The sequence below is a fragment of the Vibrio sp. 397 genome (assembly GCF_033339395.1).
Lineage (GTDB): Bacteria > Pseudomonadota > Gammaproteobacteria > Enterobacterales > Vibrionaceae > Vibrio > Vibrio alginolyticus.
The window spans coordinates 173,014-230,684 of record NZ_JAWOUN010000006.1; the positions used below are offsets into that span (position 1 = coordinate 173,014).

Annotated in this window: 35 protein-coding genes and 1 pseudogene (1 of these 36 running past the window's edge); 19 read left to right on the plus strand and 17 right to left on the minus strand. The window is 45.8% G+C overall.

The genetic code is table 11. The annotated features are described in order from the left end of the window. The first annotated feature begins 160 nt into the window (after positions 1-160). Complete coding sequence (gene trpB / locus R7P36_RS12080; protein WP_213899601.1) at positions 161-1,384, plus strand: tryptophan synthase subunit beta; 1,224 nt, start codon at positions 161-163, stop codon at positions 1,382-1,384. A gap of 131 nt (positions 1,385-1,515) precedes the next feature. On the opposite strand, the gene R7P36_RS12085 is transcribed toward trpB, so the two are convergent. Beyond that, positions 1,516-2,973 carry a DUF3360 domain-containing protein gene (locus R7P36_RS12085; protein WP_149191573.1) on the minus strand — a complete coding sequence of 486 codons (1,458 nt, stop codon included), beginning with the start codon at positions 2,971-2,973 and terminating at the stop codon, positions 1,516-1,518. A gap of 418 nt (positions 2,974-3,391) precedes the next feature. Between R7P36_RS12085 and R7P36_RS12090 the strand changes: the two genes are divergently transcribed. Next, the gene (locus tag R7P36_RS12090) at positions 3,392-3,808 is read left to right on the plus strand and encodes a VF530 family DNA-binding protein (protein ID WP_005375544.1); all 417 of its coding nucleotides are present in this window, start codon (positions 3,392-3,394) and stop codon (positions 3,806-3,808) included. A 151-nt stretch (positions 3,809-3,959) separates the two neighbouring features. Here R7P36_RS12090 and R7P36_RS12095 read toward each other — a convergent pair whose 3' ends face one another. The 5 genes and pseudogenes from R7P36_RS12095 to R7P36_RS12115 form a co-directional block, all read right to left on the minus strand. Then, on the minus strand, positions 3,960-5,210 hold the full coding sequence (locus R7P36_RS12095; protein WP_318099155.1) for a DEAD/DEAH box helicase: 1,251 nt from the start codon (positions 5,208-5,210) through the stop codon (positions 3,960-3,962). A gap of 545 nt (positions 5,211-5,755) precedes the next feature. Next, positions 5,756-6,400 carry a lysophospholipid acyltransferase family protein gene (locus R7P36_RS12100; protein WP_318122166.1) on the minus strand — a complete coding sequence of 215 codons (645 nt, stop codon included), beginning with the start codon at positions 6,398-6,400 and terminating at the stop codon, positions 5,756-5,758. A 9-nt stretch (positions 6,401-6,409) separates the two neighbouring features. Next, positions 6,410-7,342 (minus strand): phosphatidate cytidylyltransferase, encoded by a 933-nt coding sequence (locus R7P36_RS12105; RefSeq protein ID WP_017635765.1) that lies wholly within the window; start codon positions 7,340-7,342, stop codon positions 6,410-6,412. Further along, positions 7,335-8,093: a CDP-alcohol phosphatidyltransferase family protein gene (locus tag R7P36_RS12110; RefSeq protein WP_395234542.1), complete on the minus strand. Its 759-nt coding sequence runs from the start codon at positions 8,091-8,093 to the stop codon at positions 7,335-7,337. Before R7P36_RS12110 ends, R7P36_RS12105 begins: the two co-directional genes overlap by 8 nt. Before the next feature lie 13 nt (positions 8,094-8,106). Beyond that, a pseudogene (locus R7P36_RS12115) lies at positions 8,107-8,957 on the minus strand (hypothetical protein). A 991-nt stretch (positions 8,958-9,948) separates the two neighbouring features. Here R7P36_RS12115 and R7P36_RS12120 point away from each other — a divergent pair. Beyond that, on the plus strand, positions 9,949-11,343 hold the full coding sequence (locus tag R7P36_RS12120; protein ID WP_213899605.1) for a BspA family leucine-rich repeat surface protein: 1,395 nt from the start codon (positions 9,949-9,951) through the stop codon (positions 11,341-11,343). Positions 11,344-11,583: 240 nt separating this feature from the next. On the opposite strand, the gene R7P36_RS12125 is transcribed toward R7P36_RS12120, so the two are convergent. Beyond that, a complete protein-coding gene (locus R7P36_RS12125; protein ID WP_005375556.1) occupies positions 11,584-11,829 on the minus strand; it encodes a hypothetical protein in 246 nt (81 codons plus the stop codon). Between the two features lie 40 nt (positions 11,830-11,869). Next, positions 11,870-12,085: a DUF3820 family protein gene (locus tag R7P36_RS12130; RefSeq protein ID WP_005375557.1), complete on the minus strand. Its 216-nt coding sequence runs from the start codon at positions 12,083-12,085 to the stop codon at positions 11,870-11,872. A 144-nt stretch (positions 12,086-12,229) separates the two neighbouring features. On the opposite strand from R7P36_RS12130, the gene R7P36_RS12135 reads away from it, so the two are divergent. Continuing rightward, positions 12,230-12,568, plus strand: a complete 339-nt coding sequence (locus R7P36_RS12135) for a cysteine-rich CWC family protein (RefSeq protein WP_213899606.1) — start codon at positions 12,230-12,232, stop codon at positions 12,566-12,568. 7 nt (positions 12,569-12,575) lie between these two features. Here R7P36_RS12135 and R7P36_RS12140 read toward each other — a convergent pair whose 3' ends face one another. Next, positions 12,576-12,920, minus strand: a complete 345-nt coding sequence (locus R7P36_RS12140; protein ID WP_213899607.1) for a HopJ type III effector protein — start codon at positions 12,918-12,920, stop codon at positions 12,576-12,578. A 199-nt stretch (positions 12,921-13,119) separates the two neighbouring features. Between R7P36_RS12140 and R7P36_RS12145 the strand changes: the two genes are divergently transcribed. Further along, positions 13,120-14,889, plus strand: coding sequence for a choice-of-anchor I family protein (locus tag R7P36_RS12145; protein ID WP_213899608.1), 1,770 nt, complete (start codon positions 13,120-13,122; stop codon positions 14,887-14,889). 71 nt (positions 14,890-14,960) lie between these two features. On the opposite strand, the gene R7P36_RS12150 is transcribed toward R7P36_RS12145, so the two are convergent. Both R7P36_RS12150 and phhA read right to left on the minus strand, forming a co-directional pair. Continuing rightward, positions 14,961-15,299, minus strand: a complete 339-nt coding sequence (locus R7P36_RS12150) for a 4a-hydroxytetrahydrobiopterin dehydratase (RefSeq protein WP_005375563.1) — start codon at positions 15,297-15,299, stop codon at positions 14,961-14,963. Beyond that, positions 15,289-16,083 (minus strand): phenylalanine 4-monooxygenase, encoded by a 795-nt coding sequence (phhA, locus tag R7P36_RS12155; protein ID WP_005375564.1) that lies wholly within the window; start codon positions 16,081-16,083, stop codon positions 15,289-15,291. Before phhA ends, R7P36_RS12150 begins: the two co-directional genes overlap by 11 nt. A gap of 222 nt (positions 16,084-16,305) precedes the next feature. Between phhA and R7P36_RS12160 the strand changes: the two genes are divergently transcribed. After that, entirely contained in the window at positions 16,306-18,279 is a 1,974-nt protein-coding gene (locus R7P36_RS12160; protein ID WP_213899609.1) for an acetoacetate--CoA ligase, read from the plus strand. A gap of 148 nt (positions 18,280-18,427) precedes the next feature. On the opposite strand, the gene R7P36_RS12165 is transcribed toward R7P36_RS12160, so the two are convergent. After that, positions 18,428-19,003, minus strand: a complete 576-nt coding sequence (locus tag R7P36_RS12165; protein WP_017821100.1) for a class I SAM-dependent DNA methyltransferase — start codon at positions 19,001-19,003, stop codon at positions 18,428-18,430. A gap of 171 nt (positions 19,004-19,174) precedes the next feature. Between R7P36_RS12165 and R7P36_RS12170 the strand changes: the two genes are divergently transcribed. After that, a complete protein-coding gene (locus R7P36_RS12170; protein ID WP_005375568.1) occupies positions 19,175-20,053 on the plus strand; it encodes a LysR family transcriptional regulator in 879 nt (292 codons plus the stop codon). Positions 20,054-20,229: 176 nt separating this feature from the next. Beyond that, on the plus strand, positions 20,230-21,123 hold the full coding sequence (locus tag R7P36_RS12175) for a cation diffusion facilitator family transporter (RefSeq protein WP_005389400.1): 894 nt from the start codon (positions 20,230-20,232) through the stop codon (positions 21,121-21,123). Positions 21,124-21,274: 151 nt separating this feature from the next. Here R7P36_RS12175 and yddG read toward each other — a convergent pair whose 3' ends face one another. Continuing rightward, the gene (gene yddG / locus R7P36_RS12180; RefSeq protein ID WP_203345657.1) at positions 21,275-22,177 is read right to left on the minus strand and encodes an aromatic amino acid DMT transporter YddG; all 903 of its coding nucleotides are present in this window, start codon (positions 22,175-22,177) and stop codon (positions 21,275-21,277) included. A gap of 120 nt (positions 22,178-22,297) precedes the next feature. On the opposite strand from yddG, the gene R7P36_RS12185 reads away from it, so the two are divergent. The 5 genes from R7P36_RS12185 (at position 22,298) to R7P36_RS12205 (ending at position 26,575) form a co-directional block, all read left to right on the plus strand. After that, entirely contained in the window at positions 22,298-22,447 is a 150-nt protein-coding gene (locus R7P36_RS12185; RefSeq protein ID WP_017634379.1) for a hypothetical protein, read from the plus strand. Positions 22,448-22,459: 12 nt separating this feature from the next. Next, positions 22,460-23,110, plus strand: coding sequence for an isoprenoid biosynthesis glyoxalase ElbB (gene elbB / locus R7P36_RS12190; protein ID WP_154203939.1), 651 nt, complete (start codon positions 22,460-22,462; stop codon positions 23,108-23,110). 333 nt (positions 23,111-23,443) lie between these two features. Next, on the plus strand, positions 23,444-24,592 hold the full coding sequence (gene yiaY, locus R7P36_RS12195) for an L-threonine dehydrogenase (protein ID WP_042521463.1): 1,149 nt from the start codon (positions 23,444-23,446) through the stop codon (positions 24,590-24,592). A gap of 149 nt (positions 24,593-24,741) precedes the next feature. Continuing rightward, positions 24,742-25,818: a PQQ-dependent sugar dehydrogenase gene (locus R7P36_RS12200; protein WP_213899610.1), complete on the plus strand. Its 1,077-nt coding sequence runs from the start codon at positions 24,742-24,744 to the stop codon at positions 25,816-25,818. Positions 25,819-25,960: 142 nt separating this feature from the next. Next, a complete protein-coding gene (locus R7P36_RS12205) occupies positions 25,961-26,575 on the plus strand; it encodes an HAD family hydrolase (protein WP_005388252.1) in 615 nt (204 codons plus the stop codon). A 108-nt stretch (positions 26,576-26,683) separates the two neighbouring features. Here R7P36_RS12205 and R7P36_RS12210 read toward each other — a convergent pair whose 3' ends face one another. The 4 genes from R7P36_RS12210 to R7P36_RS12225 form a co-directional block, all read right to left on the minus strand. Next, positions 26,684-27,163, minus strand: a complete 480-nt coding sequence (locus R7P36_RS12210; RefSeq protein WP_005388254.1) for a Dps family protein — start codon at positions 27,161-27,163, stop codon at positions 26,684-26,686. A gap of 299 nt (positions 27,164-27,462) precedes the next feature. Further along, the gene (locus R7P36_RS12215) at positions 27,463-29,463 is read right to left on the minus strand and encodes a methyl-accepting chemotaxis protein (RefSeq protein WP_213899611.1); all 2,001 of its coding nucleotides are present in this window, start codon (positions 29,461-29,463) and stop codon (positions 27,463-27,465) included. Positions 29,464-29,584: 121 nt separating this feature from the next. Then, a complete protein-coding gene (locus R7P36_RS12220; protein WP_213899612.1) occupies positions 29,585-29,938 on the minus strand; it encodes a hypothetical protein in 354 nt (117 codons plus the stop codon). Between the two features lie 432 nt (positions 29,939-30,370). Next, complete coding sequence (locus tag R7P36_RS12225) at positions 30,371-49,621, minus strand: tandem-95 repeat protein (RefSeq protein ID WP_318122167.1); 19,251 nt, start codon at positions 49,619-49,621, stop codon at positions 30,371-30,373. Positions 49,622-49,803: 182 nt separating this feature from the next. On the opposite strand from R7P36_RS12225, the gene R7P36_RS12230 reads away from it, so the two are divergent. The 6 genes in view from R7P36_RS12230 to R7P36_RS12255 are tightly spaced (at most 9 nt apart) and all read left to right on the plus strand, a layout consistent with a single transcriptional unit that may run on beyond the window. Continuing rightward, entirely contained in the window at positions 49,804-50,172 is a 369-nt protein-coding gene (locus R7P36_RS12230; protein ID WP_031777210.1) for a hypothetical protein, read from the plus strand. Between the two features lie 9 nt (positions 50,173-50,181). Next, complete coding sequence (locus R7P36_RS12235; protein WP_033906830.1) at positions 50,182-51,531, plus strand: HlyD family type I secretion periplasmic adaptor subunit; 1,350 nt, start codon at positions 50,182-50,184, stop codon at positions 51,529-51,531. 3 nt (positions 51,532-51,534) lie between these two features. Further along, positions 51,535-53,766, plus strand: coding sequence for a response regulator (locus R7P36_RS12240; RefSeq protein WP_213900047.1), 2,232 nt, complete (start codon positions 51,535-51,537; stop codon positions 53,764-53,766). After that, positions 53,741-55,165, plus strand: a complete 1,425-nt coding sequence (locus R7P36_RS12245; protein WP_213900046.1) for a TolC family protein — start codon at positions 53,741-53,743, stop codon at positions 55,163-55,165. The genes R7P36_RS12240 and R7P36_RS12245 overlap by 26 nt, the downstream gene beginning before the upstream one ends. After that, the gene (locus R7P36_RS12250; RefSeq protein WP_041053448.1) at positions 55,155-56,741 is read left to right on the plus strand and encodes an ATP-binding cassette domain-containing protein; all 1,587 of its coding nucleotides are present in this window, start codon (positions 55,155-55,157) and stop codon (positions 56,739-56,741) included. Before R7P36_RS12245 ends, R7P36_RS12250 begins: the two co-directional genes overlap by 11 nt. Next, on the plus strand, positions 56,738-57,671 hold the start of the coding sequence (locus R7P36_RS12255) for an ATP-binding cassette domain-containing protein (protein WP_053303764.1). 1,205 nt of this gene lie beyond the right edge of the window; the window shows 934 of its 2,139 coding nt (coding positions 1-934); its start codon is at positions 56,738-56,740; its stop codon lies beyond the right edge, outside the window. Before R7P36_RS12250 ends, R7P36_RS12255 begins: the two co-directional genes overlap by 4 nt.

A 57,671-nucleotide genomic window follows, 5' to 3' on the forward strand; every position in this document is an offset into this window, starting at 1 on the left:
AACCACCTGATTCTACATCCCAACTATTATCCCCTACCCAAGCTGTACTTTTTAACTAGTTCACTAGATCGACAATTGTTATTTAAGCAACTGATCACACAACCTCTTCCAAATTTTGGGTATAAAAGTAGCAATACTTTCGTTAACTAGGATGTAAATAATGAAAAACTCGTTTGATCTCACTATGCCCAACGAAGAAGGATACTTTGGTGAATACGGTGGTAGCTTTGTTCCACCTGAGCTTGAACAAATCATGCATGACATCAACGCAGCTTATGAGGAATGCAGCAAAGATCCTGAATTTAAAGCGGAACTCGCTCGCCTGTATAAGCACTTTGTTGGACGACCTAGCCCAATCTTCCATGCGGAAAACTTGTCTAAAAAATACAGAGCAGACATCTACCTAAAGCGCGAAGACTTAAACCATACAGGCGCACATAAAATTAACCACTGCTTAGGGGAAGCCATTCTCGCTAAAAAGATGGGTAAGAAGAAACTGATTGCTGAAACTGGCGCAGGGCAACACGGTGTTGCGCTTGCTACAGCCGCGGCATTGGTTGGCTTGAAATGCGATATTTACATGGGTGAAGTTGATATCGCCAAAGAACATCCGAATGTCGTCCGCATGAGAATCCTTGGTGCTAATGTCATTCCTGCCACTCATGGGCGCAAAACCCTCAAAGAAGCGGTAGATTCTGCATTCGAAGCTTATCTGAAAGATCCTGATACACAACTTTATGCGATAGGCTCTGTCGTTGGCCCTCACCCATTCCCTAAAATGGTGAGAGATTTCCAATCAATTATCGGTAACGAAGCACGAGTTCAATTCAAAGAAATGACCGGCAAGTTACCCAATAATCTCGTCGCATGCGTTGGAGGTGGTTCTAACGCGATGGGGCTATTTACTGCTTTCTTAGAGGATGAACAAGTCGCCATTCACGGCGTTGAACCTGCGGGCCGCTCTTTGCAAAAGGTTGGCGAGCATGCTGCAACACTCACACTCGGTGAGCCAGGTATCATGCACGGATTTAAGTCTTACATGCTTAAAGATGCGCAAGGCGAACCTCAGGAAGTGTACTCTGTAGCAAGTGGCTTGGATTACCCATCGGTTGGACCTCAGCATAGTTACTTAAAAGACATTGGCCGTGTCAATTACGGCTCAATCAGTGATGACGAAGCGATTGATGCCTTCTTTGAGCTGTCTCGTGAAGAGGGAATAATCCCTGCTATTGAATCCTCACACGCTGTCGCTTACGCGATTAAACTCGCGAAGCAAGGAGAAACCGGCTCGATTTTGATCAACCTATCAGGCCGTGGTGACAAAGACATTGATTTTGTCGTTGAACACTACGGCGCAAAATACGGCATTGAATCACTCATATAGCCTAACTCCGTAACCTAACCCTATATACAAAAAGCTACCTGGAACTAGGTAGCTTTTTGTTTGTGTCTTGTATTTTAAGAAGCAAGTCCTTTTATTCACCAATCCCACTATGCCTTTAAAGCATAATTCGATTAACCGATAAGAGCTGGAATGCCTGGAAGCTGACCAACAACAGCAAGGGAGCCTGCACAAACGATAAACGCAGTGCCAGGAATCAGATATTTATCTTTGCGCGATAGTTCGTTAGCACGCTCATGGTCGCCGATAAGCCCGAGGTTATCCAACAGCATCGTGATTGCCCAACCGAAGACTGGATTAACGAATGCACAGGCAAAAATACAGATACCTGCACTGAGTGAATCTTTATGCTTATGGATCATCTGCATACCCGCTTCAAGAAGTGGTAAGAATACACCCACAATCAAAGCAACGCGCAGAACAGGTTCCCACATTGCTAGATCCATTGGGTAGCCAATTACCGCCGCCGCAATACACATGAAACCCGTTAACAGTGCGCCACCTGGAATAGGACGTTTGGCAATTGCGGCTGGAATCATGTACGTACCCCAAGAAGAAGCTAAATTACCGCCACCTAATAGTGAACCAACCCCCTGACGAACAGACGCTCCGACCATCGTGTCGTCGACATCCATGAGTACGCCTTTCGCTTCTTTTGGGTAGTTAAGTTCTTGAAACACACGATGGCCGAGATAATCAGGGGACCACATAGCGACTGCCAATAGAGCAAATGGAGTCACGGCAATAAAGTGCTCTAGAGTTGGCCAGCCTAGTTGCCAACCAGTATTTTCACCCCACCAGTAAAATGGACTGAAATTAGGCAGGCCCGGCTCTGTGGTAAAAGCAAACTCAGCGCCCATCAAATAAGCAACAATACCCGCGAGTGCAGAGCACAATGGGATAGCGAGCCAACGTTTATTGATCTTGGCTAAGTAAGCGTAAACCATAACGGTTAGGCCTATGACCACAAACGAAATGTAACCTTGGTCCGTACTTGCAGCCCACGCTTCCGTCTTATTAATTTGCCCGAGCAACCCAACAGCACCAAGGTAGATCAACAACCCTCCTCGAACCCCGATACCAGTCAGAGTCATGAGTTTAGAGCCACCTTTGGTTAAGGCGAGAATTAACCCAAAAACACATACCATCAAACCTAGCGCGAGAGGGTGCCCTCCTGCAGCTGCAATCATAGGAATCAGCGGTATCATTGGGCCATGGGTTCCCGCTAAGTTTGCATTCGGGTTTAGTATGGCAGAAAACAGGATGACGAACAGGGCTCCAGCGATAAGTAATTCGTAACGCACGTTTTCTGCAATGAATTCCGGAGATAAACCAAACTGAGCAGCAAAAGCGGAAACCATGGCAGTGACCATAACCACTTTACCAATGGTTGCTGCTAATGCCGGTACCCAGTCTTCGATTTCAATACTGTAATCACGTGAGGGCAAATGAATTCCCCAGCGACGGAAACTCATGACGGTTAAATCATGATTTAGAAAGTCTTCTCGGTTTTCAAATTCATGCGGTTTTTTGCGCACATCCCTGTAAAAAGTCTTACTTTTGTCAGACATTGAGTCATCCTTTTATGTTTCAACGTTGAACTACGTCAACTAGAGTTTCGCTTGGTAGACAGACCTTCGACCAATACGAGACAACACCCACATCAAACTTCTAGGCCATACTAAGAAAGCGGCATGAACCAATTTTGATTTTGAGCTTATTAAGCATGTGTTGCTATGGGTAGGAATATTAGACATTAGTAAAAGAACAACAAAAATCTCACTTATTACACAATAATTTAACATCGAACTAGGACGCTTGAACTTTTATGAGTCATTTTTGAGCAGAGAGCCAAGTAGAACGGCCAATTCCGATTTATACTTTCAAGGTAGAGATCACTGTGCTCGCATCCATCGCAAAGTAACTATAGATATCTCTGCATTGTATACTTTGTTAAACTCCGCCCTTTAATGAGTAAGGCCCTTAAAAATGATGACTGACGAAGAGAGAATCGAGCTGCAACAGAACAATCCACTGCACGGATTAAAGCTAGAGACTATGTTGCAAGAGTTAGTGGATTTTTACGGCTGGGACATTCTAGATACAGCAATGCGTTTTAATTGCTTTAACACTAAGCCTTCGATTGCAAGTAGCGTGAAGTATTTAAAGAAAACCGAATGGGCGAGAGAAAAATTAGAAAACTTTTACCTTTATCGCTTTAAGCGCATGCCACGCGCGAGCGAAGAAGAATACAACTTACCACCAAGAGCTCGTACCTTCCCTCATGGCCTTGAACCTAAAGAGCCAATGCCGCTAACCGTTGACTCTATTCTTAAGTCACAAGCCAAAGCAGCGTCTGCATTTAAAAAGCGTTCACCTCGCGGACGCCCTGCTCGTCGCCAATAACACTATCTTGAAAAGCAATAGAGCCCTACTGGTAGCTCCAGCAGGGCTCAATTGTTCTTTAAAGGAATGGCTAGAAGCGAAGACTCAAGCTAGTGAGCATTCCCTTTCTCTAACAACTCCCGTAAGTAAACTCACATGTAGTTTACGTTTTCTATTGATTACGCTTTTTCTTCTTTTTACCCGTACCTGCCGGCTTCGCTCGCGGCTTCATTGGTAAAAAGTAGGCTTCACTCTGATCGTCTTCCACTTCAAAACCGACTACCTGCTCGCGTTCAAGTTGGAACTTATTTTTCTTTTCTATTACTTTGAAATGGTGGTAGTCGTCGTAATCGATAAGAGATAATCCTAAACCTACTTCACCAGCACGACCACTACGACCGATTCGATGCATATAATCAGAAGGGCTACGCGGAAGATCGAAGTTAATCACCACTGGAAGTTTTTCAATATCAAGGCCGCGTGCTGCGATATCGGTGGCAATAAGAACTTGAATCTCGCCAGACTTAAAACCGTCAAGGACACGAGTACGAGCGCCCTGCCCTTTATCACCATGGAAAACTTCAGCGGTAATACCGCGTTTTGACAACTTTTGAGCTAAATGATTACAGGCATTCTTAGCATTCACAAAAATCAGAGTCTGTCGCCACTGATGCTGTTTGATTAAGTGCGCGAGTACCGCCGTCTTCTCACCTTTATTTACACTAAACACGCGCTGCACCAAAGTGCTGGCTTCTGCGCTCTGCAACTGAACTTCAACAGGGTCACGGAGCAACTGCTGAGCCAGCGCCGTGACTTTATCAGGGAAAGTTGCAGAAAATAACAGCGTCTGTTTCTTCTCTGGCAGTAACGCAAGAATCTTATTGAGTTCTTCGGTAAATCCGAGGCTCAACATTCGGTCGGCTTCGTCAAGGACGAGCGTTTCTACTTGGTTCAACTTAATCGCGTTACTGGATACCAGATCAAGTAATCGACCCGGCGTAGCTACGATAATGTCACAGCCACCGCGAAGCGCTAGCATTTGTGGGTTCACCGATACACCACCAAATACGGCAACCGTTTTGATCTTATCTCTAAGATGGTATGAGTAAGATTTGACGTTGTATGCCACCTGTGATGCCAACTCACGAGTTGGAACTAAAATCAGGTGAGAAACGAAGTTACCACGGCGATTGTTTGATCCGTCTTGCTGAACAATTTTTTGCAGGATTGGCAGCGAAAAAGCAGCGGTTTTACCAGAACCCGTATTGGCACCACCAATAATATCTTTCCCTTCAAGGATATCAGGAATAGCACGGGATTGAATGGGCGTCGGTTGGCTGTATTCTAACGCTTCTAGTCGCTCGACTAAGGTTGGAATCAGGCCAAGATCGGCAAATGTCACTTGCTGTGTTTTATCTGTCATTACGATGAGTGGCTCAGTGCTAGTAAAGACCGTGTATCTTATGCTATTTCGCGTCTGGATGTTAGAGATAATGGCCCAAACAGAAGATTGGTGAAAGAAGCACTATAGGGTTCAGGAATTTCCTTTCACTAACATGAGTTAATGGTTTCGGTAACCAATACTCTCCGAACAAGATGGTAGAGCTCACGACAAGCAAAGGGAAAAGGAGTCAGGCATTCTGACTCCTGTAAAACAGAACACATTGTATTTTGGGGAAAGAGATTACAAAGGCAGGCCACATCCGAATCAAAGGCTTAACCACACTATTTAAGCTCTGCGGTTTTGAGAACTTAATATAGCTTGAGAAAATACTATAGCTTGCAGATGGGCAAAGTTACTTAGAACTTCTACTTAAATTAGTAATGTACGAGTAACTTCAAGTATAGAAAATTACTTAATTCAGTGTCCAAAATTGCTGGTTCGGATCTAGTAAGACAAACGGATTCCCTAAGTTTTTGGGGCTCTTGCTTTAAACGATAATGGAGTACTGTCGAGCTAGAACGTATCTACTCTTCGTGGTTAGTCACAATACATGCTTGTGCAAGCTGTTGATATTCAACTTGCATGGTTATTAGAAAGTCATCTGCATTTTCAAACCTCGCGATTGGCACTCCCAATACAACATCACAGTTAAAAGGAACAAGCATCGCTGTTCCTTTAGGGAGCGCTCGACCTAATCCGCGCATCACCACCGGAATGACAGGACAAGTTTTATGTACATTAACTAAGTGATAAATCCCTTTCTTTAACCCGCTCATAGTTTCAGGTTCACCGCGACTACCTTCAGGAAAGATAATCAAGATATCTCCTTGATTAAGTGCCTTATGGCACTCATCAAATACAGTATGCCGCTCGCTTTTACTCGGTGAACGATGGATGGGAATAATGCCCAAAATATTGAGTGATAACCATGCTGATACTTTGTTTTTGAGAAAGTAATCGGCTGCTGCCACAGGACGCACCTTATGTACCATACTGATAGGAAAGAGTGCCAGTAATACCAAAGTATCGAGATGACTATTGTGGTTAGCCGCGACCACCATAGGACCATTGCTTGGCAGATTTTGCCGATTAATGATGTTGAGCCCCAAACCAACAAACACCAGTGGTTTCACAAACAGCAAGACGAACAAAACTTTTAAAATTTTCATATCGTCTTCTTAGTAGTAGAGGTAATAAATATAGTGGAAGAATAAGGGGGCGGTGAACATCAGGCTATCAATACGATCTAAAATGCCGCCATGGCCGGGGATAAACTGGCTGGTATCCTTAATTTGTAAGTCACGTTTAACCGATGAAATTACCAAATCGCCAATAAAGCCACTCAAGGCGATAATCATCCCTGCAACTAAACCTTGAACTGAAGTTAATGGTGTCAGGTAAGGTGCCACAAAATAGCTAGTGATGATGATGGTTGCCGCACCACCAATAAAGCCTTCCCATGTTTTGTTTGGACTGACTTTCGGTACGATTTTGTGTTTACCGAAGCTCTTACCCCATACGTATTGACAAACATCACTAAACTGAGTGAATACCAATAAGAACAGTAGCATTCCCATTGAACCGGTCTCTGGATTCTTGCTGGGCAATACCAATAAATATGCCATATGACTAACACAAAATACCGTCAGCATTAGCGCCCAGTGAATGATACCTGCTGAGCGAATGAAACCTTTGGTATCACCAATCAGCACCGCGACCATTGGAAGATAGAGGAAGGTGAAGACAGGAATAAAGATGATATACATGCCATACCAACCGATTGATAACCAGTAGTATTGAAACGGGATCGAAAGGTAAGCCCAGAAGATCACACGTCGATCTGTCATGCGCGTTGGTACTACAGAGAGAAACTCTTTCAGCGCCATAAAACTCAAAAAGGCGACAGAAATCAGCGTGTATTGAGTGGGCAGATAGAGCACAACAAAGACGATTCCGATCATCCACCACCAAGAACGAATGCGAAGTTTAAGCTCGTGGTAATCCTTATTAAGATTATGGCGTGACAAATACAGGTAAACCAAAGTGCCAATCACTAGTACGAGTGTGATGGCGGCCATCATGTATAACGAATGCGTAGGGATATTAATCATGGTTAGTTTCACCTACCGCCTTATCGATTGTCTCGTTGGCTGTTAGAGACTTAGAATGCTTGGCCTGATGATCTTTTTCATGGTTCAATAATAAGTTAGCGAGTTCTTTTTTAGCATTAAAAATACATACCAAACGACGCCAACAAGTTACAGCACAGCCAATTACCATGATTGCAAGCGATATGTCCATCAAATAAATGCCAAGTGATAACGTAAACCAATGGTTAATCGCCATTACTAAAAGAGTTACTGTGAGTAGGGCCATTCGATGCTGCTTAGCCATTGGTCCTCGAAAGTCGGCCGAGCAGTCCATGCTAACACCCAAAACGCGAATGTAAGCTGAGAGTACCGCTAATAGTGCCGCAATCCAAGCTAGAGGCATAGAAAATGCTGAATGAGCAACGAAACCAGCAGCGATAATCAACAGCGGATCGGCAATACGGTCTGGAACATCGTTAAACAACTCACCAGCAGGGGTTTTCTTCCCACCTTCTACAGCGACCATTCCGTCAAATAGATTGCACAATAACCGCATTTGAACCATCAGAGCGAACAGCACTAACCAAATTGGCGTAGGCCAGAAGCGATAACTAGCTGCAAAAGCAAGGCCAATAGCGGCAAAGAGGATGCTCATCAGTGAGATTTGGTTAGGGGTAATGTTTTTTTGGCTCAGCCAAATAGCAATTCGTTTGATAACTGAGATTTTACGCACTGCAAGAGGGCGTCGATTAGACTCGTTTTTGGATTCCATGCACTCCATGTCCTTAAATAAGTTTTGTCGCTGTTACAGCAATTGCACATATAATTATCGGTTGACCTAAGAAAGCAGCAGCAAACAACGCGGCCTCACCATGTGCGCTCTGGAGTATAAATTTGAACATGTCAGAGCGAACATTCCCAAACCAATACACTAGGTGGTAATCATCTTTAAACACTAGGTCACTGGCAGCAATACTCTCCGATACAACAAACGTTAAAGCTCCTGCACCTTTAAAGTTTGCAACCCTAGATTTCGGGCTAAAACCCGGTTGCATTGCTTTAAATGAGTTAAGCGAGTATTTTTTCCGTTCATGTTGATACGAGCGCCATTCACAAACGCATGTTTGAGTGCTTTCCCGTTCTGATCTGTCCCATTGAATGCGACAATGATTTTTCCTCTGCTCTCAACAAGATCCGCCTTAATGTTCATATCCCCGAATTGCTTAGCAATAGACGCGGCGTCAAACATCGGCTCTGTGTGGTTGAACCATGATTTTGCTGCATTAATACTCGCAACCAGAATCGAGCCAAACGTTATGCAATATCTTGTGCGCATCTTCTAAATCAGTAATAAGTATATGTTGATGATTTTTAGCCATTTCATCTTCAAGTGAACACTGTTGCCCGGTAGAATCGCTCAGAATTTGAGGCGTTTTTAAACCTTGAGAGATTTGACCTAATCCAGCCTCTTGTCTATCTCTAAGAACCCTCTCTCTAATTTCTGTCCTTCGCTTTTCATCGCTCGCGGTATACCTCAACTCTTCCCTCTTCCTGCGCTCTCGACGTTGGCGAGCTACTCGTTCTCTAGTTGTTTCTTGTCTTTCTTTTTGGGCTACGGAGCGGATTCATATCTCATGGGAGTCGGTTTTACTGATAAATAAAAAGGATAATAACAATATTTTCAGTTATTTATCATCCTCAAAAAGATTACCTGATGATTTAACCAGTTAAATAGACAATTTGACAGACCAAACAGGTACAATGAAGGCTCAATAGTGTTGGGTTACATTCTATCGGATAACTTTTCGTAGGGTAAAATGAACGACACAGATCTTCTAGAGTGTTTGGTCTAGCGAGTTTTGGGGCACTTCTGCGTTAGAAGTTGCCCACGGTAAAATTTCTGGACAAAAGCGTTTTAGTTCACATGCTCCGCCTGACGTTACTTAATTTTGGCCTATAAAAAATTTTTATTCATTGCAAATGAATGAGCAATGACAATCATTCAGTTTTCCCTTAAAGCCAATCACACCAATATCTAGATCACTGATTTCTTAGCTTGCCACTGCTAGCGTGTGTGTTTCTTGATGTAAAACAGGAAATAACACACATGGCACTACCCACGCTCACCGAGGATAAAGGCAAAGCTTGACTCTTCAAGGTCATTACCTAAATACCAGAGCTAAATGCTTGTCTAATGAGGTTATTCTTGGATAGTGGAATGACAACACTAGAGATATACCGCATCCAAGTTCGTGATATTGTGAAGAAGAATGGACAGTTAACAAAATTCTTTGCGGTTAAAAGATGGTGAGCATCTTAGCATACTAATCGGTAGAAGCACTTTTGCAGTATGACTGGAACATAATGACGTGAACGTACCAATCATTCATTTGATGATTGGGGATAAGTCATTAGAAACAACATTGAGGCTAATATAAACAGATACTGTAAGTATGTTAGCCATTGCTGATATGGAGTTTAAAAATAAAACATATGCTGAACAGTTGTGTTGTAGTGGTCAACTAAAATTTAGAGGGGCACCTTGTATATGGAAAGCTTCGTCTGTTTTTTATAGTAGAATAGACATAATATACAACAGGTTAAGTTTTATTGAATAAGGGAAGATAATGCAGAAGTTACAGCCAATTCTTTTGATAGGATTATTTTTACTGGCAGGCTGCGAAAAAGAAGCTACCCCAACACATCCGCTTATGCGGCAAGAATTGGTTGAAATGATCAAAGCAGGTAGAGATGTAACTCAGGTAGATGTTTCTAAAATTAAAGATATGAGTAGACTTTTTGCTCATAGGCATACATTTAACCAAGATATCTCTAGATGGGATGTTAGTAACGTTACTAACATGTCCTATATGTTTCATGATGCTAAAGCGTTTAATCAGGATATCTCTGGATGGGATGTTAGTAACGTTACCAATATGACCAATATGTTTAGCCATACTCATTCTTTCAACCAGAACATATCGGGGTGGAATGTTAGTAATGTGACGGATATGACAGCCATGTTCTTTGCGGCTAGGAGCTTTAATCAGGACTTGAGTGCTTGGAATGTCTTGAATGTGGTCAACTATATGACTTTCAATTACGATGATGATGAAATGACTTCAGCGCTGACGGATGAGCATAGACCCAAATTTCTTCCAATGAAGGTTACTGTCGATGATATTAAGGCGATGCTCTACTTCAAGGAGGATATATCAAACGTTGATACTTCTGAAATAACAGATATGAGTAAGCTTTTTTATGAAATGCATTCCTTTAACCAGGATATTTCTAATTGGGATGTTAGTAATGTAACCAACATGGCGGGAATGTTTTGGAAAGCAGACTCTTTTAATCAAGACCTATCAAAATGGAATGTCTCCAATGTGACCAATATGAGAACTATGTTCGGTGGTGCTAGCTCTTTTAACCAAGATATTTCAAACTGGAACGTTGGCAAGGTTGAGGATATGAATGGAATGTTTGCTAAGGCAAAGTCTTTCGATCAGGATATCTCAAGCTGGAATGTAAGCAAAGTCAAGACTATGGAAGGTATGTTTGCTAATGCTGTATCATTCGATCATAGCATAAATCTCTGGGATGTAAGTAATGTTGAAAATATGTCCTACATGTTTTATCTGGCGAGAAAATTCAACCAAGACTTATCAGAATGGGATACAACTAGTGTACGATATATGTCGTATATGTTTCATGGAGCGAGTAAATTTAATGGAGATATCTCATCTTGGAACACGGGTTCTGTGCACTACATGAAAGGTATGTTTTATCAAGCAGAGAATTTTAATCAAGACATCTCCAACTGGGATGTTACTGGAGTGAATAGTACTTATATTATGTTCTACGGAGCCAAATCTTTTAATCAGGACATAAGCAATTGGGATATAAGAAATATTAACTCAATGTGGGGAATGCTTCATGGTACAGAGTCCTTCTCTTATGATTTATCCGATTGGGCTCTTGATTCTATTTTATACGCAGATCCTGAAGAATCTACTCTTTAATCCTTTCTCTAGATTTCCTATAGTTAAATCACTGATAAAGCATGTACATTTGCGTGGATACTTATTTCTCTAAATAAGCGTTCTCAATTGTAAACGGTATAATCTAATTGGTACACACACCAAAAGGATACAGTGCTAGGACTGAATGGCCCAAAAAGAGTCAGCCTAACGGTCTGGCTCTTTTGAATGAAAAAATAGTCTGGTGGGAGAACTTGTAAGGCTGTGGCAGGTTACACTCACTTACTCCTTAGGCAGGTGACCAGTTTCCTTCGCTAGCTTTTGCATCGCCTCGGCAAACGTTGTTGTCCCGCCTTTAGCTTTAACCTGTATTACCTTATATCCCAACTTTTCCAACGCTTGGCGCTCTGCCAAAACAGCTTTGTCATTGTGTTGGCTACCTTGAGCTGGCTGATGAATGTAACATCCCTCTAGTTTACCATCTTCGACCAATTGGTGATGTTTCAGTGCATCGATATCAAAATTCATAATAAGTCTTTTCATTAAGAGTGGGAGTTTCTGTGGCTAGTTACATACGCTTCAAAGGCTTCACGACACTATCTAAGCCTTCAATTTTGAGCGCTAAACATAGCTTGAGCAAATCCCCTAGCTCGCCGCTTGGCCAGCCCTTTTTATCAAACCACAGTAAGTATTCTTCAGGCAGGTCGATTAACACTCGCCCTGCATATTTCCCAAATGGCATTTGCATTCTAGCGAGTTTAATGAGGTTTTCTTTTTCTAACATAAGTGACAGAGAGTTAAGGTAACTCGCCCAAGGGTAACACTGGTTCTCCCTCCTCACCAGCAAATCGCAGTCACGTTTATTTTTGGCGGCCTTGACTCGCTTTATGCTAGAGTACGCGGCATAAAAAATGAGAACGAGAAAGCAATGAAGTCACCTTGTCGAGCAGCATGTAAAAATAACGCCGGAATATGCTCTGGTTGTCACCGAACGATGGATGAAATCATCCAATGGAAAGACAAAACCGATCTCCAACGAGATGCGATTATCGAACAAATCGCAGGAGAAGATTCAACGCACAGTTGTCCTGAATGCGGGACTCAAGCCCATTGTGATATCGCCGCAGGCAAAGAGACATGCTGGTGCTTTACTATTGAAACCCGTGATTTACCCAAGCCAAGCGCCAACCAGCTGTGTTTGTGCCGAAAATGTCTAGAAAAAAGCCAGTCGCGTAATACGACTGGCTTACTGATCATCGTTTTCTGACTGGTGTTTATTTAGCGGTTAAAGCGGACGCTTCAAACTTAATGCCTTCCCACCCTGTCACCATAAAATTACGAATATTCTGGTGATCGCTGTTCTCTGGATGCCGCAATACATCTTCACGATAAAAACGGCCAAAGCAGGCAAGCGTCGCTTCTTTGTCTAGGTTGTTTAGCAAACCGAAAGCGAAGGTCTTACACGAACCGTTGTTCTCGCCTGCATTGTTTTGTGTCTCACCATTTACAAAAGCGGTTGGCTCAAACGTATAGTTATCTTCGATCACCGCCATCGTTGCTTCAAATTCGACCTGCTCTGGTGACGCTGCCAATAAATCTAAAAACGATTTTAATTCCATTATTCCTCTATCCCTACTTCATCATATTGATGACACATTAGTTTCATAAAAAGCCAATATAAGAGTCATCAATCATACATATATTCAGAGCCTTACCAAATCAAACGTCATTCAGCGCTCTATCATTCCAGTTGCGGAAATGGACAGCAGCATAAAACCCATGCTGATTGACAACCTATCGGATTGATAAGGAGATATCATGATCACCCCTTTAAAGGCAATCGGTGCACTCGCATTGTCATCACTTGCCATCGCGTGTTCATCACAACCCGAAGATACCGTGGCTTCATTCGCTACACAATGCAAACCTACCACTGCACCCGTTACTGGGGAAACGTCAATTCAAGGTTTAACTTTTATCGGAACATCCGTTGCTGATGCACCATTCGACACATCGGCAGCTGAAATCGTGAGTTATGACGCCTGTACAGATAAGCTCTATGTGGTTAATGCTCAAGCAAAACGTGTCGATGTAATGTCTATGGATGACAACGGCGTACCAACGCAAAGCGCATTCATCGATCTCAACAGCGCTGGCGAAGCAGCAGGCATTGAAATTGGCGCAGCAAACAGTGTCGCTGTATTCAATGGTTTGGTAGCAGTTGCGATTGAAAACAGTAATAAACAAGCGAATGGTATTGTTGGCTTGTACCGCTCCGACGATTTGTCATTAGTCACGACTTTCCCAACAGGCGCATTGCCAGACATGGTTGGCTTCTCAAAAGATGGCCGATACATCGCAACCGCTAATGAAGGAGAACCAAACAGCGATTACAGCATTGACCCTGAAGGTAGTATCACTTTGATCGATCTGAGCCTTGGTGTTACTCAAGCAGAAGTGACACAAATTGGCTTTAACGAATTTGATGGTTCACGAAAAGCAGAGCTCCCAATGAATGTGCGTATTTCGGGGCCAAACGCCACCGTCGCACAAGATCTAGAGCCTGAATACCTCACTTTTGCAGATAACGGTAAAATCTATGTCGCGCTACAAGAAAATAACGCCATGGCAATCGTCAATCCAGAGAGCAAATCGGTAGAAAAAATTGTTGGCTTAGGTGAGAAGTCTTGGTCGGGCGCTAAACTCGATGCATCCAACAAAGACAAAATCATTGGGAACTTGAAAAGCTACCCACAACTGGTTGGCTTATTTATGCCTGACACTATCGACAGCTACTCAGTGAATGGGAGTACTTACATCGTATCTGCAAATGAAGGCGACGGGCGTGAGTACGGATTCAAAACCACTCAAGAACTGTGCGACAAAGCTGGCTTTATGTGGGATGAAGACGATTACCTCAGTACAGATGAATATACATCTGAGCAAGGAACCTGTTTAAGCCATATTGATGAAGTGCGCGGTAAGAAGCTGAAAGTAGCAGCAGAACACCCATTGGCAGAGGCACTAAAAGACAACAAACAACTCGCGCGTTTAAAAGTGATTAAGCCGGAACAAACGCTTTCTGCACAAGAGAATGTTCAATCATTTGGCGCGCGTTCATTCTCGATTTGGGATGAAAACGGCAAGTTGGTCTTCGATAGTGGTGACGATTTCGCGACTATCGCGCTGCTGAATGAAGGCAAGAACTTCAACAGCACCAACGATAACAATAATAGTGGCAATGACCGAAGTGATGATAAAGGTATTGAGCCAGAGGCGATTGAAGTAGCACAAATTAACGGTCGTCATTACGCGTTTATCGGCTTGGAGCGTCAAGGCGGTATCATGATTTATGACATCACAGACCCGAAACAAGCGCAGTTTATGCATTACGTAAACCGCCGTGATTACAATCAGCCAGTATGTACAGAAGTCGAAGATGGCGAATGCATGAACGACACATACAATCCAAAAGCAGGCGATTTAGGTCCAGAGTCCATTAATTACTTTACCCGTAACGGTGGTCATTTTATCGTCGTTGGCAATGAGGTATCGGGCACGACATCCGTCTTCCGAATCAATCTATAAAGTAATGTAAAAGTCATTTAGAACCAAAACGCCCGACGTAAGCCGGGCGTTTTTTTGTATGAGGTAATGTCCTACTCTGCCGATGCTAGCGCGTCACACTTTGATGCGCAGATAAAATCGTTTTTATGCAGACCTTTGATAGAGTGACTCCACCACGTTACGGTAACCTTACCCCATTCCAACAAAATAGAAGGATGGTGGAACTCATCTTCTGCCAGTTCCGCGATTTTGTTACTGAAAGCCCATGCTTGTTTGAAGTTCTTAAATTTATACACCTTTTCTAGTTGAGGTATGTCTTCTCTTTCAATGATCTGCCAATCAGACAATTGCAGCAGCAGAGATTGTTGTTCTTCTTTGCTTAGTGCAATGGCATCGATACTACAAGCTTCGCATTTTTGTTCATTCAACATGAGCAGGTTCCTTTGGTTCAAAAAGTGGAGGAAGCAGTCCAGCTTCAATCGCTAGATCGGCTTGTTTCAATAAATTCAACTGACTGATTTTAAAAAGCTGAGAAAAGTCATCAATCACGTAGTACTTCGGTTGCATGATGTCGATACGATAAGGCGTTCTCAGCACAGTTTGTAATTCAAATGGGTCGCGAATTGCTGCATCACTCTCTAATGCGTAGAGGGTTTCGCCAGGAGATGAAAGAATACCACCACCGTAAATTTTGGTTTTGTCCCCTTCTTTCACCAAACCAAACTCTACGGTAAACCAGTAGAGACGAGCGAGATAGGCTCTTTGTTTTGGGGTAGCGGCTTGCCCTAGTTGACCATAATGCTCGGTAAATGCAGCAAAGTCTGGGTTGGTTAACATCGCGCAATGACCAAATATTTCGTGGAAGAAATCTGGCTCCTGTAAGTAATCGAACTCATCTCTTGTACGCAAGAATGTGGCGACTGGAAAGCGCTTATTACCGAGTAGATTAAAAAATCGGTCGAAATCAATAAGCGCGGGAACGGGCTCCACTTGCCAACCTGTTGTCTCCATCAAGACACGATTAATTTCTGGTAACTGAGGAACGCGGTCTTGAGGTAAATCAAGCAGCGTCAAACCGTGTAAATAAGCCTCACAAGCTCTGTTTTGGATCACACCCATTTGTCGTGTTACCAAATCTCGCCAAATGGCGTCTTCTTCACGGCTCCATTCAACCCTGCCTTCCTGGTTTACGGGTTTAGAACGATACTGCGTCATGGCTCATCTCTATTAACAAATCATTTACATTAAGCCTATCTGTAGTCTTAAGAGCTTCCAATCCCTGCGCGATTTTCTCAGCACCATCCCGATGTAACACATTGTTTACAATGCATCGTAACTGCATGATTTTTATGACACGATATAATCTCTGGCTTGTTTGACTTTATCGTGTATTCCTCTCAAACTAAAACCTGTTATCACTTTGTTATAGAGGGACCTATGCGCGAGAGCAGCAAAGTATGGCACCCGAGCGAAAGTCGTATCGAAGAAGCCAACATTACACAGTTTATTGAACACATTAATCGACAAGGAAATACCCTTGAAAGCTTCGCTGATCTGCATCAATGGTCACTCGATCATGTAGAAAAATTTTGGCAGGAAGTTTGGCTATTCTGCGACGTCATTGGCACTCAGGGAGAGACCATAAACGAGCGAGCAGAAAGTCGCTGGCAGCAACCTGTTGAAAATAGGGATATAAAATGGTTCCCAAACGCGCAAATTAACTACGCCGAAAATTTGCTAACCTACGCGTGTCACCAACCCGATGATCTCGCGATTTGGTTTGAAAATGAACGTGAAGAAAAACAGACCTACACCTGGAAACAATTGTGCGAAGAAGTTTCGAGTGTGCAGCAATGGTTGAAAGAATGTGGAATTAAGCAAGGTGATGTCGTCGCTGGTTATTTACCTCACCTACCTCAAACGGTGGTAGCCATGCTAGCAACCAGTAGTTTGGGGGCGACCTGGACTTCCACCTCACCTGATTTTGGCGTCGAAAGCGTTTTGGAACGCTTTGGTCAAGTGAAACCCAAAATCCTGTTTACTTGTGATGGCTATACATTCAATGGCAAAACTTTCGATATGTCTGAGAAAAACCAGCATATTGCGGATCATCTTGATGGTCTTAAACAAGTTTGCCAAATTAGCTACCTTAAACCACACATTTTTGAATGCGATGTCTGCACCCAAGATTGGCAAAATGTCCTGAATCAATACACCCCCGAAGCGCTGACTTTTACTCGTGTGAATTTTAACGATCCGCTATTTGTGCTCTATTCTTCAGGCACAACAGGCAAACCGAAATGCATCGTTCATTCCGTCGGCGGAACGGTGCTTAATCACTTGAAAGAGCATCAACTGCATTGCGATATTCAACCGAACGACCGAGTGTTTTACTACACAACCTGCGGCTGGATGATGTGGAACTGGCACGTTTCTTCACTCGCGAGCGGTGCATGTTTGGTGATTTTTGATGGTAGCCCTGTTTACCCCACTCATAATGTGCTCTGGGACCTCGCAGAACAAGCCGAAGTGACGCTATTTGGAACCTCAGCAAAATACCTAGAGGCGCTGGAAAAAGCATCTTTTTCTCCGCAGAAAAGTGATGCATTTTCAAGTCTGAAAACCATTTGTTCGACTGGCTCTGTTCTGTATCCAGAACAGTTTGATTATGTCTATCAGCACATTAAAGAAGATGTACACCTCGCCTCGATTTCTGGCGGAACAGACATTTGTGGCTGCTTTGTATTGGGCAACCCTATTTCTCCCGTTTATCGGGGAGAATGCCAATCAGCAGGGTTAGGGGTTGATGTCCGAGTCTTTAACCCACAAGGTAATAGCGTAATGGGAGAGCGCGGTGAGTTGGTTTGTGCCAATTCATTACCCAACTTCCCTGCTGGCTTTTGGAATGACACCGGTGAGAGATATCATCGCGCTTATTGGGATAAATTCGACAATATTTGGCACCACGGCGATGATGTTGAACAGACCCGCGTTGGGGGATACGTGTTTTATGGTCGAAGTGATACCACGTTGAATCCTGGTGGCGTAAGAATCGGCACGGCCGAAATCTATCAGCAAGTGAACTGTATAGACGGTATTCTAGATTCGATCGCAGTAGGAAAAGAAGTCGATCGCAACGAACAAATATGGCTGTTTGTCCAATTAGTCAAAGGGGTAGAGCTCAATGACGAGATGATCGCTTCCATCAAAGCACAGCTAAAGTCTGCATGTTCTCCAAGGCATGTACCTAGTGCAATTTACGCAATAAGCGATATACCTAAGACACGCTCAGGAAAGCTGGTCGAGTTAGCCGTTATGCAAGTCGTTAACAACCGAAGCGTCGAAAATTTAGGCGCAATAGCCAACCCTGAAGTGCTGGAGGAGATACGCAGGATAGTCGTCTCAAAATAACCTCCGAAGACTAAGTTGTTCGAGTATGTCCTTGCCTGCACCACGACGCTTGTTTAGAGCAAGTGAAGTTACATATACCCTCAGCAGATAAGAAAAAAGCGAGCTTGTTAGCTCGCTTTTGTCATTTTTTGTTCTTTATTCAGCGGTATTAGCGACGACCAAGCCCCATTAATACCGACATTGTTTTACCATCAGATGTAATGTCAAAAACGTGTTGCGATTCAACTTCAGTAAAGCCTGCTTCTTTCAGTGCACGCTCAGACTTCGCAAGGGTAAAACCGTCTTGTTCACATTCTGCAATCCAATCAAAATGAACAAAATAGCCGCCGTGGTTAAGTAGAGAATGCGAGATCGTTAATGACGCGTCTAAGTCTTCCACAAACGCTAAAACTGATGATGCAACCACCAAGTCGAACTGTCCACGAAACGCCGGATGCTGAGCGACCAAGCCGCGAGATAATGCATCTACCACAGGTTCTACGTTGACGAGCTCTTTTTTATCGAGTTCCTCAATCATGGCTTCCGATGCGTCTAATGCTACGATGTCTTTAACCATCGGTGACAATCGTTGACTTAACTGCCCTGTTCCGCATCCAAAATCTAGTACTTTAATGCCATCAAGCTGAGTTAGCTGTTGTAACTGCTCAAACACCGACTGCGCAAATTGCTCTGTTGCTGGATTTGATTCCCAGTTTTTTGCTAAGCCGTCCCAATCTTGTGCCATCGTGGCCTCCATGTTCACTTTTTGTAACCCACATAGATTACCGCAAAACCGTTAAAAGACCATAGACTTATCTGGCGGATTCGCGTTTTTTTCGATAATCTTTCATGGCTTTGGGAGCGCATCTGCATAATACCCAAATTCTTTGAATTCATTTATTGGTTGTGTCAAATCATGAACTTAACTCAAGTAGAAGCCTTCTGCACCATCGCTGAGTGTGGTTCTGTTTCTGAAGCGGCAAGGCAACTCGACTGCAATCGCACCAAACTCAGTATGTCGATTAAGGCATTAGAGAAAGATCTCGACGTTGAATTGTTTAACCGAACTGGCAACCAGCTCACCCTCTCTGAAGCTGGGAAAGCCATTTACAAAGATTGCGAACACCTACTTATCATCGCACAACGGGTCAGAAAGACCTGCGCTCAAATCTCGGAAGGGTTTAACGCGGAAGTTTGGGTAGCACGTGACGACTCCTTACCTGATGATCTCTGGCAAGAATTATCTCATACATTGAATAACCGCTTTCCTTCAACAACCTTCAACTTAATCTTGGCATCCAGTGGCGACTTAGCCAACTTGGTCAGTACCCACCAAGTAGATTTTGCTTTCGGCGTTGATTATGAGCGAGTAGACGATCCTCGTATCGTATATAACCCATTAGGCAAGATACGTATGATGTCAGTATGCAGTGTAGAACACCGCCTAAGTAAGATGCGCCGTGTCTCAGACGAGGATCTACGTAGTCAGATGCAAGCACTAATGGTGTACCTAAATGAGAAAGACAACCCTGAACTGCAACCTTTCTCGACTCGATATATTGGTTTTTCGAGTTTTGACTACATGCTGAACACCATCTTAGAAGAAGACGCTTGGGGCGTGCTTCCAGAACCATTAATCCGCCATTACCTTCGTCAGCAGAAGCTCGCCGTTATCAAACACACATACGGATTGACGCAAGAAGACTACTGTATGTTTTCACCTAACGGCCATACTGAGCATCCAGCAATGACGTGGTTAGCAGATAAATTGAGCGAGTATTTATTTGACTTCTAAACATTTTATCAGTGAGCGTCAATTTTACTGACACCAAAAAATCACAGTAAGCCATTGTTTTATAATAACATAAATAAAAACGCAATTTTTTAGATTAGTTACTGGTCACTTTGTGGTTGCCTAAATTACCTTATGAGCGAAGAATAGTAAGGTATTAAAATTCAAAGGCATCTTTTATGTGTGACAGGACAAGCAAAAACGAAAACCGTATTCTAACCATTTCAGCCCTTTTGGCATCTGGGTTCGCTGCTGGTGGTATGGTACTTGGCTTGCTTGTAGGCTCAATTGTCATCGTTTTTGACGGTGTTTACTCTTTGGTCAGCTTACTGTTAACTTTATTGTCACTGGCCGCTTCTTACTATATTAACAAGCCTTCAAAATCTGTATTCCCATTTGGAAAAGCGGTCTTAGAACCAATCGTTATTGCGATAAAAGCAGCCGTCATTTTAGTGGTTGTAAGCTTCTCTCTCTACTCTGCGATATCAGCATTGATGTCTGGAGGTCGCGAGGTCGATGCTTCTATTGCGACCTTATTCGGCATCGTGAATGTTATCGGCTGTGGTTACGCTTGGTGGTTTATGGCGAAACGCAGCCGCCGCTTCTCATCAGGCTTGATTGAAGCGGAGAAAAAACAGTGGCAAATGGATACTCTGCTAAGTGTGGCGGTGACCGTAGGATTTATCTCGGCTTGGGCTGTTTCACTAACGCCATTCTCTGAGTATGCGGTATATGCCGACCCCATGATGATGGTTTTAATGGGCTTTTACTTCCTCAAAGTACCGTTCGATATGCTAGTAGGTGCCTTACGTGAACTACTAATGATGACACCAAGCAAAGAGCTGTGTCAGAGCGTTGGCAAAGATGTTCTTGAGATTGAAAAAGTGACTGAGCATCAATTGAAACTGGCTGGCGTAACGAAGGTGGGCCAAGAGCTACGAGTAAATGTGGACGTACATATTGATGACGACACATTGGAGCTTGATACACTAGAGCACACTCGTAAGCAGCTTATCAAGCGACTGTCGAAGCACAGATTCAAGCTTCAACTACACTTGAACGTCGCTTATTAGAGTGCCACCAAAGAGCCGTTAAAACTCAATAAAAAGCTCCCAATCTCGGGAGCTTTTTTAATTTTTTCGATTTAGTTGCTTCGTATTCGAATACAGCTCGCAAGGGAGATCTGTTCGTTGCTCACTTAAATTCTCTGATCTCGTTGGTAACTTACCCAGCCGCTTCGCGCTTCTCTTTGGTGACTAACCAACACATCAGCGAGCCCACCGTTACCATCACAACGCCCTGCCAAAAGCTATGGCTCAGAGTTACGCCAAGAATAATGGAAGAAAATAAAGCGGAAAAAATGGGCGTGAAGTAAGACAAGGTGGCGAGAAAAACCATATTGCCGCCAACGATCGCGATGTTCCATAAACCATAACCACCAGCCATTAAAGCCGCAGAAGCCACTAAGTACCCCACCGCTTCCCAACTGAATGTCATTGGTGGCTCATCCGTAAACGCATATTTGACCCAAAGCGAAACAGCTGTTGCAATGAAAAACAGGGTAATCGCATTATGTTTAGATTGCTGCCTTTGGGTTAAGTTGCAATAAAAAGCCCATATAACCGCGCCAGCGAAAGCCATAAAATACACCAGAGGGTTACTACTAACATTGGACATGATCTGAGTTATGGATAAGCCATTCTCACCGCTCACAGTCCAAGCAACCCCAACAAACGCCAGCGTAACTGCGGGATAAAGCAACCAGTTTGTTTTTTTATTGCTGCCAAGGACCGCAAATAAAACCGTCAGTGCGGGCCAAAGGTAGTTGACAATCGACACCTCAATTGCCTGCGCACGCGAGTTGGAATATCCCAAAGATAGAGCGAGAAATATTTCATAGCAGACGAACATCGCACCACCAAGCACAAGATACTTGGGAGAAAAGTAAGACAACTTTGGAATACCGACCACGATAAGAAGGAAAACAGAGCTGAGAGAGTACAACATGGCTGCCCCACCTACAGGACCTAAACTCTCCGTAACCAACCTCGCGATGCCAAGCAGACAACTCCAAGAGAGAATCGCGATACAACCATAAAGTGTGAAACGAAATTGCACTGATTTCATGTGACCTACCACTCACGAATGCCAAAGGAAACGTCAGCTTAACTCAAAAATGATCAGGTTCAACGTACTGTTTTATAAAAATCAGTATAAAAATCATTCTATTAAGCCGTTGGAGTTGATATGAAACATTTTCTGCCCTCTAGTGTTATGCTTACACCCTTTGTTGTGCGCTACTATGATGAAGATGACAACGAGAGTGAAAACGTTAAAACACACTCGGAAACGCATGGTCTAGATAGCGAAGAGCAATCTAAGGAACGTTCAGAGTAAAGGAATCCAAACATGAAAAAAGTCGCAGTCATTTTAAGTGGTTCAGGCGTTTACGACGGTTCTGAGATCCACGAAGCAGTGTTGGCGCTCTACGCCATCGAGAAAGCAGGGGCAACTTGGCACTGCTTTGCACCTAACATTGACCAACTCCACGTCATCAATCACCTAACTGGTGACGAAATGGATGAAACCCGTAACGTCTTGATCGAATCAGCTCGTATCGCACGCGGAAACATTGACGATGTTGCCAAACTTAACGTTGATGAATACGATGCCCTACTGCTTCCTGGTGGATTTGGTGCTGCGAAAAACTTAACCGACTTCGCCGTTTCAGGTGCAGAGTGCTCCATTAACACACACGTAGCTCAAGCTTGTCGCGCGTTTGCTAATTCGAAAAAACCAGCTGGCTATCTGTGTATTTCTCCTGTCATTATTCCGATGATTTATGAGCAAGGCGTGAAAGGAACGGTAGGCAATGATGAGGCAGTCTCAATAGCATTTAATCAAATGGGCGGTGAACACACCACGTGCCCTGTCGAAGACATCGTTTTTGATGAAAAACACCTCGTACTTTCAACCCCTGCTTACATGTTGGCAGAAAATATCTCTCAAGCGGCCTCAGGTATCGAAAAGTTAGTATCAAAGCTGATTAAAATAGCTTAATTATTAGTAGTTAGCTTATAAAACACTTCCCTATCCCCATTGATAATTAAGTTATTAATGGGGGTTTTTTATACTTTAGTCGAATTTAGAGATATATCCGCGTCAGAAGTCAATTTTTGCCAATCGTTTGCGTCCATAATTTCATATTTGTTCTACTTTATATCAGTGTTGCACTTATACGCAGTGCAACAAGATCACTGTCACAGTTTTTCTCTTGCAAGTACCTCTAAGTAGGTAAACTTGCTTCAGATCAACTTCAATCTGGAAACGAATGTGCGACAGTAAATGGCAAATTAAGAAAGATTATTAAAAATAACGACGGAGCTATCCAATATGACAAGTGCATTTTTTATCCCTACGGTAAACCTAATGGGCGCTGGTTGTTTGAAAGACGCAGCAGACAGCATCCAATCTCAAGGCTTTAAAAAAGGTTTGATCGTTACGGATAAGATCCTTAACCAAATCGGTGTAGTCAAACAAGTTCAAGACCTTCTCACTGAGCGCGATGTAGCAACCGTTGTGTTTGATGGCACTCAACCAAATCCAACTATCAGCAACGTTAACGACGGCTTAGCACTTCTTACTGATAACGAATGTGACTTCGTTGTCTCTCTAGGTGGTGGTTCACCACACGACTGTGCGAAAGGTATCGCGCTTGTTGCTTCTAACGGCGGCAAAATCGCAGATTACGAAGGCGTAGACCAGTCTGCAAAACCAATGATGCCACTTATCGCAATCAACACGACGGCAGGTACTGCATCTGAAATGACGCGTTTCTGCATCATCACTGACGAAGAGCGTCACATCAAGATGGCTATCGTTGATAAGCACACAACACCGCTTATCTCGGTAAACGATCCAGAGCTAATGCTCGCTAAGCCTGCTTCGCTAACTGCGGCAACAGGTATGGATGCCCTAACTCACGCGATTGAAGCTTACGTATCTATCGCGGCAACACCAATCACTGATGCGGTAGCAATTAAAGCGATTGAGCTTATCCAGGCTTATCTACGCACAGCAGTGAAAAACGGTGAAGATCTAGAAGCTCGTGAACAAATGGCATACGCGCAGTTCATGGCGGGTATGGCATTCAACAACGCGTCTCTAGGTTACGTACACGCAATGGCACACCAGCTAGGTGGTTTCTATGACCTTCCACACGGTGTTTGTAACGCGATTCTTCTACCTCACGTACAGCGTTACAACGCGCAAGTATGTCCTGAGCGTCTACGTGACGTAGCAAAAGCAATGGGCGTAAACGTAGAAGGCATGTCTGCTGAAGCAGGTGCAGCGGCAGCAATCGACGCTATCGTTACTCTAGCGAAAGATGTGGGTATCCCAGCAGGTATCAAAGAGCTTGGTGCGAAACTAGAAGACATCCCAACACTAGCAGACAACGCACTGAAAGACGCTTGTGGTTTCACTAACCCTAAACAAGCAACTCACGAAGAAATTTCTAAGATCTTCGAAGAAGCGATGTAATCTCGCTACATAAACAATTCTCTAGCCTTAATTCAATCCCCGATCTCGTATCGGGGATTTTTTACATTCATATACAAGTGAATCTCTGCCAAACATAGTCTTTTAGTGTTAGCTTTTAAGTATTAACACGATTCATATTGGAAGGAACCATGAGAACGATTGCTGCTGCCCTACTCACTTGTTTATCCTTTTCTGCCAACGCTGCCGAATACCGCGCGAACGAGGTGGCGAATGGATTTCAGATCCCTTGGGGGATCGAGTTTTTAGATAACCAACGCGTTATTGTCAATGAAAAGAACGGTACGGTTTCGTTGCTGGATATCAGCACAGGCAAACCTCAAAAGCTGTTTAACGTCCCCAATGTGAACACCAGTGGACAAGCCGGCTTATTGGATGTCGCGCGCGCACCGAATGCCGATAAGCAAAACCCGCAACTCTTCTTTACCTACAGCAAGCGCACGAGCAAAGGCAATACGGTGGCGTTAGCGACGGCGCAATTGCAAAACAATCAACTTGTGGGTTGGAACGATCTCTTTGTTGCTGATGCCATCACCGACACAGGGCGTCACTACGGCAGTCGACTTTCATTTGTAGACGACAAAGTTTACTTCTCAATCGGTGACCGTGGCGAACGTGATAATGGGCAAGACACTCAAACCCATGCTGGCAGTATTCTTCGCCTTAACCTTGATGGTTCGGTTCCACAAGACAACCCATTCAAACCTTCCGAAGCTCGTCCTGAGATATGGAGTTACGGGCACCGCAACCCACAAGGTATGTTTTACGACGAAGCAACTAAACAGCTGTGGTCGATTGAGCATGGACCACGCGGTGGCGATGAAATTAATCTAATCAAGAAAGGCGCAAACTACGGCTGGGCAAAAGTCTCTCATGGTAAAGAATATTGGGGACCGTTGGACGTTGGGGAAGCTAAGTCGTTACCGGGAATGGAAGATCCCAAGCTGGTATACATCCCTTCTATCGCACCCAGTAATATGATTTTGTACCGTGGTGATAAATACCCAGAATTGGACGGGAAAATCCTCGCAGGCGCATTGAAACTGGCGCACATCAACGTGGTTTCTATTGATAATGGCAAGCTCACCGAATCAAAAAGATTGATGGAGAGTCTTGGTGAACGAGTAAGAGATATAACCATCAGCCCCGATGGCTATATCTATTTTTCTACCGACAGCGGCAAAATCTTTCGTCTTGAGGAAAGGTAATCAAACACTAAAATCGTTAAGGCTATTTAATTTGTGACGTACTAGTGATTTATTTTCGTACAATCTAAGCAGAAGAATCTAAACTTAACAATAACCTTTTGTTTTTTAAAACGATAGTTCGGTTAAGTTGTACGAGGTCATTATGATTCCATTCCCTTTACAGCTCGATAAAATTAAAGCCGTGGTGTTTGATTTAGACAACACCTTGGTGAGTTCTGATATGAACTTCGGCGAATTGCGACAACAGCTTGGCTGTCCGCAGAGTGAAGATCTATTGGATTTTGTCGACGCACTTGAGCACCCTCATCATCGAGAGCACGCTCATAACGTGATATTTGATTACGAGATTTCTGATGCTGAGCAGTCTGCTCCAATGATTGGCTGCCATGAATTACTCGCCCACTTGCATCAAAATGAAATCAAAACCGCTATCGTGACGCGCAACTGCCAAATCGCCACGCAGCGCAAACTAGAGCACAACCAAATCTCTGTGGAGCGAGTCATCACTCGTGAATGCTTCCCGCCCAAGCCAGACCCATTGTCTTTACAGGTGTTGGCGAAAGAGTGGCGTTTGATGCCTGATGAAGTGCTTTATGTCGGCGATTACCTTTACGACTTACAGGCAGCGTATAACGCGCAGATGCCCTCTTGCCTTGTGCACCATGGGAATCAAGAAACCTTCAATGACTCAGCCTCGTTGGCGCTTAATGAACTCAGTGATTTATTGAGCCGTTTCGAATCCTTACCACGCAAATAAAGCACACACAAAAAATACGCAAACAAAAAAAGGGGCACCAACGTGCCCCTTATGACTTATTCCCGATTGTTTCATGCGTTCCCAAGGATTGCTTGGGTGATGCGCTGCTTAGCCTTGTAGGTAAGCGTTAAGCATCCACATTAATTTTTCTTGCTCACGGATGTAGTCACCCATCAATGCCGCTGTACCTTCGTCATCTGCTTCACCCGCGTTTTGTAGAATCTCACGCTGTTTTAGAAGTAGAACGCTAAAGCCTTGAACCAGACCTTGTACACACTCCTCACCAGAAGTCGCGTTTTGATGTTCTTTAATTTCACTTGCTTCCAAGTAGTTGCTGAATGCGTGCGCTGGCGTATGACCCAAAGTTAGAATACGCTCTGCAAGCTCATCGATTTTTGTTTGTAGATCAGTGTAGATCTCTTCAAATTTTACGTGCAGTTCGAAGAATTGCGCACCTTTAATATTCCAGTGGTAACCGCGAGAGTTCATGTACAACACTTGGTAATGCGCTAGCAGTTGATTTAACTGTTGAGCTAGTTGTGCTGATTGTTCGCTGTCTAGACCAATTAGGCTTACTTGTTTGTTCATAATCTTGCTCCTAGAAGGATGATACCAATCGTAGTAACTAACAATTCTCTTACTGGGATTGGTATAAAGTTTAAAAATTCTTTTGCAGTATTTGCTGCCGATGGAGTCATATTACGACTCCGGCTCGGTGAAGAGAATTTGGTTTTAACTATGATTTAAATAGCTAAATCCAATGAGCAAGTAGACGAATATCGGCGTATCATCCAACAAAAAGCCCCAACCCTTTTTGTGTAAAAAGGATTGGGCTTTTTTACTATTTGGTTAACGTTCAAAAGTAGATGAACAGACGTAAACCTTATCTACGCCGTTTTAAAAGTTGCCATCTGTTGATTCAGCTCGGTAACTTGCTCTTTTACTTGCAATGATGTCTCTGATGCACGTTGGCTGTTATTCGAAACCTCATCCACTGATTGAGTAATACCGGACATCAATCCAGTGATCGAATTGGTCGCATGAGATTGCTGCTCTGCCGCTGCCGCAAGCTCTGCCATTTGTTCATTCAAGGAACCTATTTGCTCAGTAGTAACAAGCAAACGAGTTACCGCTTTTTCAATGTGCTCAGCGCCCTGCTCCGCAAGTGATTGACTGTGTTCAATCTCCTCAACCACAGAATTGGTCGAGCGTTGAATCGCATTGATGATGCCGTTGATTTCTGTCGTCGATTGAGTAGTGCGCGTCGCTAACATGCGTACTTCGTCCGCCACAACCGCAAAGCCTCGTCCTTGGTCACCCGCACGCGCTGCTTCTATCGCGGCATTCAATGCCAGTAAGTTAGTTTGTTCTGCTAAGCCTTCAATCACCTCTGTAACTCGGCCAATGGCTTCGCTCTCTTTGCTTAACTGTGTTACTTGCGTACTCGCGGTTTCAATGCTGCCGTGCAAGCTTTCCATGGTGACTTTGTTTTGCTCTAAAGCATCACGACCTTGTTCAATCTCGCCTTTTGAGTCAGAAAGCTTCTGCACCGATTGATTGGCTTGATCTAGGGTGTTACGCGCGGCTAAAGCGATTTCATCCAATTGGCTTCCCATTTCAACAATGCTGGTCTGTTGCTTTTCTACATTCGCTGAAGTGACTTGCGCCGATTCCAACAAAGCTCCCATGCTGGTATCCACTTGGTGCGCTTTTTCACTCACCCCTGCCACGATGCTCGCTAACGATTGGTTCATGCGGTTAATCGAATCGGTAAGGTCTGCCAATTCATCTTTCCCAACAACGGTGAGCGGAGGCTGAGAAACGTCCCCTGAAGCGATCGTCTTTGCACGCTCCGATAAGTTTTTCACTCGACGACCAATGGTATTGCCCATGTATTTTGAAATCGCTACTGCGGCAAACAAAACCAATGCCGCTGCAATCAACATGGTGGTGAGTACGTTCTTGATCGACTGATTAATACCCTTTCCACTTTGATCAGCACGACTTTGCTGAGCCAATACGATCGTTTCTAAACTTTGGTCTAGGGCATCCGCTGCTGGTAACAGTTCGTTCGCCATCAGCAAGTTTGATTCGTTCCACTCTGGCGATTGACGCAATGCAATTACCTGCTCTGCTAAAGGAAAGTACAGTTGCTGCATTTCTTTAAACAGTGACCACAATGATTGGTCGTTATCAGTAAGCCTGTCGAGTTTACTGTCGATTTCCGCCACAGACTGATTGTGGTACTTAATCAAGTCGTGGTATTTGTCCAGATGATCTTGCTGCCCGTACAACAGGAAATCTCGCAGAGCAGACAGTGCATTGGCGAGCGAGGTATAGCTATCCGCGTAAACTTTAAACAAACGCTTTCTGTCTCCACCAAATGGGTTTCCTGACTCTTCATTGATTAAGCTTTGAAGCTGATCAAGTGCCACTTCTGCAATGGGTGCCGCTTCGTTAATAAAGAGGTTGTGCGCGGGTAAGTTCTCATCACTGTGGCTAAGTTCAATCAGCTTGTTCAAAGAGACTTTTACCGCGTCCCACTGGCTTTGAATCGCTTGAAAATCCTGTTCAGAGATCAGAGCCTGCAACGTTGGAAGCGACTCGTCTGTAGATGCCATGATATTGCGTACGTCCTCACTCAGACGTGCGCTCGCCTCTTCATCGCCACCTAGCAACATGTAGGCTCGAATAGAAGACAGCGACGCTTGAACGGACTGTTGGATACCGCGACTGGTGTCGACGGTCGGTAAATCGGATTTAAGTAACGAAGAGGCGTATTGCTCTACGGTAGTGACGTTGCGATACGTGAATACCGCTGATGCCATAAAAAGTACGGCTAGCAGCACAAAACTGAGCTGCAACTTCCCTGATATCGTAAGGTTCATCCATAAACTCCTGACAACGATGAGCCTTAAATATAACGATGTTTACAAAAATGTTAAATACTGGTATCAAAAGTTACTAAGAAAACCATGTAAATCACTATTTTAAGCCGATAAATAGGGCTTATTTGAAGTATGGTATGCGCTCACTACGTAAAATCAGATAATTAACGTAAGTCGTTTCTAAGCAGTCTTGATCCCACAACGAAAGAATCCGCTTAGTGGCGAAGTAGTAATCTTTATTACGCAGTAGCACACCCACCGTGCGGCTGAGCTGCTCAAAGCGCTGTTGCTCATTAGCAGAGATGTCATTGTCTTCATTTTGAATGATGGGCGCCAATCCATCGGCAAACCAGTTGTTCAGAATTTCACGCATCTCAAGTTCCGACTCTGGTACATCGATACTAGACAACTCACGATGCTGTGGTGGCGGTACTATGTACTTCGACGCTTTTGGCGAACTGACATAACGGTACATGTCGCTCCTCCTTGTAAATGACTCTTATACCCAAGTGACTTCAAGATGCAGGATTCAGAGCGTTGTCATTGATTCGGGGTCAAGGAAAACAACTCAGCGTAATAGTCAGCTCTTTCCAAGTTGTTTGACACAGAAGCCGAGTCAATGACACGCTCCCGAAGGGCGAGCTGTCTTGGTTTGTATACTTTGTTGTCGATTCTTGATTTAGACCCACTAGACCTTTAAATCGCCGCCGCGTCTACAAACCAAGCCATTCTCGCTGAACCTAACATCTCGAGGTTACTTGGGTATAAACTAACTAAGAATACTTTTCTCAATTTCCAAGTTTTTTTCTACAGCTCATAGAAAGAAGCCCAACAAAAAAGCCATGCAAAGTAGGCTCTGCATGGCTTTGGTTTGGGCAGCAATGACACTGCCCTCGTCTAGGACTGGTTACATTGAGCTTTGATCGAAATCGTTGCCTTGGTCAGTACCCGTTTGAGTATCCGAGTCGAAGCTGCCAGAGTCATCCGTGAAGTCAACACCTTGATCTTGACCTCCCGCACTTGTCCAGTCGCTGCCGCCAGATTCCATACCCGCCATGTCTGGTTGCTGATCTTGAGCAGAACCTTGCATGGTGTATTGATCATCGACTTCAACTTCAACTGTGCCACTCGCACCTTCTACTGCGCTGCCCAATTCGTCGTAACCTTGGAATTGGATTTCGCTCGTACCTTCGTAACCTTCTGGTAAGTCAACCGATACTGGTTGGTTCAGGTTGCCACTTAATGTGAAGCTGCCATCGCCATTATCCAGTGCGTTGCTTACTGATGCACCATCAGGTAGACCGGACATTTCTGCATAATCCACCGATTCGTTACCACTGACCTCATCTGGAACCGAGATAGAAATGGTATCGCCTGGTGCCGCAGTCACATCAGCTGCGCTCTCCTCTTCACTGTCTGCACCGTTTGCTGCTTGCTCTTCAGGCTGTTGCGCTTCGCCAACTTGCTGCTCTGATGATGCTTGAGCAGTTTGGATTTGTGGCTCGTCGCTTTGCGCTGAATCGTCCGCAACTTGGATGCTCAGATTCTGAGTCGATACTTCACCGTTGTCGTTGACCTGAACATCCATAGCCAAATTGCCATCGAAGTCATCGTTCGGCCAGTACGTCCACTCTTCATCACCTGATTTCGCGAAGAAACCAGCATCGTTTGCATCGGCGACATCCAACACTTCTGCTGAAGGGCTAATGCCAAGTTCATCAATCAACTGCGCTTCCGTTAGTGTTAGTGAACCATCATCAGCCAGTGCGTAGCCTTCGCTGGTTGTGGTTTCACCTTCACCTTGGATGTCGACATTAAAGAAGCTCTCAATGCGGTTTTCACCGTCAGTTGCAATAAAGCCAACTTGAACATCTCCGGTGTAGCCTTCTGCTGGTGTGAATTGGTAGTTACCTTGGTTATCGGTCTCTATCACACCTTGACCTTCCATTAGGCTCACTGACTCAATGCTCAAGCTGTCGCCTTCTGCATCGCTCAAGGTCGATAGCATGTCATCATTGGTGAACGACAAGGTGCCATCCGCTGCCATTTCTGTGGTAGAAATACTGTCGATTTCTGGAGAAGCATTCTCTTGTGGCGCATCTTCTTTCACGACCACACCTGTTTGCTCATCATGAAGCACACCGTCTTTATCAATCACGTATGCGATATCCGCTTCACCAGTAAAGCCTGGTGCTGGATTGAATGTCCATGTGCCATCACCGTTATCGACAATCTCACCTTGGCTGCGATCAGCTAGGTGAACGAATTTCACTTCATCACCCGCGTCAGCGTCTACGTTTTCTGCCAATCCGATTAGGTCATCAGCGGTTAGGATAACTGGTTCACCCGCTAGGGTTTCGAAGTCACCTGAATCGATGCCATCTTCGAACTCTTCTGGCTCGTCACCGTAATCCACCGTGGTTGCGGTCACGGTTACGAAGAACTCGCCATTAAAGTCAGCCGGAGGCGTCATTTGCAGGTCTGAAATATCCCACTCGTTCAAGTCGATGTATTGACCCGGTTCCGTAATGGTAATGGTGTTCACACCATCCGTAACTTCGAAGCCAACAGGGAAACCAGTCATCACTAGGTTACTTAACGTTTCTGAGTCGTCGATTAGACCGACATTCAAGCCTAGGTGACCCGTTTCGTCCTCACCGAAGACTAACGGACCATCATGGTCGGTTGTGATGACTGCGCCATCCGCAACAGGGCGAACAAACACTGGTACATCAAGTACTGTTTCAAACTCACCGTCACTTACCACAACTTGCAAGTCAGAAACCCCTGCAAAATCGCCAGTCGGTGTGAATGTCCAAGTACCGTCACCGTTGTCTGTTACCTCACCACCATCTTCACCTTCTGCGGTGATAATGCGTGATACGACTAGGTTTTCAGTATCGATATCGCCAAACAAGTTCATCAGGTCGCCAGCGTCGAAGGTGAATGCGCCATCTTCGTCGGTTGCCATAAAGGCATTACCCACATTGAATGGAGCATCGTTGACTGGGATAACATCCACATTCAACGAGCCTTCAACCACTTCTTCACCATCCGTCGCGGTGTAGCCCAGTTCCACCAAACCATTGAAGTCTTGAGTGGTTACCAAGTGGTACATACCATCTGGTTGCTGGGTTAATGTCGCGTTTGCAGGCGCACGAACCGTGATGCTTTCTACGCTGATTTCGTCACCATCAAGATCCGTAACTTGATCAGCGATGTAAGCTGGGTCAATCACCATGACCACATCTTCTTCGCCTTGCATCTGGATGGTTGGCGCTTCTGGTGCATCATTAACCGCTTCGATGTTTAGATTGCCTTCAACCGGCGTCACTAAATCACCATCGCTGACGCCGAACGACATTGGCACATCGCCGTTGAAGTTCTCAGCCGGAGTGAATGACCAAGTACCATCACCGTTGTCTAGCAAGTCACCGTATTGCTCATCAATCACTAAGTCGACAGCAGACAGTTCGTCGTAGGTGTTGTCGATGTCTGTCGCGTTAGCAAGCAACATGTCCTGCGTGATAAGAATGGTGGTATCTTCGGTGCCAGCAATATTCACTGGCGTTGATTGCGGCGCATCGTTAATTGGGTTCACCGTTAGGTCGACGCCCACTTCCACGCTCGCACCATCGTTATCAATCAAGCCGAAGCTTAGGTCGATATCGCCATTGAAGTTCGCATCAGGCGTAATCGTAAAGCTACCATCTTGGTTCTCAACAACGGTTGCATTGGCTACCGCGGTTAAGTTCACTGCTTCTAGATTATCGCTGTCGACGTCACCTGCTTGAGCCAGTAACTGCTCTTGACTCAATGTGATTGAACCGTCTTCATCGACGCTGTAAGCCAAGTCGCCAGATACCGGAGCATCGTTGACAGGCAATACATCAATGTTCGCGTTGGTTGTCGCAGTTGCACCGTCTTCATCAGCGACGACTACGTCTAGGCTTACGCCACCGTTGAAGTTTTCATTTGGCGCGAAGCTGTAAGTGCCATCGTCATTCGCCGTTAGAATACCGTCGCTACCACTGTAAGAGACGCTTTCTAGGCTCACGTCACCTTCCACATCGCTTGATTGCGCTAGCAGTTGCTCTTTCGTGAAGATAATGACTTCGTCTTCATTAACAGAGTAACTTGTCGCACCTGCGATTGGTGGATCGTTCACCTCAAGTACCGTGATACCTGCGGTAGTTGAATCCGTCGCACCATCTTCATCGACCACGACAACATCTAGGCTCACTTCGCCATTGAAGTTCTCGTTTGGCGAGAAGGTGTACGTGCCATCACCGTTGATTTCCAGCACACCATCGTTACCGCTGTAGCTCACGCTATCAATCGATACATCGCCTTCAATATCCGATGAGTTCGCTAGTAGCTGTTCATCACTGATGGTGATCGAGTTATCTTCATGCACTGTGTAAGACGTGCTGCCTGCCACTGGTGGATCGTTCTCAGGCGTGACTGTCACATCGATATTCGCGGTCACGGTATCCGTGCCATCAGAAACATCGAAGGTAAAGTTCACATTACCATTGAAGTTCTCATTCGGTGCGAAGCTATACGTACCATCGCCATTGTCGGTTAGAACACCGTCTGCGCCAGTGTAAGTCACGCCTTCAACAGTTAGGTTGTCACCATCAATATCCGTTGCGCCATCAAGCAGATCTTGGTCAGTGAAGGTCAACACACCATCTTCACCAATAGTGAACGCTTGATCTTCTGGCTGCGGCAAGTCATTAACTGGGTTAACCGTTAGGTCCGCCGTTGCAACAATAGTGTCGCTGCCATCGTTGATATCGAACGTGATATCAATGTCGCCATTGAAGTTCGCGTCAGGCGTAATGGTAAAGCTACCATCGTCATTAGCCGTAACCGTCGCATCACCGTCAACCACTAGGTTAGAAGCGGTTAGTGCATCACCTTCTACATCCGATGCTTGAGCAAGAAGCTGCTCTTGGCTCAATGTGATTGAACCGTCTTCATCGACGCTGTAAGCCAAATCACCTGATACTGGAGCATCATTGATTGGTAAGACGTCAATGTTTGCATTGGTTGCTACCGTTGCGCTATCTTCATCAGTCACAACCACATCAAGGCTGACATCACCATTGAAGTTTTCGTTTGGTGCGAAGCTGAATGTGCCATCGCCGTTGTCAGTAAAGATACCGTCGGAGCCGCTGTAGCTGACACTAACAATCGCCACCTCACCTTCAATATCGGAAGAGTTTGCCAACAACTGTTCTGCGCTGATGGTGATAACTTCATCTTCATCAATGGTGTAACTGGTTGTGCCTGCGATTGGTGGATCATTCACCTCAAGAACGGTAATACCCGCTGTTGTTGTATCAACCGCGCCGTCCTCGTCAACCACGACAACATCTAGGCTAACATCGCCTGTAAAGTTTTCGTTTGGTGAGAAGGTGTAAGTACCATCGCCATTAATTTCTAGCACACCGTCGTTACCGCTGTAGCTCACGCTGCTGATCGCAACATCACCCTCGATATCAGACGAATTAGCCAGTAGTTGCTCGTCACTGATGGTGATCGAGTTGTCTTCATGTACTGTGTAAGACGTGCTGCCCGCAACCGGAGGATCGTTCTCTGGAGTGACTGTCACATCGATATTCGCGGTCACGGTATCCGTGCCATCAGAAACATCGAAGGTAAAGTTCACATCACCATTGAAGTTCTCGTTTGGAGCAAAGCTGTAGGTCCCATCACCGTTATCGGTTAGGACACCATCAGCGCCAGTGTAAGTGACACCTTCTACCGATAGGTCATCACCATCGATATCCGTTGCGCCATCAAGCAGATCTTGGTCAGTGAAGGTCAACACACCATCTTCACCAATAGTGAACGCTTGATCTTCTGGCTGCGGTAAGTCATTAACTGGGTTAACCGTTAGGTCAGCCGTTGCAACGATAGTATCGCTGCCATCGTTGATATCGAACGTGATATCAATATCGCCATTGAAGTTCGCATCAGGCGTAATCGTAAAGCTACCATCTTGGTTCTCAACAACGGTTGCATTGGCTACCGCGGTTAAGTTCACTGCTTCTAGATTATCGCTGTCGACGTCACCTGCTTGAGCCAGTAACTGCTCTTGACTCAATGTGATTGAACCGTCTTCATCGACGCTGTAAGCCAAGTCGCCAGATACCGGAGCATCGTTGACAGGCAATACATCAATGTTCGCGTTGGTTGTCGCAGTTGCACCGTCTTCATCAGCGACGACTACGTCTAGGCTTACGCCACCGTTGAAGTTTTCATTTGGCGCGAAGCTGTAAGTGCCATCGTCATTCGCCGTTAGAATGCCGTCGCTACCACTGTAAGAGACGCTTTCTAGGCTCACGTCGCCTTCCACATCGCTTGATTGCGCTAGCAGTTGCTCTTCCGTGAAGATAATGACTTCGTCTTCATTGACAGAGTAACTTGTCGCACCTGCGATTGGTGGATCGTTCACCTCAAGAACGGTAATACCCGCAGTGGTTGAGTCTGTGGCACCCTCGTCATCGACAACCACAACGTCTAGGCTGACCTCGCCATTGAAGTTTTCGTTTGGAGAGAAGGTGTACGTACCATCGCCATTGTCTTGGAAGACGCCATCGTTGCCACTGTAAGTCACACTACTGATGTCTACGTCGCCTTCAATATCCGACGAATTAGCCAGTAGTTGCTCGTCACTGATGGTGATCGAGTTGTCTTCATGTACTGTGTAAGACGTGCTGCCCGCAACCGGAGGATCGTTCTCTGGCGTCACACTCACATCAATGTTGGCAGAGGTCGTATCCGTACCGTCTGACACATCGAACGTAAAGTTCACATCGCCATTGAAGTTCTCATTCGGTGCGAAGCTGTACGTGCCATCGCCATTGTCGGTTAGGACACCGTCCGCGCCAGTGTAAGTCACGCCTTCAACTGTTAGGTTGTCACCTTCTACATCCGTCGCACCTGTTAATAGGTCAGCATCGGTGAAGGTAAGAAGACCGTCCTCACCCACGGTGAACGCTTGATCTTGTGGCTCTGGCGCATCATTGACTGGTGTAACGGTTAGGTCGAGACCTGCCGCAACCACTTCTTCGCCATCCGTGACATCGTAACTAAACTCAATGTCACCGTAGAAGTTCTCGCTCGGAGTAATGGTGAAGCTGCCATCCTCGTTCATTTCAACCGTTGCATTTTCATCATTGGTGCTCAGGTTGATTGCGCTTAGGTCGTCACCATCGATATCAACAGCGTGCTCCAGTAACTGCTCTTGAGTCAGCGTAATGCTGTTGTCTTCGGCAGTTACCGCAGTGATATCACCCGTCACTTCTGGTGCATCATTGGTTGGCGAGATATGAATTGTCACATCTTGCGTCGCTGTCGCCGTTGTACCTGTATCCACATCCGTAGAGGTTGCATTCACGGTTAGCGTCACATCGCCATTGAAGTCCGCAGAAGGAATAAACTCTAGCCCTTCTAGCTCGCCTGGTTGTAGTGACCAAGTGCCGTCCCCGTTATCAACACCTGCTGATAGTGCGCTGCCTTCTGGCACATCTTCAATCAAGATAGCGAGGTTTTCTGAGCCATCGGTATCGGTCAATGCTGCATCGATATCAAGCGGCACTGGTGTATCTTCGGTACCAATAATTTGGTAATCCGCATCCGCTACCGTGATTTCAATGTTGTTGATACCAAACGATTCATCCCAAACGTCTTGATTCAAGGTTGAACCGAAGCCGAGTTGCAGTTCGCCATCCTCGACAGGAACCGTCAGGTTGATTTGGTGAGCTTGGTCATTCCAACCACTGAAGCCTTCACGTTGAGAGGCTCCGTGGATCACTTCACCCACTTCGTTACCGTCAGAATCGTAAAGCGTTGTCGTACCATCTTGAGTACGGAACGCTGAGTTCTCTAACGTCGTTAGCTGTTCACCGCCGACAAAGATTTGGAACGACTCGCCATCCCAAGAATCGATTTCGTAGAAGCTAAACGAGATATTCACTTCATTGACATCGCTTGGGATCTCGTAGGTTTTGCTGACCGCTTCATCACCGCCAGTGCCACCAATACGACCCAGCATGTCGCCCGTTTCGAAGCCTTGTGAACTCTCTGTGTTCGCGTTCCAACCGTTCGAGCCAGACTCGAAGTTATCAGAGGCAATCACCAAGTCCGAAGCAATCGACAGCTCTGGCATATCAACCACAGATTGAACATCAATGTTCGCTTCAGCAGGAACCGTTGCAGTGCCATCGTTGACATCAAACGTCACGTTCACATTGCCATCGAAGTTTTCATTCGGTGCAAAGGTGTACGTGCCGTCACCGTTATCAACCAAAGTACCACTGTCAGAAGCAACATTTTCAACCGTTAGGTTATCACCATCGATATCACCTGCATTTTGCAGCAGTTGCTCTTCAGTGAAGGTGAAACTGGTGTCTTCTTGCGTGACGAACTGTGGCTGACCAACCGTTGGTAGGTCGTTTACTGGATTCACAGTCAGATCGGCAGTCGCTTGAATGGTCGCATCACCGTCCGTAATGTCGAAGCTCAGATCAATGTCGCCATTGAAGTCCGCATCCGGTGTGATAGTGAAGCTGCCGTCGTCGTTCGCAACAACGGTCGCATTACCGTCAACAGTCAGGTTGGATGCAGTTAGGTCATCACCATCCACGTCGCCTGCTTGTGCAAGAAGCTGCTCTTGGCTGAGAGTGATAGAACCATCTTCATCCACGCTGTATGCCAAATCACCTGATACCGGAGCATCGTTGACTGGAAGAACATCGATGTTGGCATTGGTTGCTACCGTTGCACCATCTTCATCGGTCACGACTACATCTAGGCTGACATCACCGTTGAAGTTTTCGTTTGGTGCGAAGCTGAATGTACCGTCGCCATTGTCAGTAAAGATACCGTCAGAGCCGCTGTAGCTGACGCTATCAATCGCCACCTCACCTTCAACGTCAGAAGCATTCGCCAGTAGCTGCTCAGAGCTGATGGTGATGACTTCGTCTTCGTTCACTGAGTAGCTGGTCGCGCCGGCGATTGGTGGATCGTTCACCTCAAGTACCGTGATACCTGCGGTGGTTGAATCCGTCGCACCGTCTTCGTCTACCACAACAACATCTAGGCTGACTTCACCATTGAAGTTCTCGTTTGGAGAGAAGGTGTAAGTACCATCACCATTGTCTTGGAACACGCCATCTGCGCCGCTGTAGCTCACGCTATCAACCGAAACATCGCCTTCAATATCTGACGAGTTCGCTAGTAACTGCTCATCGCTGATGGTGATTGAGTTGTCTTCGTGTACGGTGTAAGACGTGCTACCTGCCACCGGTGGATCGTTCTCTGGCGTAACACTTACATCGATATTTGCGGTCACGGTATCCGTGCCATCAGAAACATCGAAGGTAAAGTTCACATCGCCATTGAAGTTTTCGTTTGGTGCGAAGCTGTAAGTGCCATCACCATTGTCGGTTAGGACACCATCTGCGCCTGTGTAGCTCACGCCTTCAACCGATAGGTCATCGCCATCGATATCTGTTGCGCCATCAAGCAGATCTTCATCAGTGAACAACAAGACGCCATCTTCACCAATGGTGAACGCTTGATCTTCTGGTTGTGGTAGGTCGTTAACTGGATTAACCGTTAGATCTGCTGTTGCGACCAAGGTGTCAGAACCATCACTGATATCAAACGTGATATCAATGTCACCATTGAAGTTCGCATCAGGCGTGATGGTGAAGCTGCCATCGTCGTTAGCAGTTACTGTCGCATTACCATCCACAAGTAAGTTTTCAGCAACAAGGTCATCGCCGTCCACATCGCTCGCTTGAGACAACAATTGCTCTTGGCTCAATGTAATGGTGTTATCTTCATCTACGTTGTAAGCCAAGTTACCCGATACTGGTGCGTCGTTGATTGGCAATACATCCACAGTGATATAGGTGTCGACTTCTGCGCCATCTTCATCACGAATAGTCACGTCCAACGACACTTGACCATTGAAGTTCTCATTCGGTGCGAAGCTACAAGTGCCATCGCCATTTACTGAGAAGATGCCATCTGGACCGTCGTAGCTGATGCTTACAAGCTCAACATCCCCTTCGACATCCGAAGCATTCAGAAGCACTTGTGATTCACTGAACGTTAGAACTTGGTCTTCATCGATGGTGTACGCAGTTGGACCTGCGATTGGCGGATCGTTCACCTCAAGTACCGTGATACCTGCGGTAGTTGAATCCGTCGCACCGTCTTCATCGACCACGACAACATCTAGGCTCACTTCGCCATTGAAGTTCTCGTTTGGCGAGAAGGTGTACGTGCCATCACCGTTGATTTCCAGCACACCATCGTTACCGCTGTAGCTCACGCTATCAATCGATACATCACCTTCAATATCCGATGAGTTCACTAGTAGCTGTTCATCACTGATGGTGATCGAGTTATCTTCATGCACTGTGTAAGACGTGCTGCCCGCAACCGGTGGATCGTTCTCTGGCGTCACACTCACATCGATATTCGCGGTCACGGTGTCCGTGCCATCGGAAACATCGAAGGTAAAGTTTACGTCGCCATTGAAGTTTTCGTTTGGAGCGAAGCTGTATGTGCCATCGCCATTGTCAGTTAGGACACCGTCCACGCCAGTGTATGTGACACCTTCTACCGATAGGTCATCGCCATCGATATCGGTTGCACCATCAAGCAGGTCTTGATCAATGAAGGTCAACACGCCATCTTCACCAATGGTGAACGCTTGATCTTCCGGCTGCGGCAAGTCATTAACTGGTGACACCAATAACTCAAGGTTGGTTGAGACAACATCATCGCCGTCAGACACATCGAACGTAAAGGTGATGTCACCATTAAAGTCCGCATCTGGCGTTAAGGTGTAAGTACCGTCACCATTGTCTGTGATGGTGATGTTTTCATCATCCGTTGCCAAGTTCAGTGCTGTCAGTTGGTCTCCATCCAAGTCACGCGCATTAGCGAGCAAATCTTCTTGCGTGATTAGGATTGAACCATCTTCTTCAACCACAGCAGAAACAGGCAATGCTTCAGGCGTATGTTCAATGTGAGCACCCGTTGCATTGACGTAGATGGTTTGAGAAACGGTTTCAGAATCATTATTTGATAGCTCTGTCGCCGTTGCCGTTACATTGATTTCTAGCTGTTGGTTAAAGTCTTCTGGCAATTGAATCTGTAGCTCTTGTTCAATTGCTGTGGTTGGAAGCGTTACAGAACCATCTGGACCGACTGTTACTTCACCGCTGTAGATCTGGCTGTTCACTTCACCTACATCAATGGTGAAGTTGAAGTCACTATAATCGGCATCGCCGCCACCGTAGAGATCTTCAAAGCCGTAAACCAGTTCACCGTCTTCGTTCACAGTAGTTCGAGTATGTTCAATGCCATCTTGGTTGAGCTCTGAGCTTGTGCCGCCATGGAAGACTGCATCACCAAATTGGCTTTGAATCACGGTTTCAGAACCATCAGCACCCACAAACGCGAGTTGTGGGTCGACCGTATCCATGTTCGCAGGAGAGCCATCTGCCGCACGGAACTCATACTGACCATCTTGCATGGACGCAAAGTCATTTAAGTTATGACCGTTAGGAATCAAGAATAGGTTGAAGCTTTCCCCTTCCGAGATTTGGAAGCTGAACTGATCTTGTCCCGGAATGAGGTCACCGCCTCCACCAACTTGAGAGGCGTTTTCGTACACCACTTCAACGCCCGTGATATTGCCGTCTTCATCAACTTTGTAATAGCCAGCTGCGTTTTGGTAACCCGCGGTTTCACCTTCAAAGGTAACCGTGATTTCAGTATCGTTAAAACTGGTGATACCGTTGTCTTGATCGTTAAGTACCCCTTCGTTGTCGTAGCTGATCACCGAACCTTCTGGAACGCCATCAACGGTCACAGTCAGCGTTTCTGACAAGTCTTGGTCAACCAATGCTGCGGCGATGTTCACTTCAACAATACCGCCTGGCTCAACCAAGATCGCTTGGTCATCCACGTTTCGACCGTCGCCATCAGTGATGACTAGGTCTGGCGCATCTGCCACGGCTTCGATATGGACATTAATGTCTTGCTCAACTTCATCCGTACCGTCAGAAACCGTAAAGCTGAACTGCAAGTCACCACTGAAGTGCTCTTCTGGTACGAAGCTAAATGTACCGTCACCGTTGTCCGTTACAGTACCTTCATCACCCGAGTAGTTAATGCTGGTAACGGTGAGGTCATCACCATCAATATCAATCGCGCCACTTAGCAGATCTTCTTGCGTGAACAGGATGCTGCCATCCTCTTCAATTTGGTACATGCCAGGCGCAACAATTGGAATGTCATTGACTGGATTCACCGTCAATGTCATTTCATTAGCAACACTTAGTTCACCGTCACTCACTTCATAAGTGAATGCAATGTCACCATTGAAGTTTTCCGACGGTGTCACCGTGAAGGTGCCGTCGCCGTTATCCACGATAGAGGCATTCGGATCATTGGTCTCTAGTGCCGTTGCGTATAGGTCATCACCATCTTGATCGCTGGCATTTTCAAGCAGCATTTCTTGTGTCACGAGGATAGAGCCATCCTCGTCCACGTCTGCCACGATTGGCGCTGCTTCTGGTGCGTCGTTGACGAACTCAACTTTCAAGTCGATGTTTGCCGCCACCACATCGGTGCCATCACTCACATCAAACGTGAGGTCAACATTACCAAAGAAGCCCTGCTCTGGCGTTAACGTGTAGGTGCCATCGCCATTGTCTGTCACTTGAACCGTATCGCTTGAGCTCGTCACGTTCACAACAGATAAGTCATCGCCTTCGATGTCCGTCGCTTGAGCCAGCAGCTCTGCTTCAGTAATCGTGATGGCTTCACCGTCTTCTGTGGTGAAGGACAAATCAGGTACATCTGGCAGGTCGTTCACTGGGTTAACAGTGAGGTTTAGATCCGCGGCGACGGTTTCGATCGCGTCAGTTACGTCATAAGTAAATTCGATTTCACCAAAGAAGTTTTCACTCGGCGTAATCGTGAAGCTACCATCAGCGTTCTCAACGATGGTTGCATTAGGATCGTTGGTCGACAGGTTCACCGCTTCAAGGTTGTCACCATCCACGTCCGTCGCGTTCGCTAACAAGTCTTCTTGAGTGATGGTAATTGAGCCATCTTCATCAACGACCGCATCAACAGGACCGCTGACCTCTGGACCTTCGTTGACGATCTCAACATCGATCTTCGCAGTGCTTGGTGCACTTGCTTGACCGTCGCTGATATCGAAGGCCAGGTTCACTTCACCGTAGAAGTTCGAAGTTGGCTCGAAGGTAAAGGTGTTGTCGCCGTTGTCTGTCAACGTACCTTGTGACTGGTCAACAAGCAGTAGATTCTCGATATGAAGAATGTCGCCATCCACATCGGTCGCACCTGATAACAGGTCTTTTGCTTCGATGATGATGGTGCCGTTTTCTAGCATTTGAGTATGCAGCGGTGCACCAGGAACTGGCACATCGTTGACCGGAATAACGGTCAGATCTAGATGGGTATCGACTTCATCGGTGCCATCGAAGACTTTGTAATCGATATCGACTTCACCATTGAAGTTTTCATTCGGCATAAAGGTGTAAGTGCCGTCGCCATTGTCGACAAGCTCACCGTTATCACCGCTGTAAGAGATATCAGAGATAGACAGCGCATCGCCTTCCACATCACTTGCATTGGCAAGCAGATCGTCCGCGCTAAACGTAATGCCCACATCCTCATCAGTCGACAACACAATCGGACCAGAAACGATTGGCGCATCGTTTACTGCTTCGAAGTTGATGTTGATGATGTTGTCGTCAGTGAGTTCACCATCCGTAACTTGGTAACCCAGCTCAATCTCACCGTAGAAGTTCTCATCTGGTGTGACTGTCCATGTACCATCGCCGTTGTCAGTTAACGTAGCGTGCTCCGCGTTATCCCCCACCAGCTCTAGGTTTTGAATATCAAGAACATCGCTATCGATATCACTCGCTTGTGCGAGAAGCTGCTCTTCTGTGATAACCACAGAGGCAAACTGCGTAGAACCTTCGGTATCGATGGTCACATTTGGCAAGTCAGCGGTCAGTTCGATTTCACTGTCACCTTCTCGGATATTCAGTTCTACCGTCTCCGTGATTTCCGTGCCGTCCACGCCAATAGATGTGAACACTGCTTCATCATGACAAGTTTGCGATACCGTCATGTTTTGAACCACGTAAGTACCGTTACCTTGAATTGTTCCTAGCTCAAAGTAAGACACTGGCTCGTTCACCGTTAGGGTGTAATCCGTCTCATAGCTACCACGATCTTCTTTGTGGTAAGTCATCGAGTCGATCAAGTCACCATCGGAGTTGAATGCACGAATTTCGACTTCGGTAAAGTGGCGAGACTCTTCCATAAACCAGCCACCTAGACCGTCTAGGTGGAAGCTGATTTCGTTGATGTCTTGACCTTCAACGCTCACAGTCAGTTTTTCATCACCACTCAAGCCTTGACGGTCAGTATCACCAATACCGTGACCGATGTGTGTTTTACCATTCCACGCACCGAGTGGGTCATCATTACTTTGAACGGTAACTTTCAAATCACCATCAACAAACTCACGTGTGTAAGGGTCAACAGCAGTACCCCAATCATCGAGGCTAGCGTTGTCATCAAAGGTACCAATTTGACTCGTGTGCGTACCGTTTGCCAATGCGTCATCATTTGGAATGAAGCGCACTTCCGTATCTGCAGGCACCTCCTGCCCGACTTCTAGCTGTACCCATTCGTCATTTAGATTTGCTTCAATGATGCCGTTTTCAGGGGCTTGGTCGAGACGTAACGCAGGCTCTTCACGCAGAGAAACACCCACGGTTTGATCTTCTTCTGCTTGAATAAAGATCTCGTCGCCCGCTTCTGGCGCATCGTTGACAGGATTAACGGTCAGATCCAACGTGGTCAGAACATCATTTTCGCCATCGCTGATGTTGTAAGTGAAGTCCAACTCACCGTTAAAGTTTTCCGTATGCGTAATCGTGAATGAACCATCGTCGTTGGCTACGATCGTCGCATCTGGGTCATTGGTTTGTAGATTGCTGGCAACAAGGTCATCACCTTCAATGTCTGTCGCATTCGCAAGCAACTGTTCTTGTGTAATGGTGATGGCGTTATCTTCATCCACTTCAGCTTGAATGCCTGACGTTTCTGGTGCGTCGTTCACCGCGATAACATCGATGCCTGCGGTTGTTGTATCCGTTGCACCATCTTGGTCGATAACTGTAACGTCGAGCGAAATGTTACCGTCAAAGTTCTCATTTGGCGTGAAGGTATATGTGCCGTCGCCATTGTCCACGAAGCTACCGTCGTTACCAGAGTAGCTAACATTCGCCAAGGCTACCTCGCCTTCCACATCAGAAGAGTTAGCTAACAACTGCTCGTCACTAATGGTGATTTGACCGTCTTCTTGAACCGTGTAAGACGTAGAACCTGCCACCGGTGGATCGTTCACTGGTGTCACGCTGACATCAATGAATGCCGGTGTTGAACCTGTGCCGTCAGACACATCGAATGTGAACTGAACATCACCGTTGAAGTTCTCATTCGGCGCGAAGCTGTAAGTACCATCACCATTATCGGTAAGCACGCCGTCCGCACCTGTGTAGAGAACGTTTTCGATAGACAGATCATCGCCATCAATATCCGATGCGCCTTCCAATAGGTCTGCATCCGTGAACAACAAGGTGCCATCTTCTTCTACCGTGAACTGTTGATCTTGCGCTTGTGGCAAGTCATTCACAGGATTAACCGTAATATCCAGACCAACTTGTACCGAGCCACCATCGTTATCAATGATATCGAAGGTCAGATCTAGGTCGCCGTTGTAGTTTTCATCCGGTGTGATGGTGTAGCTGCCATCATCGTTGTATTGAATTGTCGCGTTGTCATCTGTCGATAGATTGATGGCTTCAAGGTTCTCGCTATCAATATCGCCCGCTTTGGCAAGCAACTGCTCTTGGCTTAGCGTAATTGAGCTGTCTTCGTTGATGGTGTAAGCCAAATCACCCGATACTGGTGGATCGTTGATTGGCAATACGTCGACATTGATGTGCGTATCAACGGTCGCCCCATTTTCATCTTGAATGGTCACATCCAACTGAACTTGACCATTGAAGTTCTCGTTTGGTGCAAAGCTGCAAGTACCATCGCCATTGACGGTAAAGATACCATCCGAGCCTTCATAGCTGATGCCAACAAGCTCTACATCGCCCTCGATATCAGATGCGTTGGCAAGAATTTGTGACTCACTAAATGTCAGTACTGAATCTTCATCAATCGTGTAAGACGTTGGACCGGCAACTGGAGGGTCATTCACTTCAATGACCGTAATGCCTGCGGTCGTTTCGTCAATCGCACCTTGCTCATCCGCCACAATCACATCAAGGCTGATATCACCGCTGAAGTTCTCATTCGGCATGAAGGTGTAAGTGCCGTCACCGTTGTCTTGGAATACGCCATCGGTGCCTGAATAGGTCACGCTATCGATGGACACTGCGCCTTCCACATCCGAAGAGTTAGCCAGAAGCTGCTCGTCAGAAATGGTAATCGCGTTGTCTTCATCAACCATGTAAGACGTTGCACCCGCAACCGGAGGATCATTGACTGGAGTGACGCTCACGTCCACATTTGCTGGTACGGTCTCAGTGCCGTCAGAAACACCAAAGCTAAAGCTGACATCACCGTTGAAGTTTTCGTTTGGTGCAAAGGTGTAAGTACCATCACCGTGGTCAGTCAGCACACCATCGCTGCCTGTGTAGCTAATGCCATCAACCGTTAAGTTATCGCCATCGATGTCGGTCGCGCCAGCAAGCAAGTCTGCGTCAGTAAACTGAAGCGTGCCGTCTTCTTCAACACTAAACTGCTGGTCTTGAGGAACAGGAAGATCGTTAACCGGATTAACCGTTAGATCCGCCGTTGCTTGGATAGTGTCTGTGCCGTCCGTAATGTTGAATTGGATATCAATGTCACCATTAAAGTCCGCATCTGGCGTAATCTTGAAGCTGCCATCATCGTTCGCTGTAACGGTTGCGTTTCCATCGACAGTCAAATCGCTAGCAGTCAGGTCATCGCCCTCAATATCAGACGCTTGAGAAAGAAGCTGCTCTTGGCTGAGTGTAATCGCACCGTCTTCATCAACGCTGTAAGCCAAATCACCCGATACTGGCGCATCATTGATTGGCAATACATTCACATTGATGACGGTATCAACTTCTGCCCCATCCTCATCTCGAATGGTCACATCAAGTTGAACTTGTCCGTTAAAGTTCTCGTTTGGCGCGAAGCTGCACGTACCATCATCGTTAACGGTGAAAATGCCATCCGGACCATCGTATCTAATACCAACAAGCTCTACGTCGCCTTCCACATCAGAGGCATTCAGCAGCACTTGCGACTCACTAAAGGTCAGAACAGAATCTTCATCAATGGTGTAAGAAGTTGGTCCTGCGACTGGTGGATCATTCACTTCCAGCACCGTAATGCCAGCAGTGGTGACATCCGTTGAGCCTTCTTCATCAGCGACGACAACATCAAGCGTCACTTCACCATTAAAGTTTTCATTTGGAGAGAAGGTGTACGTACCGTCTCCATTGATTTGCAACACACCATCGCTGCCAGAGTAGCTCACGCTATCAATCGAGACATCCCCTTCTAAATCCGAAGAGTTTGCCAACAGTTGCGCGTCAGAAATGGTAATAGAGTTATCTTCGTGAACCGTGTAAGACGTTGAACCAGCCACCGGAGGATCATTCACCGGCGTAACGCTCACATCTACATTCGCTGAAACTGTATCTGTGCCATCAGACACGTCGAAGCTGAAGTTTAAATCACCGTTGAAGTTCTCATTTGGCGCAAAGCTATACGTGCCATCGCCATTGTCAGTTAGAACGCCGTCGGTGCCTTCATAGCTGATTCCCGTTACAGAAAGGTCATCGCCTTCAATGTCGGTAGCACCTGCAAGCAGATCCGCATCAGTAAATTGCAGTGTGCCGTCCTCTTCCACACTGAATTGTTGATCTTGAGGAACAGGCAGATCGTTGATTGGATTAACGGTTAGGTCAGCGGTTGCTTGAACGGTATTCGTGCCATCTGAGATATCAAAGCTAATGTCGATATCACCGTTGAAATCTGCGTCCGGCGTGATGGTGAAGCTACCATCGTCATTTTGAGTCACCGTCGCGTTGCCATCTACCGAAAGGTTAGAAGCCGTCAGTGCATCGCCTTCCACATCGGAAGCTTGCGACAACAACTGCTCTTGGCTCAAACGAATCGAGCCATCTTCGTCCACCGAGTAAGCAAGATTGCCAGACACTGGCGCATCATCGACTGGTGTGACGCTTACATCAATGTTGGCAGAAACCGTATCTGTGCCATCGGATACATCAAAGCTGAAGTTCACATCACCATTGAAATTTTCATTTGGCGCAAAAGTGTAAGTCCCATTGCCGTTGTCGGTCAGGATGCCATCGCTACCGTCGTAGCTCACACCTTCAACTGTTAGGTTATCGCCTTCAATATCCGTTGCGCCAGTAAGCAGGTCTGCGTCCGTAAAGATCAGCGTGCCATCTTCTTCCACGCTGAACTGCTGGTCTTGAGGAACCGGCAAATCGTTTATTGGGTTAACGGTTAGATCAGCGGTTGCTTGAACGGTGTTCGTGCCATCGGAAATATCGAAGCTGATGTCGATATCACCGTTGAAATCTGCGTCCGGCGTGATGGTGAAGCTACCATCGTCATTTTGAGTCACCGTCGCATTGCCATCTACCGAAAGGTTAGACGCCGTCAGTGCATCGCCTTCCACATCGGAAGCTTGCGACAACAACTGCTCTTGGCTCAAACGAATCGAGCCATCTTCATCCACCGAGTAAGCAAGATTGCCAGATACTGGTGCGTCATCGACTGGTGTGACGCTTACATCAATGTTGGCAGAAACCGTATCTGTACCGTCGGACACATCAAAGCTGAAGTTCACATCGCCATTGAAGTTTTCATTTGGCGCGAAAGTGTAAGTCCCATTACCGTTATCGGTCAGGATGCCGTCGCCACCATCGTAACTTACACCTTCAACTGTGAGGTTATCGCCTTCAATATCCGTTGCGCCAGCAAGCAGGTCAGCATCGGTGAAGATCAGCGTACCATCCTCTTCAATCTCAAAGGTTTTATCTTCAGGCACTGGTGCGTCATTGATTGGACGAACAGTTAAATCAATCGAACTAGAAATGGTTTCTTGACCATCACTGATATCAAACGTTAAGTCGAGTTCACCATTAAAATCAGCTTCAGGTGTGACGGTATAAGTGCCATCACCATTATCCACAACTGATGCATTAGCACCCACTTGCACGTTAAATGCGGCAAGATCATCGCCATCAACATCACTCGCGTACCCGAGAAGTTGTTCTTGAGTGAAGGTAATAGTGCCATCTTCATCCATGATGTATGCCAGATCTTGCCCTACTTCTGGCGCGTCATTTTCACCTTCGACTTTAATTTGGAACGTCTCGCTCGTAGTTTCGGAGTCGAAATCGTCTTCTACTTGCGTCGTGGTTTCTTCGCTGGTGTCTTGTACATCCACCGCGAAGCTCTCTTCAGTGGTTTCTGAATCTAGCTCGTCACCACCTTGAGAACCTTCAGAGTCTGAAGAAGCACTTGGCGCAGATGAAGTTTGTACCGCTTGTCCTTGCGCTTCATTGCCTTCTGCGTCCGAACCACCTTCAGAGCCAGAGGCATCACCACCACCGACCGCTTGGGCACCCGCCCCAGAATCCGAACCACCGCTGCCCAGAGCCTGGTCACCTGTTTCTCCGCTAGAAGCTACACTATCAACAACATTGGATTGTGCAGCGTCAGAGTCGCTGCTACTTTCAGTATCCTCTTCTTGAACTGCGCCACCCGAGCTCACTGCTTCTTCTTCCGTACCCGCGCCACTAGGATTTTCTTCCATCGCACGATTGGCTTCATCAACAGCATCTGCACTTTCAGCACCGGTCGCTACAGTCGAAGAGACGGTCGACTGCTGTTTTTCTTCTTTTGTCCCCGTATCCTTCGTTTCTGTTTGCTCTACCGCATCGTTAAGCTTTTCATTGTCTTTTTCTTGATTAGTGTCGCCTGCCATTACAGCCTCCGTTGCTTTTAGCTAACTGATCGTATTTAGAGGCAGTAAAGGACACCATTTTTAGAAACCAACTTTTTTATACAACTTTTTTCATACCTTTCGAGTTCCATAAAAACAAAAAAATTTGAAAACCCAGTATAAAGATCCTTACTTGTTGTCATTAAAGCAATTAGTGCGGTGGGATAATGATAAATATGACAAATCTGTTGCGCTCAGTCGACAACAGCCATAAAGGGCTGCAATTGCTATTAGGCGATTTTTACCAAGATTTCAGTGACGCAGGTATTGATATTGAGATGCTGCATAAACAAAACCGTTTTGAAGCACTCAGATGTTATTCAAAAAGACTAAAGACCATTCTCGTCTTGTTATGTGATGACGACTTACCACCAAAATTGGCAAAGCTTGAACACTTAAACAAACACCATTTCCCTGCTCCTAATGAATTGATTGAGGACGTTAAAACCGAGCTTAACAACGTAAACAAACAAATTAGCCAGCTGTTAAAAATCGAAAATTCAATCGATAGCCGCACTGGTAGTGAATCGTAGGGGTGGCTCATGAGTAATAAGCAAATAGAACATCACCTCAAAAAGGCGCTCGTTTCGAACAACGAAGCTTCGAAGGTAACAGCAGACGATACAATCGTGCTAGCCAGTGCAATGACCAGCGTACACAAAACCTTGCTGGTTATCTTTTTGCTTTCCATGGTGGCTATCGCCGTGGCATCTCAGGCTCGTATCGACATTGTGGTGTCGGTGCGCGGTGAGCTATTGCTCGAATCTGACATCGAAAAAGTGCAACACCTTGAAGGCGGTATTCTAGAAGAAATGCTAGTGCGCAAAGGCGAAGTGGTTTATGAAGGTCAGCCTATTGCACGCCTTCGCTCTCTGGATAGAAACACTCAACTTGATACGGTAAACACAGAGATCATTCAGCTTGAGCTAGACAAGATTCGTTACGAAAGCCTGCGCGATATGGTGGAACCCGATTTTTCTGCCTACATCGAAAAGTACCCAGAATTAGTGCAAGTCAACATGAATACCTGGCAGCAAGAATTTTCTAAAAACCGTTCCAATGAAGAGTTGATCACTCACGATATCCAACATAAGAATTCGCTTATTGATTCAATGCTCAAGCGCCGTAAAAGCTCCGAGAACCAGCTCTCCTTGATACGCAAGCAGCTCAATATTAAGAACACCTTGTACAAAGAGGAAATGGCGTCTTACGTCGATGTTCTGAATATGCAGGTTCAAGAGTCAAACATGGTGCGTGAGATAGAAAACCTTGATGAGTCGGTCATGAATGAGCGTTTCCAACTCGACAAACTAGAGAAGCAGTACCGAGACTTGGTGGAAAATCGTAATGCCGAGTATCAAGCACAAATCATTCAAGCAAACAAGGACTTAAAGTTGAAACGTATATTACGTCCTCAACACTCAGATAAAGTGGATCGCCTCGTGGTTTACGCCCCTATTGACGGTGTAGTAGATAAAGTGCACTTCAACTTCCGCTCCGCTGTGATACCGCCAGGTGAAAGCATCGCGGACATTGCACCGATCAATAACGCCCTTCATGGAGAGGCGAAGATCCCGCGTAAAGACATGGGTTTTGTAGAAATCGGACAAGCGGTCAAAGTGAAGATGGATACCTACAACTTTGCCAAATACGGATTTTTGGAAGGTCGAATTGCATCGATCAGCCGTTCTTCTTATGAAGAAGAAGACGCTGAATTCTACCTCGCGGAAATCCAAATCAGTCAAAACTATCTAGAGCGCGGAGGCACACAATACAAGCTGTCCCCTTATATGGAGTTTACCGCAGACGTGAAAACAGGTTCACGCCGGGTTATCGAATACGCAGCGAAGCCGGTTATGTCGGCTATCGAAGACGCATTCGATGAGAGGTGATGGATGAGTAGCAAACCTTCTTACAATATTTCCGTTCCTGTTATGCGCCTAAGCATTGCTTTCAGCTTGATGCTGGCTGCCCTCGCCTTTTATTTGTATATCTCTTGGGACAAAGTGGATTCAGTCGAGAAAGTGCAAAACGCGCCTCTGTTGGTTCAAGCTCAACAGCTCAACCAAACTATCGAGTTTGATATTCAAACGCTTCAACGCTGTTTAAGCGCACGTTATTGCAGTACAACAGAGCTTGATTTTGAGGTTCTGAAAGACGAAATTGACCAATTTAAGTCGCTCGCGTCACTCAACAAAACCGAGTTTAGCTTGGTGGGCGCGACCGAATACACGCAGCTTGAACTGGCAATCAATCGGTTCTCAGACAGCCAAAAAACACGCGACGATGTGTTGGCACTGTACCTCTCGCTCACCAATAACTACCTACAAATGGACGACAACTACCGGACCATATTTAACAACCATGCGAGCGACCTAATGATGGAGAAAAACGAGTTCTTCATTTGGTTGTTTGTGGTCGTTGTCGTACTGGTTGGTATCGCAGTGCTATCGAACTTGGTGGCAATCCTTAAACTGAAAAAATCCAGCTCGAATGAGCGTGACATTGACCAAGAATTCGATGAGCTTTATCAAGAACTCAAACTACTGGATTTACAAAGATTGGAAGAGTTGCTGAATGAAGTGAGCATCAATCCTAAGCAGCGTCAGATCTACTCATACCTAAAACTGATTTTCAGCAAACTCGAAGAGCAAAAACGCAATAACGATCTCTACAAGCAACTCTATGCTCTAATTGGTTACGAGATTCGTGGCATCACCAACACCATTAACGGCGGCGTGCAATACCTCGTACAAGAGACCGATGAGAGCGGCGTGTTGATGGCACAAGATATAACCTCGGCGGCCAATACCCTGTCTGAGTTGGCAGAGAACTACAACCGACTCATTTCACAAGGGACCGAGAGCAAATCGAAAGAGTTTTCACTGCTAAATGTACTGTCTGAATTGATGATTCACATCAGTTCAAAAGTGCAGCGAAATGAAGGTGAGCTAGACTGCTTTATCTCGGATAACCTACCAAACCGTGTTGAAGGGCAATCCACCAGCTTATTCTGGGTGTTGTTCCTGCAGCTTTCGAATGCCATCCAACTCAAAGCCGATAAGAAACTGTTTGTCACCATTGAATCTGGGGCGGCGTCAGACATTGAAAACACTCGCCTGACCATCAATCTAAACTTCTTAACCACACTGGATGTGCCGTTTGCCAAGCTCAATACCCTACACTGGAGCGACCATAAACAGCACACAGCAACCAAAGACGATTTGGCGAAAAGCGTGTTGAAAGATTATGGCTATTACGAGAGCCATTGGTATCAATCGGGCAATCAGGAACGTTTTCAAATTCAGCTCGATTTGAAAGCCAAAAGCTTCCACACCGAGAAAACTCGCTTCAACAATAAGCGTTTGTTGCTGTGTGCCAACTCTCAGCTGCGCATTGATGTAATGAACAAAATGTTAGTCAACTTGGGCTTGGAGATCACGCCAATTCGAACGCCGAACGAACTCTTCTCTGCTGCAAAAACCTTTGGCGAATACGATGCCATCATGCTGACCGACACGTTCGAGCCAAACAAGCTGCCCTCACTGAGCAAAACGGTGAAATCGCAACTGCGCAATCACCCGAACACCAAGTTGTTGCTTTCAGTCACTAGCACTCAGCAAGCACAAGAGAGCCATACCTTTGTCGACAAGATTCTGAACTCCCCTGCGATTCCGTATGAGTTCATCCCTAACCTATTAGCAATCATGGAAGCGGAAGCCTCTGAAGAACAGATGGAGAACAGCTCATTCCTGATTGTGGAGGATGACCGTGTTCAACAGATTCTACTCAAACGTATTTTGAGCAAGCAAGAATACGAAGCCGACACCGTTGGCGATGGCGCAGACGCCGTTCAGCATTTCATGAATCAGCGCTCAGACATCATTTTTATGGACTGCATCATGCCGGGCATGGGCGGCATTGAAGCGACCAAACGCATTCGACAATACGAACAAGAGAGCGGACAGAACCCTTGCACCATTATAGGTGCGACAGCATTGACCAGCAGTAATGAACACCAAGCTTGTATCGAAGCTGGAATGGATTACGTGATCAGCAAACCTTATAAAAACGACGAAATCATCAAGGTGATCAACAAGTATGTGGCGGTACAGAAACTTAACTAGCTGTATATTGGCAGCGCTTACATTGAGCAACGCTCCTTCGGCAATGGCGACCACCTTGCTTGAGGCGGTCAAACTCGGCTTGGAAAACAATTTATCTCTGCGCGCTAGTGACAAAGGCGTGGAAGAAAACGAATACAACATCGACATTAGCCGTTCTAAGTTTCTACCCTCTTTAAACGGTGCTGCTGATACCACATGGAATGAAAACGAAACCATATTAACGGGAACACCGGATACACGTTCTAGCTACAACTCGAACAGCTACAGCGTGTCTTTATCCCAATCGGTGTTTAACCTTGGTGACATCTTTAAATACGGCACCGCGAAGCTTGATTTCAACATTGAAGAAATCAAACACGAGAACAAAATCCAGAGCACCATTTCTGAAATCGCGACGCAATATTTCGAATACCTCAAAAACAACGCGCAAATCAAAGCCACCCAAGTAGAACTTAAATCGTCTGAAACACGTGAGCGCCAAATGCGTCGCAACGTGGAACTTGGCAACACTGCGGCGAGCGAGTTGTATGAGGTAATTGCCCAGAAAGAAGGCATTGCCAATCGCTTAAGAACCTTAGAGAAAGACCGGCGCGTGATTTTGAACGGTTTAGAGATTCAAGTTCAATACCCGGTCACCCCATCGCAGGACATCTACGAAAGCGTGCCCTTAGCGGAAATCAGCGAATCCGAACAACGCGCGATTCTTGAACAAGCTTTGAAGCTCAATAACGACTTATTGGTTGCGAAGAAAACCGTCGAACGAAGCCGAAGAGGCTTGAAAGAAAGCGGTTCAAACTTTGTGCCGACCGTATCGCTTTCTGCCAGTTACCGTTACGACGACGCGAACAACTATGACCGAACCGACCCAACCGCAACAGGGGACAGTAATTCCACCAGCGTCGGTTTAAACTTGAATGTGCCGATTTTCTCCGGCGGTTCGGATTACTACGGTTATCAAAAATCATCAACTGCCATCGAGCGAACCGAGCTGCTGTACCAAGATTCGTTGTTCACGACGCGCAATAGCGTTAACACCTCGGTACTCAACATTAATGACTTCTCCCGCGCCATCAGCAGTTACGAGAACATCATCCGTGCAAACTACGCTTCCTACAAAGGCATTCAACGCGCTTACCAGCTTGGCACGCGAACCATTACCGACTTACTGGCAGCGGAAAGTAAACTGTTTAGCGCGCTACGTGATTACGAGAGCGCGCGTTATGACTACATCATTGAATCGATCAATCTTGAGCAAATCAAAGGCATGTTGTCGGTGCAATCCATCGAAAGCATCATGCAGTTGATGAGCGATATCGAAGGCAGAAGCAATCAAGACTTAGTTCCAAAACACCTTCTCTCCAAACCATCGATTAAGAAAGGAGGTCGCAATGCAAACTGAGCATTTTTCCCAGAAGATTAACTTTGCTGACAAGTGTTATCTGACTTTCTCAACGGTCATCTCGACGCTGTTTGGTTTAGTGCTGCCCTTTTCGATACTGATTATTTTTGACCGAGTTTTACCTAACCAAGCCAAAGACACACTGTTTCTTCTGTTTGCCATTATCTTAATAACCATCTTCCTCGACTATCACTTAAAAAATCAGGAAGAGAAGATTTCGTCGGTGATCATGAAGCAGTTCGAAACCAACTTAACCAACAAGGTGTTTCAATCCATCTGTTTGGCTGAGATTTCGAAATTTCGTCGCCTAGAACCCGGTGAATACCTAGAGCGTATTGCGACCATCCCAGAGATTAAATCCTTCTTTGGCGGAGAATCTGTACGGGCATTGATCAACCTTGCCGTCAGCATACTGACCATTCTGATTATCGGTCTGATCAACATCTGGGCTGGGGTGACCATCTTGCTCGCCTCCATCGTTTTGGCGGTATTCGCACTCAGTCTTTCCAAGCAAAAAATCAACAGCCTAGAAAACAAATCCGACATCGAAGGCTTAACCACTTCGAAAATTATCGAGATCATCTCTAGCCCACTCGATATCAAAGCGCGCAATATGGAATATCGCGTTGAGAGCTTGATGACACAAATGGTGGAAGAGCGTGAAGTCGAGAACATCAAATACGAGCAAATCGAATCAAACTTCAGCCTTATCTTGTCGCTCATACAACAGCTCTCCATTGCTTGTGTGGTGGTAGTTTTAGCAACGGCAGTTATCAACATGCAATCTAGCCAAGGCATCATGGCAGCCATCATCATGCTTACCAACCGCTACTTCGCCCCATACCAACAAGTGATGCGCACGGTGAGCCGCTGGGAGTTGAACAAGCTTCATATTCAACGTATCGCCGAACTGCTTGAACTTGCTGCATCTGTAGAACAACAAAATGACACGACAGAAGTCGAGCGTATATCGGTGAAGTATTCGGAAAAGCAACGCATCGAGTTTGAACGCGGTCAGGCTTACTTGCTTACAGGGAAAAGCGGCGCAGGAAAAACCCACCTCGCCAATTGCATTACGCGGCAAAACACCGACAGCAAGCTCGATATCCAAATCAACGAGACACCGCTCGATGATGTCAACTACAACGTCTGGCGTAATAGCGTGCTCATGGTGGACAAAACCAGTTCGTTCGTCGAAGGGACCATCATCGACAACCTGACTTGTTTCCGCCCGAGCTTAAATAACACCGCATTTGCGCTTTGCGAAACCATGAACATCAAAGCACAAATCGATGCCCTTCCCGCGGGTTTTTACACCGAGCTTAAAGGACATTTACGCAACCCATTCTCGCGCCAAGTCGCTTATGCCTTGTTGTTAGTGCGTGCCTTACTCGCGAACAAACGTGTGTTGATCTTCGACGACATCGACTGTGTTTATGATGACGACTTTGCTCGATTGGTTTTGACCAGTACCGCCTATCGCGCCAACGACAAAATCCTCATCATCGTCAGCAACAAGATGGACAAACTCAATCATCGCCTCAAACGCGTCAAACTTACCGGAGGTGACCAATGAGTATTTTGGTTGATTTTAATAATGTCCCTCAGCGCTTGTTGGACTTTGAGGCTCGCAGTTATGACGAGCGATACAATCAGTCACCTTTGATTCGTGGTTTAGCTTACACCCTCATTGCGCTTGAATGGGAAGGCACACCTTCTATCCTCAGTGACGCTTTTATCCCTAAACCAAAAGACAGCGACAGTTTTGTTGCCACGATTGAACGCCTTGGTTACCGTTGTGACGTCACCAAATTAAAAACGTTGGAACACATCGAGGGGCACCCTCATCCTTGTTTTATCGAGATCGAAAACCTCACTGCGATTTTCTTGGGCACCAAAGACGGCAAACTGATCCTGTTTGATTACACCAATAACAACACCATTGAATACCCGCTCTGCAAGAAGCCATGTTTGTTGGTCTCGATCAGCGAATACTCGCGCTTGTTCCGAGAGCCGCCACCTGAATCTCAAGACCGCAGTAACTGGATTAAATACGCGTTTTATCGCTACAACAATGAACTCAAGAGCCTGATTATCCTCAGCTTCGTGGTCAGTATTCTCGGCGCACTCCAGCCCTTTTTTATTATGAGTGTGTACAACTTCGCCTTGACGTCTAGCTCGCAAGCCACGCTCTATTGGCTCACGTTGTTTGCCGTGATTGTTGGGTTTTCGGAATACTTTTTCAAGAAAATGCGGGTCAACATCATCGCCACATCAGGGAAGGATTTGGCGGTGCATATTTCTCAAAACGTAATATCCAAACTGTTGTGGCTTCCTTATTCGATGACATCTACCGCTGGTGTCTCTTCTCAGTTAGCACGTTTGAAAGACATCGACACTTTCCGCCGTTTGGTAACCGCAGAGTCAACATTAAGCTACTTCGACATGCCGTTTGTTATCGTATTCATTATTGCCATTGCTCTTATGTCTGGTACCGCGGCGCTAG

What these genes read in the sequence shown, in the direction of transcription:
- trpB (WP_213899601.1), top strand. Translation starts at nt 161, where the DNA reads ATGAAAAACTCGTTTGATCTCACTATGCCCAACGAAGAAGGATACTTT.
- R7P36_RS12085 (WP_149191573.1), bottom strand. Translation starts at nt 2,973, where the DNA reads ATGTCTGACAAAAGTAAGACTTTTTACAGGGATGTGCGCAAAAAACCG.
- R7P36_RS12090 (WP_005375544.1), top strand. Translation starts at nt 3,392, where the DNA reads ATGATGACTGACGAAGAGAGAATCGAGCTGCAACAGAACAATCCACTG.
- R7P36_RS12095 (WP_318099155.1), bottom strand. Translation starts at nt 5,210, where the DNA reads ATGACAGATAAAACACAGCAAGTGACATTTGCCGATCTTGGCCTGATT.
- R7P36_RS12100 (WP_318122166.1), bottom strand. Translation starts at nt 6,400, where the DNA reads ATGAAAATTTTAAAAGTTTTGTTCGTCTTGCTGTTTGTGAAACCACTG.
- R7P36_RS12105 (WP_017635765.1), bottom strand. Translation starts at nt 7,342, where the DNA reads ATGATTAATATCCCTACGCATTCGTTATACATGATGGCCGCCATCACA.
- R7P36_RS12110 (WP_395234542.1), bottom strand. Translation starts at nt 8,093, where the DNA reads ATGGAATCCAAAAACGAGTCTAATCGACGCCCTCTTGCAGTGCGTAAA.
- R7P36_RS12120 (WP_213899605.1), top strand. Translation starts at nt 9,949, where the DNA reads ATGCAGAAGTTACAGCCAATTCTTTTGATAGGATTATTTTTACTGGCA.
- R7P36_RS12125 (WP_005375556.1), bottom strand. Translation starts at nt 11,829, where the DNA reads ATGAATTTTGATATCGATGCACTGAAACATCACCAATTGGTCGAAGAT.
- R7P36_RS12130 (WP_005375557.1), bottom strand. Translation starts at nt 12,085, where the DNA reads ATGTTAGAAAAAGAAAACCTCATTAAACTCGCTAGAATGCAAATGCCA.
- R7P36_RS12135 (WP_213899606.1), top strand. Translation starts at nt 12,230, where the DNA reads ATGAAGTCACCTTGTCGAGCAGCATGTAAAAATAACGCCGGAATATGC.
- R7P36_RS12140 (WP_213899607.1), bottom strand. Translation starts at nt 12,920, where the DNA reads ATGGAATTAAAATCGTTTTTAGATTTATTGGCAGCGTCACCAGAGCAG.
- R7P36_RS12145 (WP_213899608.1), top strand. Translation starts at nt 13,120, where the DNA reads ATGATCACCCCTTTAAAGGCAATCGGTGCACTCGCATTGTCATCACTT.
- R7P36_RS12150 (WP_005375563.1), bottom strand. Translation starts at nt 15,299, where the DNA reads ATGTTGAATGAACAAAAATGCGAAGCTTGTAGTATCGATGCCATTGCA.
- phhA (WP_005375564.1), bottom strand. Translation starts at nt 16,083, where the DNA reads ATGACGCAGTATCGTTCTAAACCCGTAAACCAGGAAGGCAGGGTTGAA.
- R7P36_RS12160 (WP_213899609.1), top strand. Translation starts at nt 16,306, where the DNA reads ATGCGCGAGAGCAGCAAAGTATGGCACCCGAGCGAAAGTCGTATCGAA.
- R7P36_RS12165 (WP_017821100.1), bottom strand. Translation starts at nt 19,003, where the DNA reads ATGGCACAAGATTGGGACGGCTTAGCAAAAAACTGGGAATCAAATCCA.
- R7P36_RS12170 (WP_005375568.1), top strand. Translation starts at nt 19,175, where the DNA reads ATGAACTTAACTCAAGTAGAAGCCTTCTGCACCATCGCTGAGTGTGGT.
- R7P36_RS12175 (WP_005389400.1), top strand. Translation starts at nt 20,230, where the DNA reads ATGTGTGACAGGACAAGCAAAAACGAAAACCGTATTCTAACCATTTCA.
- yddG (WP_203345657.1), bottom strand. Translation starts at nt 22,177, where the DNA reads ATGAAATCAGTGCAATTTCGTTTCACACTTTATGGTTGTATCGCGATT.
- R7P36_RS12185 (WP_017634379.1), top strand. Translation starts at nt 22,298, where the DNA reads ATGAAACATTTTCTGCCCTCTAGTGTTATGCTTACACCCTTTGTTGTG.
- elbB (WP_154203939.1), top strand. Translation starts at nt 22,460, where the DNA reads ATGAAAAAAGTCGCAGTCATTTTAAGTGGTTCAGGCGTTTACGACGGT.
- yiaY (WP_042521463.1), top strand. Translation starts at nt 23,444, where the DNA reads ATGACAAGTGCATTTTTTATCCCTACGGTAAACCTAATGGGCGCTGGT.
- R7P36_RS12200 (WP_213899610.1), top strand. Translation starts at nt 24,742, where the DNA reads ATGAGAACGATTGCTGCTGCCCTACTCACTTGTTTATCCTTTTCTGCC.
- R7P36_RS12205 (WP_005388252.1), top strand. Translation starts at nt 25,961, where the DNA reads ATGATTCCATTCCCTTTACAGCTCGATAAAATTAAAGCCGTGGTGTTT.
- R7P36_RS12210 (WP_005388254.1), bottom strand. Translation starts at nt 27,163, where the DNA reads ATGAACAAACAAGTAAGCCTAATTGGTCTAGACAGCGAACAATCAGCA.
- R7P36_RS12215 (WP_213899611.1), bottom strand. Translation starts at nt 29,463, where the DNA reads ATGAACCTTACGATATCAGGGAAGTTGCAGCTCAGTTTTGTGCTGCTA.
- R7P36_RS12220 (WP_213899612.1), bottom strand. Translation starts at nt 29,938, where the DNA reads ATGTACCGTTATGTCAGTTCGCCAAAAGCGTCGAAGTACATAGTACCG.
- R7P36_RS12225 (WP_318122167.1), bottom strand. Translation starts at nt 49,621, where the DNA reads ATGGCAGGCGACACTAATCAAGAAAAAGACAATGAAAAGCTTAACGAT.
- R7P36_RS12235 (WP_033906830.1), top strand. Translation starts at nt 50,182, where the DNA reads ATGAGTAATAAGCAAATAGAACATCACCTCAAAAAGGCGCTCGTTTCG.
- R7P36_RS12240 (WP_213900047.1), top strand. Translation starts at nt 51,535, where the DNA reads ATGAGTAGCAAACCTTCTTACAATATTTCCGTTCCTGTTATGCGCCTA.
- R7P36_RS12245 (WP_213900046.1), top strand. Translation starts at nt 53,741, where the DNA reads ATGTGGCGGTACAGAAACTTAACTAGCTGTATATTGGCAGCGCTTACA.
- R7P36_RS12250 (WP_041053448.1), top strand. Translation starts at nt 55,155, where the DNA reads ATGCAAACTGAGCATTTTTCCCAGAAGATTAACTTTGCTGACAAGTGT.